This window comes from Micromonospora sp. WMMD712 (assembly GCF_029581295.1).
In the GTDB taxonomy this organism is placed as follows: Bacteria; Actinomycetota; Actinomycetes; order Mycobacteriales; family Micromonosporaceae; genus Micromonospora; species Micromonospora carbonacea.
Genome location: NZ_CP120743.1, coordinates 3178796 through 3234772, shown reverse-complemented (window position 1 = coordinate 3234772; position 55977 = coordinate 3178796). Strand labels below are relative to the sequence as shown.

General features: G+C 75.1%; 55 protein-coding genes (2 of these 55 only partly in view). 30 read left to right on the top strand and 25 right to left on the bottom strand.

From position 1 onward, the window contains the following. Both O7633_RS13740 and O7633_RS13735 read left to right on the top strand, forming a co-directional pair. Positions 1-282 carry the 3' end of a DUF5931 domain-containing protein gene (locus tag O7633_RS13740; protein ID WP_282328102.1) on the top strand. It extends 852 nt beyond the left edge of the window, so the window shows 282 of its 1134 coding nt (coding positions 853-1134); the start codon falls outside the window, past its left edge; the stop codon is at positions 280-282. A 32-nt stretch (positions 283-314) separates the two neighbouring features. Then, positions 315-980, top strand: coding sequence for a response regulator transcription factor (locus tag O7633_RS13735; protein WP_278136246.1), 666 nt, complete (start codon positions 315-317; stop codon positions 978-980). A gap of 66 nt (positions 981-1046) precedes the next feature. Here the strand turns inward: O7633_RS13735 and O7633_RS13730 are convergent, their stop codons facing one another. Genes O7633_RS13730 through O7633_RS13720 form a run of 3 tightly spaced genes read right to left on the bottom strand, consistent with a single transcriptional unit; the run spans position 1047 to position 3527 of the window. After that, complete coding sequence (locus O7633_RS13730) at positions 1047-1619, bottom strand: DUF5709 domain-containing protein (protein WP_178066316.1); 573 nt, start codon at positions 1617-1619, stop codon at positions 1047-1049. 58 nt (positions 1620-1677) lie between these two features. Continuing rightward, a complete protein-coding gene (locus O7633_RS13725) occupies positions 1678-2496 on the bottom strand; it encodes an ATP-binding protein (protein WP_282328101.1) in 819 nt (272 codons plus the stop codon). Positions 2497-2528: 32 nt separating this feature from the next. Continuing rightward, positions 2529-3527 carry an SDR family oxidoreductase gene (locus O7633_RS13720; protein ID WP_282328100.1) on the bottom strand — a complete coding sequence of 333 codons (999 nt, stop codon included), beginning with the start codon at positions 3525-3527 and terminating at the stop codon, positions 2529-2531. 173 nt (positions 3528-3700) lie between these two features. On the opposite strand from O7633_RS13720, the gene O7633_RS13715 reads away from it, so the two are divergent. Further along, positions 3701-4903: a glycosyltransferase gene (locus O7633_RS13715; protein ID WP_278129229.1), complete on the top strand. Its 1203-nt coding sequence runs from the start codon at positions 3701-3703 to the stop codon at positions 4901-4903. 39 nt (positions 4904-4942) lie between these two features. On the opposite strand, the gene O7633_RS13710 is transcribed toward O7633_RS13715, so the two are convergent. The 4 genes from O7633_RS13710 to aroA all read right to left on the bottom strand — a co-directional run bounded on the left by O7633_RS13710 (position 4943) and on the right by aroA (position 9198). Then, positions 4943-5812 (bottom strand): hypothetical protein, encoded by an 870-nt coding sequence (locus O7633_RS13710; protein ID WP_282328555.1) that lies wholly within the window; start codon positions 5810-5812, stop codon positions 4943-4945. Between the two features lie 59 nt (positions 5813-5871). Further along, complete coding sequence (hisN, locus tag O7633_RS13705) at positions 5872-6690, bottom strand: histidinol-phosphatase (protein WP_282328099.1); 819 nt, start codon at positions 6688-6690, stop codon at positions 5872-5874. 107 nt (positions 6691-6797) lie between these two features. Beyond that, on the bottom strand, positions 6798-7730 hold the full coding sequence (gene rsgA, locus O7633_RS13700) for a ribosome small subunit-dependent GTPase A (RefSeq protein ID WP_282328554.1): 933 nt from the start codon (positions 7728-7730) through the stop codon (positions 6798-6800). Between the two features lie 166 nt (positions 7731-7896). Further along, positions 7897-9198: a 3-phosphoshikimate 1-carboxyvinyltransferase gene (aroA, locus tag O7633_RS13695; protein ID WP_282328098.1), complete on the bottom strand. Its 1302-nt coding sequence runs from the start codon at positions 9196-9198 to the stop codon at positions 7897-7899. Between the two features lie 150 nt (positions 9199-9348). Between aroA and O7633_RS13690 the strand changes: the two genes are divergently transcribed. The 7 genes from O7633_RS13690 (at position 9349) to O7633_RS13660 (ending at position 14060) form a co-directional block, all read left to right on the top strand. Then, positions 9349-10056, top strand: coding sequence for an SOS response-associated peptidase (locus O7633_RS13690; protein ID WP_282328097.1), 708 nt, complete (start codon positions 9349-9351; stop codon positions 10054-10056). Between the two features lie 199 nt (positions 10057-10255). After that, positions 10256-10648 carry a WhiB family transcriptional regulator gene (locus O7633_RS13685; RefSeq protein ID WP_043965878.1) on the top strand — a complete coding sequence of 131 codons (393 nt, stop codon included), beginning with the start codon at positions 10256-10258 and terminating at the stop codon, positions 10646-10648. Positions 10649-10899: 251 nt separating this feature from the next. Further along, positions 10900-11517, top strand: a complete 618-nt coding sequence (locus tag O7633_RS13680) for an alpha/beta family hydrolase (protein ID WP_178066311.1) — start codon at positions 10900-10902, stop codon at positions 11515-11517. A gap of 222 nt (positions 11518-11739) precedes the next feature. Continuing rightward, complete coding sequence (locus O7633_RS13675) at positions 11740-12573, top strand: sigma-70 family RNA polymerase sigma factor (RefSeq protein ID WP_282328096.1); 834 nt, start codon at positions 11740-11742, stop codon at positions 12571-12573. Between the two features lies 1 nt (position 12574). Beyond that, positions 12575-12862 (top strand): mycothiol system anti-sigma-R factor, encoded by a 288-nt coding sequence (gene rsrA, locus O7633_RS13670; RefSeq protein WP_074472685.1) that lies wholly within the window; start codon positions 12575-12577, stop codon positions 12860-12862. Between the two features lie 473 nt (positions 12863-13335). Further along, positions 13336-13551 carry a biotin/lipoyl-binding carrier protein gene (locus O7633_RS13665; RefSeq protein ID WP_074472686.1) on the top strand — a complete coding sequence of 72 codons (216 nt, stop codon included), beginning with the start codon at positions 13336-13338 and terminating at the stop codon, positions 13549-13551. Beyond that, positions 13548-14060 (top strand): N-acetyltransferase, encoded by a 513-nt coding sequence (locus O7633_RS13660; RefSeq protein ID WP_282328095.1) that lies wholly within the window; start codon positions 13548-13550, stop codon positions 14058-14060. Before O7633_RS13665 ends, O7633_RS13660 begins: the two co-directional genes overlap by 4 nt. Before the next feature lie 97 nt (positions 14061-14157). On the opposite strand, the gene O7633_RS13655 is transcribed toward O7633_RS13660, so the two are convergent. Continuing rightward, on the bottom strand, positions 14158-14721 hold the full coding sequence (locus tag O7633_RS13655) for a TetR/AcrR family transcriptional regulator (RefSeq protein ID WP_282328094.1): 564 nt from the start codon (positions 14719-14721) through the stop codon (positions 14158-14160). 112 nt (positions 14722-14833) lie between these two features. Here O7633_RS13655 and O7633_RS13650 point away from each other — a divergent pair, with 112 nt between their 5' ends. Beyond that, the gene (locus O7633_RS13650; protein WP_282328093.1) at positions 14834-16420 is read left to right on the top strand and encodes an MDR family MFS transporter; all 1587 of its coding nucleotides are present in this window, start codon (positions 14834-14836) and stop codon (positions 16418-16420) included. Positions 16421-16519: 99 nt separating this feature from the next. Here the strand turns inward: O7633_RS13650 and O7633_RS13645 are convergent, their stop codons facing one another. Then, positions 16520-18349 (bottom strand): tetratricopeptide repeat protein, encoded by a 1830-nt coding sequence (locus O7633_RS13645; RefSeq protein WP_282328092.1) that lies wholly within the window; start codon positions 18347-18349, stop codon positions 16520-16522. Between the two features lie 225 nt (positions 18350-18574). On the opposite strand from O7633_RS13645, the gene O7633_RS13640 reads away from it, so the two are divergent. Both O7633_RS13640 and O7633_RS13635 read left to right on the top strand, forming a co-directional pair. Beyond that, positions 18575-19606, top strand: a complete 1032-nt coding sequence (locus O7633_RS13640) for an SIS domain-containing protein (RefSeq protein ID WP_074472691.1) — start codon at positions 18575-18577, stop codon at positions 19604-19606. A gap of 161 nt (positions 19607-19767) precedes the next feature. Beyond that, complete coding sequence (locus O7633_RS13635) at positions 19768-21357, top strand: PAS domain-containing sensor histidine kinase (protein ID WP_282328091.1); 1590 nt, start codon at positions 19768-19770, stop codon at positions 21355-21357. 143 nt (positions 21358-21500) lie between these two features. Here O7633_RS13635 and O7633_RS13630 read toward each other — a convergent pair whose 3' ends face one another. Beyond that, the gene (locus tag O7633_RS13630) at positions 21501-23060 is read right to left on the bottom strand and encodes a glycosyltransferase family 39 protein (RefSeq protein ID WP_282328090.1); all 1560 of its coding nucleotides are present in this window, start codon (positions 23058-23060) and stop codon (positions 21501-21503) included. A 496-nt stretch (positions 23061-23556) separates the two neighbouring features. On the opposite strand from O7633_RS13630, the gene O7633_RS13625 reads away from it, so the two are divergent. Genes O7633_RS13625 through O7633_RS13610 form a run of 4 tightly spaced genes read left to right on the top strand, consistent with a single transcriptional unit; the run spans position 23557 to position 26949 of the window. Beyond that, on the top strand, positions 23557-25269 hold the full coding sequence (locus O7633_RS13625; protein WP_282328089.1) for a nitrite/sulfite reductase: 1713 nt from the start codon (positions 23557-23559) through the stop codon (positions 25267-25269). Continuing rightward, the gene (locus tag O7633_RS13620; RefSeq protein ID WP_176734126.1) at positions 25266-25424 is read left to right on the top strand and encodes a hypothetical protein; all 159 of its coding nucleotides are present in this window, start codon (positions 25266-25268) and stop codon (positions 25422-25424) included. Before O7633_RS13625 ends, O7633_RS13620 begins: the two co-directional genes overlap by 4 nt. After that, positions 25421-26185, top strand: a complete 765-nt coding sequence (locus O7633_RS13615; RefSeq protein ID WP_282328088.1) for a phosphoadenylyl-sulfate reductase — start codon at positions 25421-25423, stop codon at positions 26183-26185. Before O7633_RS13620 ends, O7633_RS13615 begins: the two co-directional genes overlap by 4 nt. Continuing rightward, the gene (locus O7633_RS13610; protein ID WP_282328087.1) at positions 26167-26949 is read left to right on the top strand and encodes a CbiX/SirB N-terminal domain-containing protein; all 783 of its coding nucleotides are present in this window, start codon (positions 26167-26169) and stop codon (positions 26947-26949) included. The genes O7633_RS13615 and O7633_RS13610 overlap by 19 nt, the downstream gene beginning before the upstream one ends. Positions 26950-27112: 163 nt before the next feature. Here O7633_RS13610 and O7633_RS13605 read toward each other — a convergent pair whose 3' ends face one another. Next, positions 27113-27370 carry a WhiB family transcriptional regulator gene (locus O7633_RS13605; RefSeq protein WP_007072794.1) on the bottom strand — a complete coding sequence of 86 codons (258 nt, stop codon included), beginning with the start codon at positions 27368-27370 and terminating at the stop codon, positions 27113-27115. A 449-nt stretch (positions 27371-27819) separates the two neighbouring features. Then, a complete protein-coding gene (locus O7633_RS13600) occupies positions 27820-28770 on the bottom strand; it encodes a diacylglycerol kinase family protein (RefSeq protein WP_282328553.1) in 951 nt (316 codons plus the stop codon). A 43-nt stretch (positions 28771-28813) separates the two neighbouring features. Here O7633_RS13600 and O7633_RS13595 point away from each other — a divergent pair, with 43 nt between their 5' ends. Further along, positions 28814-29203, top strand: coding sequence for a hypothetical protein (locus O7633_RS13595; protein ID WP_282328086.1), 390 nt, complete (start codon positions 28814-28816; stop codon positions 29201-29203). A gap of 51 nt (positions 29204-29254) precedes the next feature. On the opposite strand, the gene O7633_RS13590 is transcribed toward O7633_RS13595, so the two are convergent. From O7633_RS13590 to sodN, 3 genes are read right to left on the bottom strand one after another with little or no spacing between them, the layout of a single operon-like run. Continuing rightward, a complete protein-coding gene (locus O7633_RS13590; RefSeq protein ID WP_074472699.1) occupies positions 29255-29659 on the bottom strand; it encodes an ATP-binding protein in 405 nt (134 codons plus the stop codon). 32 nt (positions 29660-29691) lie between these two features. Next, the gene (locus O7633_RS13585) at positions 29692-30225 is read right to left on the bottom strand and encodes a GNAT family N-acetyltransferase (protein ID WP_282328085.1); all 534 of its coding nucleotides are present in this window, start codon (positions 30223-30225) and stop codon (positions 29692-29694) included. Then, complete coding sequence (gene sodN / locus O7633_RS13580) at positions 30222-30626, bottom strand: superoxide dismutase, Ni (RefSeq protein ID WP_074472701.1); 405 nt, start codon at positions 30624-30626, stop codon at positions 30222-30224. The genes O7633_RS13585 and sodN overlap by 4 nt, the downstream gene beginning before the upstream one ends. Before the next feature lie 83 nt (positions 30627-30709). Here sodN and O7633_RS13575 point away from each other — a divergent pair, with 83 nt between their 5' ends. From O7633_RS13575 to O7633_RS13565, 3 genes are all read left to right on the top strand, one after another. After that, complete coding sequence (locus tag O7633_RS13575; protein WP_278129199.1) at positions 30710-31069, top strand: S24/S26 family peptidase; 360 nt, start codon at positions 30710-30712, stop codon at positions 31067-31069. A gap of 143 nt (positions 31070-31212) precedes the next feature. Next, positions 31213-32391 (top strand): NADP-dependent malic enzyme, encoded by a 1179-nt coding sequence (locus O7633_RS13570; RefSeq protein WP_282328084.1) that lies wholly within the window; start codon positions 31213-31215, stop codon positions 32389-32391. 76 nt (positions 32392-32467) lie between these two features. Beyond that, entirely contained in the window at positions 32468-33430 is a 963-nt protein-coding gene (locus tag O7633_RS13565) for a zinc-binding dehydrogenase (RefSeq protein WP_282328083.1), read from the top strand. Positions 33431-33511: 81 nt separating this feature from the next. Here the strand turns inward: O7633_RS13565 and O7633_RS13560 are convergent, their stop codons facing one another. Both O7633_RS13560 and O7633_RS13555 read right to left on the bottom strand, forming a co-directional pair. Next, positions 33512-34483 (bottom strand): chlorophyllase, encoded by a 972-nt coding sequence (locus tag O7633_RS13560; protein WP_282328082.1) that lies wholly within the window; start codon positions 34481-34483, stop codon positions 33512-33514. Between the two features lie 100 nt (positions 34484-34583). Continuing rightward, positions 34584-35519 carry an alpha/beta hydrolase gene (locus O7633_RS13555; protein WP_282328081.1) on the bottom strand — a complete coding sequence of 312 codons (936 nt, stop codon included), beginning with the start codon at positions 35517-35519 and terminating at the stop codon, positions 34584-34586. Positions 35520-35676: 157 nt separating this feature from the next. Between O7633_RS13555 and O7633_RS13550 the strand changes: the two genes are divergently transcribed. After that, positions 35677-35850, top strand: coding sequence for a hypothetical protein (locus O7633_RS13550; RefSeq protein ID WP_282328080.1), 174 nt, complete (start codon positions 35677-35679; stop codon positions 35848-35850). A 90-nt stretch (positions 35851-35940) separates the two neighbouring features. Here O7633_RS13550 and O7633_RS13545 read toward each other — a convergent pair whose 3' ends face one another. From O7633_RS13545 to O7633_RS13515, 7 genes are all read right to left on the bottom strand, one after another. Continuing rightward, positions 35941-37068, bottom strand: coding sequence for an acetate kinase (locus O7633_RS13545; RefSeq protein WP_282328079.1), 1128 nt, complete (start codon positions 37066-37068; stop codon positions 35941-35943). Beyond that, the gene (pta, locus tag O7633_RS13540; RefSeq protein ID WP_282328078.1) at positions 37065-39134 is read right to left on the bottom strand and encodes a phosphate acetyltransferase; all 2070 of its coding nucleotides are present in this window, start codon (positions 39132-39134) and stop codon (positions 37065-37067) included. The genes O7633_RS13545 and pta overlap by 4 nt, the downstream gene beginning before the upstream one ends. 116 nt (positions 39135-39250) lie before the next feature. Next, positions 39251-39430, bottom strand: coding sequence for a DUF6104 family protein (locus tag O7633_RS13535; RefSeq protein WP_074472708.1), 180 nt, complete (start codon positions 39428-39430; stop codon positions 39251-39253). A 116-nt stretch (positions 39431-39546) separates the two neighbouring features. Beyond that, positions 39547-43302 (bottom strand): multifunctional oxoglutarate decarboxylase/oxoglutarate dehydrogenase thiamine pyrophosphate-binding subunit/dihydrolipoyllysine-residue succinyltransferase subunit, encoded by a 3756-nt coding sequence (locus O7633_RS13530; protein WP_282328077.1) that lies wholly within the window; start codon positions 43300-43302, stop codon positions 39547-39549. Positions 43303-43572: 270 nt separating this feature from the next. Further along, positions 43573-44397: an ABC transporter permease gene (locus tag O7633_RS13525; RefSeq protein WP_074472710.1), complete on the bottom strand. Its 825-nt coding sequence runs from the start codon at positions 44395-44397 to the stop codon at positions 43573-43575. Next, complete coding sequence (locus tag O7633_RS13520; RefSeq protein ID WP_278129184.1) at positions 44394-45335, bottom strand: ATP-binding cassette domain-containing protein; 942 nt, start codon at positions 45333-45335, stop codon at positions 44394-44396. The genes O7633_RS13525 and O7633_RS13520 overlap by 4 nt, the downstream gene beginning before the upstream one ends. Before the next feature lie 200 nt (positions 45336-45535). Beyond that, complete coding sequence (locus O7633_RS13515; RefSeq protein ID WP_282328076.1) at positions 45536-46192, bottom strand: hypothetical protein; 657 nt, start codon at positions 46190-46192, stop codon at positions 45536-45538. A gap of 200 nt (positions 46193-46392) precedes the next feature. On the opposite strand from O7633_RS13515, the gene O7633_RS13510 reads away from it, so the two are divergent. From O7633_RS13510 to O7633_RS13475, 8 genes are all read left to right on the top strand, one after another. Continuing rightward, positions 46393-47310 (top strand): GNAT family N-acyltransferase, encoded by a 918-nt coding sequence (locus tag O7633_RS13510; protein WP_282328075.1) that lies wholly within the window; start codon positions 46393-46395, stop codon positions 47308-47310. After that, positions 47307-48299, top strand: coding sequence for a lysophospholipid acyltransferase family protein (locus O7633_RS13505; RefSeq protein ID WP_282328074.1), 993 nt, complete (start codon positions 47307-47309; stop codon positions 48297-48299). The genes O7633_RS13510 and O7633_RS13505 overlap by 4 nt, the downstream gene beginning before the upstream one ends. A gap of 103 nt (positions 48300-48402) precedes the next feature. Continuing rightward, a complete protein-coding gene (locus O7633_RS13500; RefSeq protein WP_282328073.1) occupies positions 48403-49233 on the top strand; it encodes a DUF4097 family beta strand repeat-containing protein in 831 nt (276 codons plus the stop codon). Then, complete coding sequence (locus O7633_RS13495; RefSeq protein WP_074472715.1) at positions 49230-49853, top strand: PadR family transcriptional regulator; 624 nt, start codon at positions 49230-49232, stop codon at positions 49851-49853. The genes O7633_RS13500 and O7633_RS13495 overlap by 4 nt, the downstream gene beginning before the upstream one ends. A gap of 96 nt (positions 49854-49949) precedes the next feature. Further along, positions 49950-50651 (top strand): response regulator transcription factor, encoded by a 702-nt coding sequence (locus O7633_RS13490; protein ID WP_043966583.1) that lies wholly within the window; start codon positions 49950-49952, stop codon positions 50649-50651. Continuing rightward, positions 50648-52216: a HAMP domain-containing sensor histidine kinase gene (locus O7633_RS13485; RefSeq protein ID WP_282328072.1), complete on the top strand. Its 1569-nt coding sequence runs from the start codon at positions 50648-50650 to the stop codon at positions 52214-52216. The genes O7633_RS13490 and O7633_RS13485 overlap by 4 nt, the downstream gene beginning before the upstream one ends. Positions 52217-52278: 62 nt before the next feature. Next, positions 52279-53847 carry a trypsin-like peptidase domain-containing protein gene (locus O7633_RS13480; RefSeq protein WP_282328071.1) on the top strand — a complete coding sequence of 523 codons (1569 nt, stop codon included), beginning with the start codon at positions 52279-52281 and terminating at the stop codon, positions 53845-53847. 308 nt (positions 53848-54155) lie between these two features. Further along, a complete protein-coding gene (locus O7633_RS13475; RefSeq protein ID WP_282328552.1) occupies positions 54156-55214 on the top strand; it encodes a glycosyltransferase family 4 protein in 1059 nt (352 codons plus the stop codon). 22 nt (positions 55215-55236) lie between these two features. Here the strand turns inward: O7633_RS13475 and O7633_RS13470 are convergent, their stop codons facing one another. Then, positions 55237-55977: the 3' end of a serine/threonine-protein kinase gene (locus O7633_RS13470; protein ID WP_282328070.1), read on the bottom strand. Its footprint extends 822 nt past the window's final position; 741 of the gene's 1563 nt are visible here — the last part of the coding sequence; its start codon lies off the right edge, out of view — the gene reads right to left on this strand; the stop codon is at positions 55237-55239.

Genomic DNA, 55977 nt, shown 5'->3' with positions numbered 1-55977 from the left:
GCCGCCGCGACCGGGGCGACGCTGGACAACGTGCGCCGGCACGCGGGCGGCCGGGCCTGGGTGCTGATCGAGGACGAGGGGGAGACGGTGACGGTCTCGGTACGCGACGAGGGGCCGGGGATCCCGGCGGGCCGGCTCGACGAGGCGGTCCGGCAGGGCCGGCTCGGGGTGGCGCAGTCGATCCGGGGCCGCGTCGCCGACCTGGGCGGCACGGTCACCATCACCTCCACGCCGGGCGCGGGCACCGAGGTCGAGCTGACCGTGCCGAGGACGCCCCGGTGAGCGCCGCCGACGCCCCGCCCGGCGTACGGGTGATGGTGGTGGACGACCACCCGATGTGGCGCGAGGGGGTGGCCCGCGACCTCACCGAGGCCGGTCACCTCGTGGTCGCCACCAGCGGGGAGGGCCGCCAGGCCGTGCGGGTCGCCCCCGCTGCCCGGCCCGACCTGGTGGTGCTCGACCTGCAACTGCCGGACATCTCCGGGGTGGAGGTGATCCGTGGGCTGCGCGCGGCGCTGCCCGAGGTGCGGGTGCTGATGCTCTCGGCCAGCGGCGAGCAGCAGAGCGTCCTGGACGCGGTGAAGGCCGGCGCGACCGGCTACCTGGTGAAGTCGGCGGCCCCGGCCGAGTTCCTGGACGCGGTGCGCCGCACCGCCGCCGGCGAGCCGGTCTTCACCCCCGGCCTGGCCGGCCTCGTGCTCGGGGAGTTCCGCCGGCTCGCGGCGGGCGCGGGCGGGGCCGCCGGGGACCGGGGGCCGGCACCGGCGGGCCACCCCGCCGACGCGCCCCGGCTCACCGACCGGGAGACCGAGGTGCTGCGCCTGGTCGCCAAGGGGATGTCGTACAAGCAGATCGCGGAGCGGCTCGGGCTGTCCCACCGGACGGTGCAGAACCACGTGCAGAACACGCTGGGCAAGCTCCAGCTGCACAACCGGGTCGAGCTGACCCGCTACGCGATCGAGCGCGGGCTCGACGCCTGACCCGCCGCGCCGGGCGCGACCGCCCCACCGGCCGGCGCATCCGGTCGGCCGGGCGCGGGGGCCCGGTCAGTGCGCCCCGGGCGGCCGGGTCTCGTGGATCGCCAGCTCCTCGGCGCTCGCCCCGCCACCGGCGGAGCCCGCGTCGTACGCGACGTTGTCGGTCTCCAGGTCGGTGTGCGCCCCCTCGTCCGGTTCCACCAGCCGGCCCACCTCCGCGTCGGCGACGCTGCCGAGCTGGCCGTGGTCGTAGAGGGAGACGGGGGAGTGCGGGTCCGAGGTGGGGCCCGGGTCGATCACGTCGGCGTCGAGCTGCGCCTGGGCGGCGGCCTCCTCGCTGTCCGCCTCGGCCGCGATGTCCGGGTCGACCGGGCCGGCCAGCGGGTCGTCGGCGGGGCGCTCGAAGCTCTCCCGCTGGAGCTTGTAGTCCAGCGACTCGCCGTCGAGCTGCTCCTCGGCGGTGGTGCCGTACCGGTCCACCGCCACGGGCATGCGGTCGCCGGGCAGCTGGGCCGGCGCCGGGCCGTCCGCCTCGCGACCGGTCTCGACGTCGTCGTTGGCGGTCGAGTCGTCGTCGGCGGTGTCGGGCAGGCCGTCGGCCTCCGGGTCGGAGACGGGGGTCGGGTACTCGTCGTCGCGCATGGCTGATCACTACCCGCTGCCCACCGCCCGTAACCGGCCACGGGCGGGCGAAGCGGGGTCAAGCGTGCCGGTCCGGCCCGCCGTCGGGCCGCGCGCCCCCGGTGTCCGGGTGCGCGACGTCCGGGTCGGTACGCGTGTCGCCGCCCTCGGGGTGCACGACCGCCCAGACGAGCTTGCCGTCGGGCAGCAGGGTGCTGCCCCAGCGGCGGGCCACCGTGTCGATCAGCAGCAGCCCCCGGCCGCCGGCCAGGTGCGGCGGGGTCACCCCGGTGAACCGCGGCTGCCGCCGCGACCGGTCGCGCACGCCGAGGTGCAGCGTGCCGTCGCCGGGGGCCAGCCGCAGGGTCATCGGGGTGCGCGCGTGCGCCACCACGTTGTTGACCATCTCGGTCACCGCGATGCAGCCCGCCTCGGCCAGAGCGCCGATCCCCCACCGGGCGCAGCCGTCGGTGACCAACGCCCGGGCCTGCCGGGCCGCGCCGACGACCGGCGGCAGCGCGGTGGTGGTCGCCGCGGCCATCGGCGCCCGGGTCAGCGCCGCCGTCGCCTCCGCCAGGGTCGCGCAGACCGGCAGCTCCGGGCCGGCCGCCGCCCCCGTCGGGTCGACGACCAGCAGCCCCGCCGCCGGCCAGTCGGCGATCTCGCGGCGCACCTCGGCGAACAGCCCCCGGGCGGGGGCGGCCAACCGCAGCCGGGTCAGGTCGACCACCACCGGGCCGGGGCGGTCGCAGAGCCGCACGAGCAGCGCGTCCCGGACGGCGGCGGTGCCGGCGGCGTCGAGCACCCCCGTCAGCCGGAGCACTCCGGACGACTCGTCCGTCTCCACCACGCAGCGCAGGTCGGTCGGCATGATCGTCCCATTGTGCGTCGTGGCCACGGACGGCGCATCCTGCCGGTCGGGCGAGTTCATCAGCGGTCCGCCCGCGACCGCCTGGCCCGGGCCGCCATCGTGCCGACCGCCGTGCCGGCGGCGGCGAGCCCGAAGGCCGTGGTCATCCGGACCAGGTGCCGCCGCCGGCCGTGCCACCCGCCGTCGCGCCGGGCGGTGGCGTCGGCGGCGAAGACGTTGCCGGCGCTGTCCGGCCGCCGGGCCGGCCCGAACTGGGTGCGGTGGACGTACCAGCCGAGGACGCGTTCGGCCAGCGCGGGGGCGAGCCGCCACTGCGCGCCGAGCAGCCGGGCGGCCCCGCCGGCGTACGCCTCGCGGCGCGGCCGGCGCAGCAGCCGGACGACGGTCTCGGCCACCAGCTCCGGCGGGTACACCGGCGGGGGCGGCACCAGCTCCCGGCCGGTGTGGTTGGCGGCGTGCCGGAAGAACGGGGTGTCGATGCTCGCCGGCAGCACCGTGCACACGGAGACGTTGCCCCGCCCGGTCAGCCGCAGCTCCTGCCGCACCGTGTCGGCCAACCCCCGGATGCCGTGCTTGGTGGCGTTGTACGCCGACTGGTAGGGCATCGCCACCTCGGCCAGCACGGAGGCGTTGTTGACCAGGACCCCGCCGCCGGCCGCCGCGAGGTACGGCAGGGCGGCCCGCATGCCGTGCACGACGCCGAGCAGGTTCACCTCCAGCACCCGGCGGAACTCCCGTACCGGTATCTCGTCGAACAGCCCGACCGCGCTCACCGCCGCGTTGTTGACCCAGGCGTCGATCCGGCCGAACTCCTCCGCCGTGCGGGCGGCGAGGATCTCCACGGCCACCGGGTCCGTCACGTCCGTGGGCACGGCGAGCGCCTGCCCGCCCAGCTCCCGGCACCGCGCCGCCACCCGCTCCAGGGCGTCCTCGCTGCGGGCCGCCAGCGCCACGGCCGCGCCCCGTCGGGCGAGGGCGTACGCGGTGGCCGCGCCGATGCCGCTGGAGGCGCCGGTGAGCACGACGACGGCGTCGTCGAGGGTGCGGGTCAGAGGCATTCCACGCCCGTACCCCGGTGGGGCCCGCTCATGCCGGCGGCCCGGCCCGGATCGGCGGCCGGCGGCCCGGACCGGCGGGGGACTTGGCAGGTTTCGGCTCCGGGCGGCGCGGTTAATGGGACCCTCTGACCGGGGAGGACCCACCAGCTCAACGAACCGCATGGAGGTGACCCATGCGCGTCGGCCTAGTGTGCGCGCACTCCGGCCCGTCGCGGCCCGCCGACGGCCCCGTCGTCGGCACGCGCGAGCACATCGCGCGGGTCGCCGCCGAGCTGGCCGGGCGCGGCCACGACGTGCACGTCTACGAGCGCCGGGACGATCCCGCGCTGCCCGCCACGGCGGAGGTCGACGGCTACCGGGTGGAGCGGGCGCCGGTCGGCCCGGCCGCCCCGATGCCCACCGCCGAGCTGGTCGGGCACGTGTCCGAGTTCGGGCGGTGGCTGGCCGACCGGTGGGCCGGCGGGTGGTCCCCGGAGGTGGTGCACGGGCACTACTGGGTCGGCGGCCTGGCCGCCGCGCACGCGGTGCGCGAGACCGACATCCCCGTCGTGCAGACCTTCCACTCGCTCGGCGTGGAGCAGCTGCGCCACCTCGGCCCCGGCTACGACGGCCCCGGCACCCGCATCCCGCTGGAACGGGCCCTGACCCGGGCGGTGGACATCGCGGTCGCCCAGTGCAACGACGAGGTCGACGAGCTGACCCGGATGGGGCTGCAACGCAGCTCGGTGGCGATGGTCCCCACCGGGGTCGACACCGACCAGTTCCACCCCGACGGCGAGGCCGCCCCGCGCGACCAGCGTTCGCGCATCCTCTCCGTGGGCGGCCTGACGCCCGGGCACGGCCACGACGACCTGATCCGGGCGATGCGGCTGGTCGGCGACGCCGAGCTGGTGATCGCCGGCGGCCCGCCGGCCGACCAGCTCGCCGGCCACGCCGAGGCGCGCCGCCTGCGCGAGCTGGCCGAGCGCACCGGGGTGGCCGAGCAGGTGACGCTGGTCGGTGCGGTGCCGCACGACCAGATGGCCACCTGGTACCGCTCGGCCGACGTGGTGGCCTGCACCCCGCACTACTCGTCCGCCGGCCGGGTCTCGCTGGAGGCGATGGCCTGCGGCGTGCCGGTCGTCGGGTACGCGATGGGCGGCATCGCCGACGCCGTCGTCGACGAGGTCACCGGGAAGCTGGTGCCGCCGGGCGACGTGCGGGCCCTCGGGATGACCCTGCGCCGGCTGCTCGCCGACAACGCCGGCCGGTTCGCGTACGGGCACGCCGCCGTGGACCGGGTCCGGTGCAGCTACACGTGGGAACGCACGGCCGGCGCGCTGGAGCGGCTCTACGAGCGGGTGGTGCTGCGCCGCAGGCCGGTCGAGGCGGCGTAGCCGGAAACCGGCCCGCGTGGACGATGCCGGGGCGGCCGGTCAGCGGCGGGGGCGGGCCGGCGCGCCGGCGGGGAGCATCCCCCGGGCGCGTTCCCGGGAGACCACCTCGTGGTGGTGCTGCGGCTCGGCGTAGCGCGTCAGCCCGATCACCGCGGCCAGCGTGGCCAGGAAGCCCAGGGCGGCCAGCCACTCCCGGCCCGGCCAGATCCTGTCGTTGAGCAGCAGCAGCCCGACGATCGCGGCGGGCACCGCCCCGGCCGCGTCCATCGCGGCCACCGCCGCCGTGGTCGAGCCGCGCTGCATGGCCAGGCCGAGCAGGAGCTGGCCGACCAGCGAGTGGGCCACCAGCAGGTAGAGCAGCGGGTCCCGGACGAACCCCTCCACGCTCGTCACGGCGGCCAACGGGCGGGCGGCCACCGCCGCGGCGGAGAAGGCCAGCCCGGCCAGCGAGCCGAGCGCCACCGAACCGGGCGCGCCGTGCAGCCGTACGGCGAAGAAGCCGACCACGGCGATCACCGCGAGCGCCGCCGCCAGCGTGACCAGGCCGGCGGGCCCCAGCGGCCGGGACTGCGCCGGCTGCGCCGACAGCACCAGGCCGGTGACCCCGAGGACGAGCAGCGCCAGCAGCGCGACCTCGGCGGTGGGCAGCCGCCACTTGAGCACCAGCACGCCGAGGATCGCGGTCACCCCGAGCCCCGCCGCCACGCTGGCCTGGACCAGGAACAGCGGCAGGTCCCGGCGGGCCAGGAAGGCCAGCACGAAGCCGCCGACCTGGCAGGCCAGCCCCACGAGGTAGGTGCGGTGACCGGCCAGCCGCAGCAGCAGCCCCGGGTCGAAGGTGTGGTGCACGGTGGTCCGCGCCGCGGCGACGGACTGGAGGAGGTTGGCGAAGCCGTACGCGACGATCATCGCCGCCAGGAAGCACCAACCGGAGGACACCACCTGGCGAGGATAGAGGCTGGCGGCGCTCAGCGCGCGGCCGGCCGACCCAGCCTCGCCAGGATGTCGGCGTGCAGCGCCCCGTTGCTGGCCACGGCGCTGTTCTCCACCGCGGCGTCGCCGCCCGGGGCGGGCCGCCCGGCCAGGTCGGTGAACGTGCCGCCCGCCTCGGTCACGATCGGCACCAGCGCGGCGACGTCCCACAGGGACAGTTCCGGCTCGACCATCACGTCCAGGGCCCCCTCGGCGAGCAGCATGTAGCCGTAGAAGTCGCCGTAGGCCCGGCTGCGCCAGGTGTCCCGCATGAGCTGGAGCACCGGCTCCAGCAGCCCGGCTGACTCCCACCCCGACAGCGACGAGTAGCAGAAGCTGGCGTCGGCGAGGCGGCCCACCGCCGACACCCGGATCGGCGCGCCGTGGGCGGCGTCCGGGCCGGCGTACGCGCCCGCGCCGAGCGCGCCCCACCAGCGGCGGCCCAGCGCCGGCGCGGAGACCAGCCCGAGCACCGGCCGGTCGCCCTCCAGCAGGGCGATCAGGGTGGCCCAGACGGGCACCCCCCGGACGAAGTTCTTGGTGCCGTCGATCGGGTCGACCACCCAGCGCCGCCCGCCCGGGGCGGCCGAGGGCTGCCCGCCGTACTCCTCGCCGAGCAGGCCGTCGCCGGGGCGGTGCTCCGCCAGCAGCGCCCGGATCTGCCGCTCCACGGCCGTGTCGGCGTCGGAGACCGGGGTCAGGTCGGGCTTCGCCTCCACCCGCAGGTCGAGGGCCCGGAACCGGGCCGTGGAGATGGCGTCCGCGGCGTCGGCGAGCAGGTGGGCGAGGGCGAGGTCGTCGGCGTACCCGGTCATGCCGCAAACGGTAGCGGCGGCCCGGTCACGCCCCTGCCGGCGGGTCGCCGGTCATGCCCCCTCCAGCGGGTCGCCGTGCCGCGCGTGCGACTGCGGGGCTCGCCGGCTCACTCCTCGCGCACGCCCGGGTTGCGCTGGTCGGGCTCGCGGCTGTCGCCCTCCCCGGACCGGGAGGCCAGCAGCCGGCGGTACGAGGCCAGCCGACGCCCGTCGGCCTTGCCGGCGGCCACCCAGGCGTCCAGCGCGCAGTCGGCCTCCTCGGCGGTGTGCTGGCAGTTCACCGGGCAGTCGACCGTGCCCTCCACCAGGTCGGGGAAGCCGTGCAGCAGGCTGTCGGCCGAGACGTGCGCCAGCCCGAAGCTGCGCACCCCCGGGGTGTCGACGATCCAGCCCGGGTCGGTGCCGACGCCGGGGCGGGGCGGCAGCCGCAGCGCCACCGCGCTGGTCGACGTGTGCCGGCCCCGGCCGATCGCGCTGACCACCCCGACCGCCCGGTCGGCGTCGGGGACCAGCCGGTTGACCAGCGTCGACTTGCCCACCCCGGAGTGGCCCACCAGGACCGACACCCGGCCGGCGAGCAGGTCGCGCAGCGCGTCGAGGTCGGCGTCGGGCCGCAGCAGCACGTACGGCAGCTCCAGCTCGGCGTAGTAGCCGAGCACCTGCTCCGGGCCGGCCAGGTCGGCCTTGGTGAGGCAGAGCAGCGGATCGATGTCCGCGTCGTACGCGGCGACCAGGCAGCGGTCGACGAACCCGGTGCGCGGCGGCGGGTCGGCCAGCGCGCTGACGATGACGAGCTGGTCGGCGTTGGCCACCACGACCCGCTCCAGCCGCCCCTCGGGGGTGTTCTCGTCGTCGTCGGCGGTGCGCCGCAGCACCGAGGTGCGCTCGGCGATCCGGACGATGCGGGCCAGCGCGCCGGCCGCCCCGGAGGTGTCCCCGACCAGGCCCACCCGGTCGCCCACCACCACCGACTTGCGGCCCAGCTCCCGGGCCCGCATGGCGGTCACCAGCGGGGCGTCGGGGTCGCCGCCGGGCAGCAGCACGCACGTGTAACGGCCCCGGTCCACGGCGATGACGAAGCCGTCGACGGCGTCGGCGTGCCGGGGTCTCGTGCGGGTCCGCGGGCGCGACGACCTCCCGGGCCGGACCCGTACGTCGTCCTCGTCGTACTCCCGCCGCTTCGTCGCCAGGACGCCCTCCGTCGGGTCAGCTCGCTCCGGTCACCATCGCCGACCATAGTGCCGGAAACTCCGGCATGGTCTTGGAGGTGCACGACACGTCGTCGAGCTCGACGCCGGGGACCGCCAGGCCGGTCACCGCCGCCGCGTGCGCCATGCGGTGATCGTGGTACGTCCGGAACTGCCCGCCGTGCAGCGGCCGGGGCCGGACCTCCAGCCCGTCGGCCGACTCGGTGAGGTCGGCGCCGAGGCCGGTGAACTCGCGGGCGAGCGCGGCGATCCGGTCGGTCTCGTGCCCCCGGATGTGCGCCACGCCGGTGAACCGGGACGGCGAGTCGGCGAGCGTGGCGAGCGCGGTCAGCGCCGGGGTCAGCTCGCTGACGTCGGAGAGGTCGGCCTCGATGCCGTGCACCACGCCGGTGCCGCGCACGGTCAGCCCGTCGGTGGTGAGGACCACCTCGCCGCCCATCCGGTGCAGCAGCGTGCGGAGCTGCTCGACGGGCTGGGCGCTGCTGCGCGGCCAGCCCCGCAACGTCACCTCGCCGCCGGTGACCAGCGCCGCGGCGAAGAACGGCACCGCGCCCGACAGGTCGGGCTCGATCTCCCAGCCCCGCCCGGTCAGCGGCCCCGGCTCGACGACCCAGACGTCCGGGGTGCCGTCGTCGACGGCCGCCCCGGCGGCCCGCAGCATCTGCACGGTCATCCGCAGGTGCGGCGTGGACGGCACCGGCGGGCCGACGTGCCGGACCACCACGCCCCGGTCGAAGCGCGGCGCGGCCAGCAGCAGGCCGGAGACGAGCTGGCTGGAGGCGGAGGCGTCGATGACCACCTCGCCGCCGGCCACGCTCCCGGTGCCGAACACGGTCAGCGGGAGGCTGCCGGTGGCCGGGGACTCGACCCGCACCCCGAGGGAGCGCAGCGCGTCGATCAGCGGGCCCAGCGGGCGGGTGCGGGCCTGCGGGTCGCCGTCGAAGGTGATCCGCCCCTCGGCGAGCCCGGCGACCGGGGGCACGAACCGCATGATGGTGCCGGCGAGGCCGACGTCGACGTGCGCCGGGCCGGCCAGCGGGTGGGGCCGGACCAGCCAGCGGTCGTCGTCGGCGATCGACATGTGCGCGCCGAGGGCCCGCAGGCCGCCGGCCATCAGCTCGGTGTCGCGGGCGCGCAGCGCCCCGGCGATGGTGGAGGGGCCGCCGGCCAGCGCGCTGAGCACCAGCGCGCGGGCGGTCATCGACTTGGAGCCGGGCAGCCGCAACGTGGCAACCACCGGGTCGGACGCGGTCGGAGCGGTCCACGGCCGCAGCGGCCGGGTCGCGGTCGTGTTCCCCACGGTCACATTCTGCCGCGCCCCGGCCGCCGCCGGACGGGCCGCCCGGGCGCGCTCCCGGTGGGCGGGACGGGCCGCCCGACGCCGGGCCCGGGGCCGGGGCGGTCCCCGGCGGGACAGCCGAACGCGGCCCGGGGCGTTAGCGTGTGCCCCATGTGTGGGAGGTACGCCACGACCCGGAGCGCGGTCGACCTGAGCGCCGTGTTCGAGTCGGCCGACGAGACGCAGGGCCGGGCCCGGTCGAGCCACAACGTCGCCCCCACGACGACCGTGCCGCTGGTGCGGCTCACCCCGGAGGGGCACCGCGCCCTGTCCGCCGGCCGCTGGGGGTTCCTCCCGCCCTGGTCGAAGTCGCCCGCCGCCGGGGCCCGCATGATCAACGCGCGGGCGGAGACGGTGGCCACCAGCCGGGCGTACGCGCCCGCGTTCGCCCGGCGGCGCTGCCTCGTCCCCGCCGACGGCTGGTACGAGTGGGTCCGGCTGCCCGAGGGCGGGCGGCAGCCCTACTTCATGACCCCGGCCGACTCGTCGGTGCTCGCTCTGGCGGGCATCTGGTCGGTCTGGGAGGGGCCCGCCGGGCCCGTGCTGACCTTCAGCGTGCTGACCACCGCGGCGGTGGGCGAGCTGGCCCGGGTGCACGAGCGGATGCCCCTGCTGCTGCCCCGCCAGCGGTGGGCGTCCTGGCTGGGGTCGACCGACGAGCCGGCCGCCCTGCTGGCCCCGCCCGATCCCGGGTGGCTGGCGGGGCTGGAGATCCGCCCGGTCGGCCCGGCGGTCGGCAACGTCCGCAACGACGGGCCGGAGTTGATCACCCGGGTGCCCGCCCCGGCCGTCCCGGCCGACGAGGTGACGCTTTTCTGACAGTCGCCGGGGGCATTGTCGCGTGCTGATTTGCCAGAGTTGCGGGCGAATCGTCGGCCAAGCTTTTAGTCATCTTTACGGAAGACTCTTGTCCCGGTGTCTGAAAGTGCGATACAACACAGCGCCGGTAGTGGGTGACGATTCGTACGGTGCGAACGGCACTCATCGATCTTTCCGGTCCCACGGGGGAGGTGGGTGGATGACACGGGCGCGTATGCCCCGCCCGCACGAGGTGGCTGCCGCACGACGAGATCCGCGACTGTTGCGGGCGTTGCGGGAACGGCGGCAGGACGAAGCCTGGCGCACCAGAGGCACCTGCCAGAGCGTGGATCCGGAGACGTTCTTTCCGGCCCCCAACGAGCCGGCCGACGCGGCCGTCGCGCTCTGCCGCAGTTGTGACGTGCAGGGATCGTGCCTGGCCTGGGCGCTGGAGGTCGGTGACTGCCACGGCGTGTGGGGCGGCACCACCCCGCGTGAGCGCCGGGCCATGCTGGTCGCCTGGCGCAGCGAGGTCGACCCGAACCCCGACGCGGCCGACGAGGCCGGCCCGCCGGTGCGGGACCGGCTGCTCACCCTGGTGCCGCTGAGCTGACCGCCCCGGCCGTCCCGCCCCCCGGCAAGGACGGGACGGCCGGCGGCGGTCCGACAGTGCCCGGCGGTCCGACAGCGCCCGGCGGCACGGCGGCGCCCGGCGGCACGGCGGCCGGCTGGGCCGGCGGCCGGCTGGGACGGCGGGCGCGCCCGCCTCCGGGTGGCGTGGGCCGGGTGCCCCGGGCCCGGCGAGGTCCATCGGCTCCGGCGCGTGCCGGGTCGGTTCGCGGCGGTGACCCGCAGAATGGGCCCGTGCGAGACGCGGACGAGATCGTCACCCCACGCGGACCGGCCCGGGTCGACACCGACCTGCCCGCCGGCCCGCCGAGGGCGCTGCTGGCGCTCGGGCACGGCGCGGGCGGTGACGTCGACGCGCCGGACCTGGGCGCGCTGCGGGACGCGGCGGCCCGTGCCGGGCTCGTCGTGTGCCGGGTGACCCAGCCCTACCGGGTCGCCGGGCGACGCGCGCCGGCCCCCGCGGGGCACCTCGACGAGGCGTGGACGGCGGTCCTTGCCGAGCTGCGCCGGCGGCACCCCGCCGTGCCCGCGCTCGTGGTCGGCGGCCGGTCCAGCGGTGCCCGGGTGGCCTGCCGCACCGCGACCGCCGTCGGCGCGGACGCGGTGGTGGCCCTGGCGTTCCCGCTGCACCCGCCCGGTCGGCCGGAGCGTTCCCGGGCGGCGGAACTGGCCACCGGGCTGCCGACGCTGGTGGTCAACGGCGACCGCGACCCGTTCGGCGTGCCCGAGCCGGGCCGACGGGTGCGGGTGGTGGTCCGGCCCGGCGAGCGGCACGACCTGGCCGGCGATCCGGCCGGCACGGCCGCGGTGGTCGTCGACTGGCTGCGTAGGCGGGGCTGGGCGTCGCGCTGAGGCGCACCGGCCGTGACCCGGGGCCGTACGCCTCGTTGTCTCCGATGGTGTCGGGTGCCCGGTCCGGGCGGCCGACGCCGTCCCTCCCAGGCCCTTCCTGGTCCCAGCGTCGGCACCCGCCGGGGCCGGGACCAGGAACGGGGCCGGCGGGCCGGAATGCCGGGACCCGCGCCCCGCGTTACCTCCCACGGAAGAGACTTCTGCTTCAGGGGGGTGTGACCGGTGCCGACCGAGACGCGGAGCCGGGAACGGGACGAACGGGAGGCGCAGCGGCTCAGAAGGCTGCTGGGCGGACCGGACTGGCCCGCGGTGGCGGGGCCGGCCGAGCCGGGGTGGTCCGGGGCGGTGAGGACCAGCACACCGGCCGAAAGTGAATCTGCGGGCACTGGCCGGCGCGTATCCTCGGCGGGAAAGCATCCGACGCGAGGGGATGTGCGGTTGACCACCGAGAAGACGGACGAGCGCAGGGCCCGCTTCGAGCGGGACGCGATGCCATTCGTCGACCAGCTCTACGCTGCCGGGCTGCGGATGACCCGCAACCCGGCGGATGCCGAGGACCTGGTCCAGGAGACGTACCTGAAGGCGTACGCGGCCTTCCACCAGTTCGAGCAGGGCACCAACCTGAAGGCCTGGCTGTACCGGATCCTGACCAACACCTACATCAACTCCTACCGCAAACGGCAGCGCCAGCCCATCCAGGCGCCGACCGAGGAGATCACCGACTGGCAGCTCGCCGAGGCTGAGTCGCACACCTCCAGCGGGCTGCGTTCGGCCGAGACCGAGGCGCTCGACCGGCTGCCAGACAGCGACGTCAAGGAGGCTCTCCAGCAGTTGCCGGAGGAGTTCCGCCTGGCGGTCTACCTCACCGACGTCGAGGGCTTCTCCTACAAGGAGGTGGCCGACATCATGGGCACGCCCATCGGCACGGTGATGTCGCGGTTGCACCGGGGTCGTCGTAATCTGCGCAAGCTGCTCGAGGGCTACGCCGCCGAGCGCGGTTTCAGCGCTGCGCGGTCCCCGAAGGGCTCGACCGCCGCCGCCGGCCGGGAGGTGTGACGTGAGCTGTGGGAAGCCGCACGAGACGGACTGCCGTGAGGTGCTCGCGGAGGTCTACTTCTACCTCGACCTGGAGTGCGCCGAGGAGCGCCGGACGCTGATCCGGCGGCACCTCGACGAGTGCGGGCCGTGCCTGCGGGAGTACGGCCTGGAGCAGGAGGTGAAGGCGCTGGTCGCCCGCTGCTGCGGCAACGAGACCGCGCCCGAGCAGTTGCGCGAGCGGCTGCGGGTCCGCCTCACCGAGCTGGTGGTCTTCGAGACGAGCGAGTCCCGGGAGCTGGCCGACTGACGGCCGGCGTGCCTGGACGTGGCGGTGGCCCGGGTCGATCCGACCCGGGCCACCGGCGTCTCCGGCCGTGGGCGGCGAGGAGCGCTGAGCGGTCGGCGGTCGCCCGCCGCGCGACTCAGGAGTTGGGGCGCTTGCCGTGGTTCGCGCTGCTCTTCTTGCGGGCCTTCTTCTTGCGGGCCTTCTTCGCCATGCTGACCTCCTCGGGTGCTGGTCGGTGTCCGCCGGCGGCGAGCGCGGCGGTGGTCGCGTACCGGTCGCCCGGTCATCCGGGGCCGATCCGCTGATGCTAGTGCGGCCCGCCGCGGCCGTGGTCCGCCGGGGCACCGGTGGCGGGGCCGATGCGCCGTCGACCGGCCCGGTGCGGCGCGCGGGCCCGGCGGGATCGCATGTCGGGGTCCGCCGACGCGCCCGCGACGGTCCGGCACGTGATTGGATACCGATCGAGACACTGGCGGAAGAGGGAGGGCCCGGAGATGGCCGACGAGATCCGCGCCGAGATGGTGGCGAACGTGTGGAAGGTCGTCGCGTCGGCCGGGGACACCGTGTCCGAGGGGGACACGCTGGTGATCCTGGAGTCGATGAAGATGGAGATCCCGGTCGTCGCCGAGTCCGACGGCGTCGTCGAGCGGCTCGCCGTCAACGAGGGCGACGTGGTGCAGGACGGTGACCTGATCGCGGTGATCGGTTGACCGGGCTGCGGGTCAGGCGGGCCACCCCGGCCGACTTCTCGGCGGTGGCCCGGCTGACGGTCGCCGCGTACGAGGCCGACGGTCAGCTCAAGGGCGAGCACGGCTACGGTGCCGTGCTCGCCGACGTGGCCGCCCGGGCGGAGGCCGGCGAGGTGCTGGTCGCCGTCGACGGGGCGACCGGCGGGCTGCTCGGTTCGGTCACGTTCGTGCTGCCCGGCACCCCCTACGCCGAGCTCTCCAGGCCCGGCGAGGCCGAGTTCCGGATGCTGGCCGTGGACCCGGCGGCCCAGGGCCGGGGGGTCGGCGCGGCGCTGGTCGAGGCGTGCCTGTCCCGCGCCGCCGAGCGGGGCTGCTCGGCGGTGGTGATCTGCGTGCGCGGCGGGCTCGCCGCGGCCGCCCACCGGCTCTACGAGCGGCTGGGCTTCGTCCGCACGCCGGAGCGGGACTGGTCCCCGCTGCCCGGGGTGGACCTGCTCGGCCTGCGGCGGGAGCTGCCCGGCCCGAGCTGATCCCTGCTCACGGCCGGCCCTGCTCCCGGTCGGCCCCGCCCGCGCCGCCGCGCGGAGCCCGCCGCGACGGTGCCCGGGTCGGCCGGACGGCGGCCGCTCAGCCCTCGGCGATGCGGGCGAGCAGCTCGTCGGCCACCTCCAGGGCGATCTTCCGCCGCTCCTCGTCGGTGACGTGCGGGGTGCGGATGGCGAACCAGCTGCTGTGCACGGCGAACAGTGACAAGGCGGCGCGCAGCTGGGCTTCGGGCGACTCGTCGCCCCGGGCCAGCGCGTCGGCCATCCGAAACATCCGGTCGCGCATCTGCTGCCCGGCGGCCAGGCTCTTGAGCGCGGTCTGGTTCTGCTCGAAGAACCGCATCACCGAGGGCTGCTCGGTGGCGAACATGCTGTCGGCGTAGCGGGCGATCAGCTCCCGCCGCGTCGCCAGCGTGTCGGGCTGCCCGTCGGCCCAGGCGATCAGCGCGTCCATCCGGTCCAGCCGCTCCTCGACGAAGCTGCTGACGATCTCGTCCTTGCTCTTGAAGTGGTAGTAGAGGGCGGCCTTCGTCACGTTCAGCCGCTCGGCGATCTCGCGCAGCGAGGTCTTCTCGTAGCCCTGCTCGGTGAAGAGTTCGAGGGCCACGGCCTTGATGCGCTCCCGCGTGCCTGTGCTCTCTCTCACCCGAACCACCCAACTCGCTTGACGACCAGTTGCCACCCAACTTACCGTGCGGCTAGTAAGGTAACTAGCCGGTCGGCAAGTAAGTCGGTCACATCCCGGGGGGAGCTTACCGATGAGTCAGGAAGTCGAGGGCGCGGAGCGACGACCCAACATCCGGGTCGTCCTTTTCGGCCTCATGATCGCGATGATGCTCGCGATGCTCGACAACATGATCGTCAGCACCGCGCTGCCGCGGATCGTCGGCGAGTTCGGCGGGGTCGACCACTTCACCTGGGTCGTCACCGCGTACGTGCTGGGCACCACCGTCTCCACCCCCATCTGGGGCAAGCTCGGCGACCTCTACGGCCGCAAGGCGGTCTTCCTGACCTCCGTGGGCATCTTCCTGGTCGGCTCCGCGCTGTGCGGCATGGCCGGCTCCGGCGTGTTCGGCGGCACCGACAGCGGCATGATCGAGCTGATCGCCTTCCGGGCCGTCCAGGGCCTCGGCGCGGGCGGGCTGATGGTCGGCGTGATGGCGATCATCGGCGACCTCGTCCCGCCCCGGGAACGGGGCCGCTACCAGGGCATGATGGCCGGCATCATGGCCATCGCCATGGTGGCCGGGCCGCTGGTCGGCGGCTTCATCACCGACAACCTCTCGTGGCGCTGGGCGTTCTACGTCAACCTGCCGCTCGGCGGCGTCGCGCTGCTGGTGCTCGCCACCACCATGCACCTGCCGAAGTACCGCACCGAGCACCGGATCGACTGGCTCGGCGCGGGGCTGCTCTCGGTCGGCATCACCGCGATCGTGCTGATCACCACCTGGGGCGGCAACTCCTACGACTGGACCTCGCCGCAGATCCTCGGCCTGTCCGCTCTGGCCCTGGTGAGCCTGGTCGTGTTCGGCTTCGTGGAGCGGCGCGCGGCGGAGCCGATCCTGCCGCTCGGGCTGTTCGCCAACCGCAACTTCGCGCTGATCTCGATGATCGGCTTTCTGCTCGGCTTCGCGATGTTCGGGGCCATGAACTTCCTGCCGCTCTACCAGCAGACCGTGCAGGGGGCGACGGCCACCAACAGCGGCCTGCTGCTGCTGCCGCTGATGTTCGGCATGCTGGTGGTCTCGCTGGCGGTCGGTCGGGCGATCACGAGGACCGGCCGGTACCGGATGTTCCCGATCGTCGGCGGCGTGGTGATGACCGCCGGCCTGGCCCTGCTGACCCGGCTCGACGTGGACACGAGCAAGGTGGAGTCCTCGCTCTACATGGTAGTCCTCGGCGTCGGCATGGGCTTCCTCATGCAGACCTCGATGCTGATCGCGCAGAACAGCGTCGAGCAGAAGGACCTCGGCGCGGCCAGCGGCGCGGCCACCTTCTTCCGCTCGATCGGCGGCTCGTTCGGCATCTCGCTGTTCGGCGCGATCTTCGCCAACCGGCTCGCCGACTCGCCCGCCGGGTCCGCGTTCAGCGGCGGGGGCGAGGGCGGCCAGGTCGACCTCGACAAGCTCAAGCAGCTGCCGGCGCAGGCCCGGGAGCTGGTGCTCGGCGGTCTCGCCGACGCCGTCTCGCACGTCTTCTGGTGGGCCGTGCTGTTCACCGTGCTGGTGCCGGTGCTGGCCTGGTTCATCCGGGAGATCCCGCTGCGCTCGACGAACGACGCCCCGCCGGCCGCTTCGCCGGACGAGCAGGCCGAGGCGGCCCTCGGCAGGGCGTCGGCGGTCTGAGCGGCGGCCCCGAGCGCCGGGCCGCCCACGCCGAGCGCCGGGCCGCCCACGCCGAGCGCCGGGGCGGGCGGCCCGGCCGGCAGTGCCGCCGGCCCCGCCTCAGCCCCGGCGGCGGGTGAGGCGGCCCCAGAGGCGGCGCAGCCGGCCGGGGCGGGACCGGCCCGCCGCCGGGCCGGAGATCAGCTCGCCGGCCAGCGCGGCCGTCGCCGGGTCGAGGGCCGGGGTGGCCAGCGCCAGGTAGGCCAGCGAGACCGCGATCGGCATGCTCCGGTCCCGGGCCACCGCCGCCGCGTCGGCGAGCCGGTCGGCCACCACGCCGGCCACGTCCTCGCGGACCGAGGGGTCCACCCAGGCGGCGGTGACCAGGGCGAACAGGGCCGCCTCGGTGATCCAGTCCTCCACCCCCCAGACCAGCTCGACGAGCGTCCGGCGGCGGGTGGAGGACGGCCACGGCTCGTCCGTGCGGTGGTGCAGCAGGCCCAGGCACGCCCACACCTGCACGCAGCGCACCCAGAGCGACGGGTCCTGCCCGGCCAGCACCCGACCCAGCCCGGTCGGCGGGGCCGAGGGCGGGTGCACCAGCAGCCCGAGCAGGTCGGGCAGCCCCAGCGTGGCCAGGCCGACCGCCGCGTCGTACGCCGCCGGGGGGTGCGGCCACGCCGGGTGGGCGAGCTGCCGGACGCGGTCCGCCGCCTCGGCCGAGGGCGCCGGCACCGCCGGGGCCGCAACGGTGCCGTCCCAGCGCCACAGCGGCCGGTCGGTGGCCCGGCGGGGCTCGCGCGGGTCCGGCTCGGCCACCGCCGCCACCTCGACCCGCAGGCCGGGCGCGGCCGCCGCCACGGTACGCAGCGCGCTCGGCGGCTCCAGCGTCTCCAGCCGTACGGTCGCGCCGACGGCGTCCTGCTCGGCGGCCAGGGCGTGCCGCAGCACGGCGACCGCCGCCCCGGCGGCCGGGGTGACCTGCCCCAGCCACGGCCGGCTGCGGCAGCACTCGGCGAGGTCGCCGTGCTCGTGCGAGTCGTCGGGATGGTCGCGGACGAAGTCGGCCAGCGCCACCAGGTGCGCCACGTCGCCGTCGCGCTGGAAGCGCAGCCGGTGCGCGGTGTGCACGGCGCAGTCGAAGGCGGGGTTCCGGGCGAGGGCGCGGTCGGTCCACTCCAGGGCCTCGTCGAGCCGGCCGGTGTCGGCCAGCGTGCCGGCGATGTCGGCGTACACGGCGAGGTCGTCCGGGTCGTGGTCGACGGCCCGGCGGAGCGCGGCGAGGGCGTCGCGGGTGCGGCCGGCGCTGCGGTACGCGTACCCGAGCCACACCTCGCCGAGCTTGGACGGGCGCACCCGTACGCCCCGGCCGGCCCAGCGGACCGCCAGGTCGACCTCGCCGAGGCGCCGGGCCAGCGCGGACGCCGCGCCCAGCAGCAGGGCGTGCTCGGGGTGGACGGTGACGGCGTTGCGGGCCAGGGTGAGGTACGGCGTCAGGGGCCCCCGGTCGGCGCGCGGCACCGGGTCGGGCGTGGCGGCGCACACCTGCATCAGCACCTGGGCGAGGCCCTCCGGGTCGAGCCGTTCCGGCAGCTCGGGGGCCGTCACCCAGGGCACCCCGGCCCAGTCGGCGCTGCGGTCGTGCCCGGTGGCGGCGGCCAGCAGCTCCAGCCCCTCGGCGGGCCGCCCCGCCGCGGCGAGCAGGTGTGCCCGGGCCACCACCGTGCCGACGAAGGCGCGCTGGTGCAGGGGGAACAGGTCGAGGCCGCCGCCGCTGGCGGCGGCCAGCCGGGCCAGCGTCTCGTGCGCCTCGGGCAGGGTGGGCGACCGGGTCAGCGCGCCGGCGACGTGCCCGGCGGCGTGCGCCAGGTCCCCCTCGTCCAGCGCGAGCCGGGCCAGGGCCAGCTCCTCCTCCGTCGTCAGCGGGGGATCGTCCCTTCCCTCGGACACGTGGGCCTCTCGGTGGTAGGTGCGGGTGGCCGGGCGGCGGATGCGTCCCCCGTCGCAGTGTCGCCGGGCCGGGCAAGCGTAGGTGATGTTGGCTCGGCTTGGTGATCCACTGCGCAATGCTGCTCGCAAGATTGTTCACGTACGCCGAAACATGCAAGACTGAGCAGGAAACGCGCGGCAATCGCGCAGGGAAAGGGGCACTCCGTGACGCGTGCAGGGGCCGGCATGGCCGCCGACATCTCCGAGCAGCCGGCCGGCTACGAGCGGCTGCTCTCCGCCGAGCACGCCGGGGCGATCGCCCGGGTGGCCGCCGTCGTCGCGCAGCGCCGCCCCCGGCACGTGGTCTTCACCGCGCGGGGCACCTCCGACCACGCCGCCCTCTACGCGGCGTACCTGACCGAGATCCGGCTCGGCCTGCCCGCCGGGCTCGCCTCGCCCAGCGCGGTCACCCTCTTCGGCGCGCGCCCCGACCTGTCCGACGCGCTGGTCGTCGGGGTCAGCCAGAGCGGCGGCTCACCCGACCTGGCCGAGGTGCTGCGTGCCGCCCGCGCCTCCGGCGCGCTCACCCTCGCCGTGACCAACAACCCCGACTCGCCGCTGGCCGGGATCGCCGAGCTGAACGTCGACATCGCCGCCGGAGCAGAGCGGGCGGTGGCGGCCACCAAGACGTACACGGCGGAGCTGCTCGCCCTGCTGCTGCTCGTGGAGGGCGTCCGGGCCGGCGACGGGGCGTTGCCCGCCGCCGAGCGCGCCGCCCTGGCGGCCCTGCCCGAGCTGGCCGCCCGCACCCTCGACGACCCCACCCCGGCCCAGCTCGCGCCGCGCTACCGGTTCGCCGCCCAGCTCGTCACCACCGGCCGGGGGTACGCGTACCCGACCGCCCGGGAGGCGGCGCTCAAGCTGATGGAGACCTCGTACCTGCCGGCGCTCGCCTTCTCCGGCGCGGACCTGCTGCACGGCCCGCTCGCGATGACCGACCCGGACGTGCCGGTGCTGGCCGTGGTCGGCTCCGGCCCCGGCGGCCGGTCGATGGGCGAGGTGCTGCCCCGCCTCGGCGAGCGCCGCGCCGACGTGGTCGTGGTCGGCTCCGCCGACGTCGAGGGGGCCACCCGGATGGCCGTCCCCGAGGTCGACGAGCGGTACGCCCCGCTGCTGGACATCCTGCCGTTGCAGCGCCTCGCCCTGGCCCTGGCCCTGGCCCGGGGCGAGGACCCCGACGCGCCGCGCGGCCTGAAGAAGGTCACCGCGACGATGTGAGCGCCCCGGGCCGGCCGGCGAACGTGGGGCGGGCCGGCGGAGGCGCGCCGGCGCGGGCGCGTGGTCGGTGTGAGCCCGGCCGGGCGGGTGCGCGGACCGGTCGGTGTGAGCCCGGCCGGCCAGCGGGACGGGGTGCGGGTGGGCGTGGCACGCTGTGCAGCGTGTCCACGTTGCGCGACCTCGCCGAGGAGCACACCCAGCTCCGCCCCGCCGACATCGACCACCTGCACCGGATCGCCGGAGACTGGCAGCTGCTGTCCGACCTGTCCTTCGCCGACCTGCTGCTGTGGGTGCCGGTGGACCGCGACGGCACCTTCCTCTGCGTGGCCCAGGTCCGCCCGACGACCGCGCCCACCGCGTACCAGGACGACCAGGTGGGGCGGATCGTCGGCGGGCCCGAGGTGGCCCACCTGGAGGTCGCGTACGGCCAGGGCCGGATCTGGCGGGAGGGCGACCCGGTCTGGTACGGCGACGTGCCCGCCCGGCACGAGGCGATCCCGGTCCGGCTGCGCACCGCCGACGGGGAGGCCGGCGAGGTGATCGCGGTCGTCGGCCGGGACACCAACCTCTCCACCGCGCGCACGCCCAGCCAGCTCGAACTGAACTACCTGACCACCGCCGACGACCTCGCCCAGATGATCGCCGACGGCACGTTCCCACCGCCCCGGCACCCCGGGGAGACGACGTCCGCGCCCCGGGTCGGCGACGGCCTGGTCCGGCTCGACGCCGGCGGCAAGGTCACCTACGCCAGCCCCAACGCGCAGTCCGCGTACCGGCGGCTCGGCTTCGCCGCGCACCTGGTGGGCGAGGACCTGGCCAAGCTGCACCGCCGGCTGGCCGCCGACCCCCTGGAGGGCACCGAGGCGGCCAACGGCATCCTCGCCGCGCTGCGCGGCGAGGGCCCGCCCCGGCGGGAGATCGACGCCCGCGGCGCGACCATGCTCACCCGGGCCCTGCCGCTGATGCCCGCCGGGGTGCCGATCGGCGCGCTGGTCCTGGTCCGCGACATCACCGAGGTACGCCGCCGCGACCGCGCCCTGATCACCAAGGACGCCACCATCCGGGAGATCCACCACCGGGTGAAGAACAACCTCCAGACCGTCGCCGCGCTGTTGCGCCTCCAGGCCCGCCGGGTGGCCATGCCGGAGGCCCGGGTCGCCCTGGAGGAGTCCGTACGCCGGGTCGCCTCCATCGCCCTGGTGCACGAGACGCTCTCCATGTCCAGCGACGAGGCGGTCGAGTTCGACGGCATCGTCGACCGGGTGGCCAGCGCGGCGACCGAGGTGGCCGCGACCGAGCAGACCGTCGGGATGCGCCGCCGGGGCAGCTTCGGCGTGCTGCCGGCCGAGATCGCCACCTCGCTGGTCATGGTCCTCAACGAGCTGCTGCTCAACGCCGTCGAGCACGGCTTCCCGCCGGCCGCCGAGCCCCCGACCGGCCCGGCGGACACCGCTTCGGCCGGCGGCTCCGGGGTGGGTGGGGTGCTTCCGCAGGTCGCCGCCGGGGTCGAGTCGGTGACACCGCCCGAGGTCGTCGTGTCGGCACACCGGTTCCGCAAGCAGCTGCACGTCACCGTCGCCGACAACGGGCGGGGCCTGCCGGCCGGGTTCGACGCCGAACGCGGCAGCCGGCTCGGGCTCCAGATCGTCCGGGCGCTGGTGACCGGCGAACTGCGCGGCACCATCGAGCTGCGCAACGGCGCGGAGGGCGGCACCGAGGCGGTGCTGGTGGTCCCCCTCGTCCGCTCCTGACACCCGTCCTGCCCTGCGCGCCGCTTGATCGACTCCATGTCGGCGACATGGCGGCATCCCACCGCCCCGGATACCGCCATGTCGCCGACATGACGCGAGCGATCCCGGGCCGGCCGGACGGCCGAGCGGCCGGGCAAGCCGGCTCAGCGGGTGAGTAGTGCCACGGTCAGGCCGGGGCGCTGCCAGACCCGCTCGACGGCGAAGCCGTCCCGCAGCGCCGTCCCCTTCGCGCCGGGCACCGCGTCGGCCGGGTCCGCCTGCCGGCCGGCGACGACCAGCCAGACCCGTCGCGCCCCGGCCAGGCAGGCGGCCGGGGCGGGGCACTCGTCGGTCCAGTAGTCGCCGCGCGCGTCGCGGCCCCGCACGGCCAGCGCGTCCGGGGGCTGCCGGTCGCCGAGGTGGTAGCCGATGCCGAGGTCCGTGAACAGCCAGCCGTCCCGGGGCGAGAAGACGATCACGTCGCCGGGGCGGCGCCCCGCGTCGACCACCCGGGCCGCCCCCCGGTAGTCGACCAGCGCGCCGCGCGGCCATTCGTGGCTACGCCGTAGCGCCACCTGGTCGGGCAGCCCGAGCAGGCCGGCGAGGAGCACCACGGCCAGCGCCGCCGGTAGCGCCACCGTGGCCAGCGCCGCCCCGGCCAGCAGACACGCGAACGGTACGGCGAAGAACAGGTAGCGCGGCACCCACAGCGGCCCCGCCAGCCCGGCCAGGAAGACCAGGGTCACCGGCAGGACCAGGCAGGCGGCGGGGAGCAGCCCGGCCCGGCCCGACCGGGCGACGCCGAGGGCGGCCAGGCCCAGCAGCAGCCCGCCCACCGCGCCGCTCTGGGCCAGCGCGCCGGGCAGGGCGGCCAGGTCGGCGGGGCGGGCCGGATCCACCCAGTCGAGCTGTCGGCCCCGCTGGCCGGCTGCCAGCAGCACCAGGGGAGTGAGCACGACGGTCGCCGGCAGGAGCGCGAGCAGCCAGCCCCACGACGCCCGGCGCGGCCACCGGCCGGCGAGCCGGGGGAGACCGGCCGGGCCGCCCGCCCGGCGGGCCGCCGGGCCGGGTACGCCGGGAGGATCTCCGTCGGTGGTGCCCGAGGTGGTGTCCGAGGCGTCCCGGTTGACGGTTGGCCGGGTGGCGTTGCGGGCGGACCGGTCGGCGGCCAGCACGACTGCCGCGTGGGCGGCGAGCAGGGTGAGCGCGACCAGGTGGGCCAGGCCGAGGGCGGCCACCGCGGCGGCGTACCCGGCCCAGCGCCGCCAGCCGGGCCGCTCCAGCGCCCGGACCAGCAGCAGCGTCGCCAGCACCGCGAACAGGGCGACGAACGCGTACGGGCGGGCCTCCTGGGCGTACCGGGAGGTGCCGGGCAGGACCGCGAACAGCAGGCCGCCGGCGAGTCCGGCCCGTCGCCCGAGCAGCCGGGCGCCGAGCGTGGCGGTGAGCCCGGCCGTGCCCGCCATGGCCAGCGCCGACGGCAGCCGCAGCGCGGCGGGGGAGTCCCCGCAGAGCGCCACCCAGCCGTGCATGGACAGGTAGTACGGCCAGGTGGCGGCATCGATGGTGCCGGCCATCCGGGTCAGGTCGCCCAGCGGCCGGGTGGCGGCGCTCCAGGTGGCCAGCTCGTCGCGCCACGGCTGGGCCGAGCCGATGCCCACGCCGGTGACCGCCAGCGCCGCCGCAGCCGGCCACAGCCAGACCGCCCTGAGCCATCCCAACAAAAACCGCCAAACGGACGATTTCGCCACGTCATCGAGCCTCCCACACCCGCCCCCCGGCCCGGTGATCAAGAGGAAAGTGTCACCGTGGAGATCGACATCGACGCCTTTCTCTTGGCCGCCGGGGTGGGGAGCGGTGGGGCGGGGGTGCGGGGTGGGAGGGTGGTGGGGTGGTTTGGCTGTTGGGGTGGGGTGTCGGTGGGGGTGGGGATCGGTGGCCCGTGATGTGGGATCACACTCACGGCCGTTGGTAGGTCCACCCTGCGTGTGGGAGCATGGGCACATGCTTGCCGCTGTCGTCCGTCGCTTCGTGGCCCGTCGCCACGTCGACTACGGCCGCGTGCGCAGCGCCATCTGTCCGGCCCACTGACGACGCCCGACCCATCCGTCTCGGGCGCGTAGTCGCGCCGGCCGTCCGACACCGCTGTCCACGGCCCCGTCCCACGGGCCGGCCGCGCGCCCGCGTCCAGAGGCACAGCAGACAACGGAGGACGCCGCGATGGCGGTCAGCAGCACCCCCGCCCGACCCGACGCACCCACGGCACCCGTCGCGCGGGCACCCCGCCGCCCCCGTGGGGAGGGCCAGTGGGCGCTCGGTCACCGTGAGCCGCTCAACGCCAACGAGCGGATCAAGAAGGACGACGATCCGCTGAACGTCCGGGCCCGGATCGAGAACATCTACGCCCACCGGGGCTTCGCCTCGATCGACCCGCAGGACCTGCGCGGCCGGTTCCGCTGGTGGGGCCTCTACACCCAGCGCAAGGCCGGCATCGACGGCGGACGCACCGCCGTGCTGGAGCCGCACGAGCTGGAGGACGAGTTCTTCATGCTCCGGGTCCGGGTCGACGGCGGCCAGCTCACCCTGGAGCAGCTCCGGGTGGTCGCGGACATCTCCCGGGAGTTCGCCCGGGACACCGCCGACATCACCGACCGGCAGAACATCCAGTACCACTGGATCCGGGTCGAGGACATGCCGGAGATCTGGCGTCGGCTGGAGTCGGTGGGCCTACAGACCACCGAGGCGTGCGGCGACTGCCCGCGGATCGTGCTCGGCAGCCCGGTCGCCGGGGTGGCCGAGGCCGAGCTGCTCGACCCGACCCCGGCGCTGGAGGAGATCGTCCGGCGGTACGTCGGCGACAAGCGCTTCTCCAACCTGCCCCGCAAGTTCAAGACGTCGATCTCCTGGCTGGTGGACACCCCGTACGAGGCGAACGACATCGCCTTCCTGGGCGTCGACCACCCGGAGCACGGCCCCGGCTTCGACGTCTGGGTCGGCGGCGGCCTCTCCACCAACCCGATGCTGGCCAAGCGGCTCGGCGTCTGGGTGCCGCTGACCGAGGTGCCGGACGTCTGGGCCGGCGTGGTCGGCATCTTCCGCGACTACGGCTACCGCCGGCTGCGCAACCGGGCCCGGCTGAAGTTCCTCGTCGCCGACTGGGGCGTGGAGAAGTTCCGCGAGGTGCTGGAGAAGGAATACCTGGGCCGCACGCTGCTCGACGGGCCCGCCCCGGAGCTGCCCGCCAAGCCGGTCGACCACATCGGGGTGCACCGCCAGCGCGACGGGCTCGCCTACGTCGGGGCCGCCCCGGTGGTGGGCCGGGTCTCCGGCACGCAGCTCGCCCGGCTCGCCGACGTGGTCGAGGCGCACGGCAGCGGCCGGGTGCGGCTCACCCCGTACCAGAAGCTCCTGGTCCTGGACGTGCCCCCGGAGCGGACCAACTCGCTGGTGGCCGAGCTGAGCACGATCGGCCTTGAGGCCCGGCCGTCGGCGTGGCGGCGCGGCACGATGGCCTGCACCGGCATCGAGTTCTGCAAGCTGGCCATCGTCGAGACGAAGGCGCGCGGCGAGGAGCTGGTGGCCCGGCTGGAGGAGCGCCTGCGCGACTTCGACGCGGACATCTCCATCCACCTCAACGGCTGCCCGAACGCCTGCGCCCGCACGCAGGTCGCCGACATCGGCCTCAAGGGGCAGCTCGTGGTCGGCCCGGACGGCCGCCAGGTCGAGGGCTTCCAGGTGCACCTGGGCGGCGGCCTGGGCATGGCGCAGGGACAGACCGCCGGTTTCGGCCGCAAGCTGCGCGGCCTGAAGACCACCGCCGCCGAGCTTCCGGAGTACGTGGAACGGCTCGCCCGCCGCTACCTGGCGAGCCGGACCGAGGGCGAGTCCTTCGCCAACTGGGTGATCAGGGTAGACGAGGAGGAACTCCGATGAGTGAGACTCGTTCAGCGCCGCTCTACTGCCCCTACTGCGGTGAGGAGGACCTGCGGCCGAGCGAGGCCGGGCACGGCGCGTGGGAGTGCCACGCCTGCGCCCGGGTGTTCACGGTGAAGTTCACCGGCCTGCTGACCGAGGCGGTGACCCGATGACCGCCCTGGTGTCGGCCGCGACCCTGGGGCTGGTCGGCCCCGGCGGCCCGACCCCGGCCGATCCCGCCCGGCGCGGCCCGCAGGAGCTGCGGGAGCTGGCCGAGCGGGCGGGCCGGGAGCTGGAGGGCGCTCCGGCGCTGGAGATCGCCCGCTGGGCGGCCGAGACGTTCGGCGACCGGTTCTGCGTGACCAGCTCGATGGCCGACGCCGTGCTCGCCCACCTCGTCTCCCGGGTCGCGCCCGGGGTCGACGTGATCTTCCTCGACACCGGGCTGCACTTCCCGGAGACGCTGCGGGTCCGCGACGAGGTGGCCCGCCGGCTGCCCGTCAACGTCCGGTCGATCCGGCCCCGGCTCACCGTCGGCCAGCAGGACGGCGAGTACGGCCCCCGGCTGTTCAACCGGTCGCCGGACGACTGCTGCCAGCTGCGCAAGGTCGAGCCGCTGGAGCGGGCGCTGTCCGGGTACGACGCCTGGGCCGCCGGGCTGCGCCGCGACGAGTCGCCGACCCGGGCCAACACGCCGGTGGTGACGTTCGACGCCCGCCGGGGCAGGGTGAAGGTGAACCCGATCGCCGCCTGGAAGCAGGCCGACGTGGACGCCTACATCGCCCGGCACGACATCCCGGTCAACGAGCTGTTCAAGCGCGGCTACGGCTCGATCGGCTGCTGGCCCTGCACCCGCCGCACGAAGGCGGGGGAGGACCCGCGGGCCGGCCGCTGGGCGATGTTCGAGAAGACCGAGTGCGGGCTGCACCTCTGACCGTGTCCGGGATCCGGGGGCCGGCGCTCGCGGCCGGCGACCCGGTGGTCCTGGTGGCGCACGGCAGCCGGGATCCCCGGGCGGCCGAGGCGACCCGGGCGCTGGCCCGGGCGGTCGCGGCCGCCCGCCCCGGCGTGGCCGTGTCGGCGAGCTGGCTGGACCACACGGACCCGGGGCCGGCGGAGGCGCTGCGCTCGCTGGCGGCGGCCGGGCATCCCCGGGCGGTGCTGGTGCCGCTGCTGCTCACCGCCGCGTACCACCGGCGGGTGGACGTCCCGGCGGCGGTCGCGGCGGCCCGGGAGTCGGGGCCGCCGATCGACGTGCGCGTCTCCGACGTGCTCGGCCCGGCCGACGGGGTGGTCGACGGGGCGCTGCTGGCCGGGCTGCGGCGGCGGCTGGCGGAGGCGGAGCCCGGCCGGTTCGACGCGTTGGTGCTCGCCGCCGCGGGCACCCGGGATCCCCGGGCGCGGGGCTCGGTGGGCCGGGTCGCGGCGGCGCTCGGCGCGGCGCTCGGGGTGCCCTGCCGGGTGTCGTACGCCTCGGCGGCCCCGCCGGACGCGGGCGCGGCGGTGTCCCGGCTGCGCGCGGCGGGGGCCCGGCGGGTGGCCGTGTCGGCGTACTTCCTGGCCCCGGGGCTCTTCCACGACGCGGTGCTGGCGGGGGCGCGGGCGGCCGGCGCGGTGACCGTCTCCGGGCCGCTCACCGACGCCCCGGAGCTGGCCGATCTGGTGCTGCGCCGGGCGGACGCCGCGCCACCGGAGTGAATCCGGGCGGGCGGCTGCTTCCGGGCGTCGGAGCGTCGGCCGGGTGATCGGGGCGGCCCCGGCCCCGGCACGGGCGCGCAGCGGGCCGGGAGGACGCCGCACAGCAGAACGCCCCGACAGGGGTCGCCCTGTCGGGGCGTGGAGCTGTGGTGCGTGCAGTAGGTCAGGCGGAGTGAGCGCGCAGCACCCGGAGACCACCGCGGCGCTTGACGGCGCGCCGCTCCTCCTCGCTCATCCCGCCCCAGACGCCGGCGTCCTGACCGGACTCAAGTGCCCACTGGAGGCACTGGTCGGTCACGGAGCAGCGCCGGCAGACGGCCTTGGCCTGCTCGACCTGCAGGAGAGCCGGACCGGACGTCCCGATCGGGAAGAACAGCTCCGGGTCCTCGTCGCGGCAGACAGCATGGTGACGCCAGTCCATGGCGGCAACACTCCTCATTCTGGATGGGTGGCAGATATTGCGTTGGTGCTTTTCCTTTATGCATCCGCACGCCGATGGTCACGGTTCGCATCCATCAATTCGGCGCTGCGTGAGCAGGCTCTGGTAGCCACTGGGACCTGCTGGAACAGCTCAACACAATGAGCATGTCCTAGCAATGTCCCGGTAACTCAAGTTCGCTTGTGAATACTTTCACGAACTCACGCGATGTCAAGGGTGACGCTCGGAAAAACTCCGAGCGGTGAGCAAGCTCACGACCCCTTTGTCCGGTTTGCAGGGAGTCCTGGTTACCCGGCGTACCACAGTCGAGGATCAATATAGTACAGTCTGCGTGACATTGCTGACATTTCCGGCACCTCGCCCTCGGTGTGGCGGCCACCGCATCGACAGCGGTGGGGGGACCGCGCTCGACCAAGGGCTGTACCCGAGACCTAGCAGATTACTCTCAGTGCGGCCGGAACGGATGCGAATCTGACTTTTTCCCGCTCGCCGAGATAGTCCCCGTCGAGCTGGAAAGCCTGAGGACGGCTCGCGACCAGGGTGAACTCGGCCAGGTCGTGCAGCTGCAACACCTGACGCCCTCGCGGATTGGGCGTGTGGGAGAAGAACTGGGTCACTGTGCGTGCCGTGCTCGCCACGCGGAGCTGCCGCATGGCGAGCACGTCGAGCCCCAGATCGAAGGACGCCGCCGGATTCGGGTTGATCTCCCGCTCGCCCAGGTACGTCCAGGGCGCGGTGTTCTGGATGATGACCGTGGCGAGCTCACCCTCGGTAACCTCGCCGGGGCGTTCCAGTGAGATCGTCGGATGGCGACGGTTCGAGCCGAGGAAATACTGATTGACCGTCGAGCGCAGATAGAGCGCCGGCGTCGAGACCCGGCCGCGCCGACGGGCCTGTTCGACCCGGTGGATCACCGCCGCATCGAGGCCGAAGCCGGCGCAGAAGGTGAAGTAGCGGTCGTCGGCCCGGCCCAGCCCGATCGTGCGGGACCGCCCGAGCCGCAGCCCCTCCAGGATCATGCTGGTGCCCTCCGGCCACTCCCGGGGCAGGCCGAGCGCGCGGGCGAACACGTTCGTGGAGCCCCCGGGGACGGTGGCCAGCGCCGGCAGCCGCTCGGCGGGGCTGCCCCCGGTGCGGATCGTCGGGGGCTCGGCCGCCATCAGGCCGTTGACCACCTCGTTGACGGTGCCGTCGCCGCCGAGCGTCACCACCAGGTCGACGCCCTCCTCGGCCGCCTCCCGGGCGAGGTCCATGGCGTGACCCCGCCGGCGGGTGTACCGCACCGACAGGTCGACTTCGCTGCGCAGCGCCCGGACCAGGACGTCCCGGCTGCGTTCGCTGGTGGTGGTGGCCTTCGGATTGACCACCAGGACGGCCCGCATGGGCGGCACTGTACCGCGCCCCACCACCGGTATCGTGGCGCGCGTGACCATCGACTCGGACCAGGACCCGACCACGCTGCGCTGGGCGGTCCGGCTGCTCCGGGCGGAGGCGGTCGCCCTCGGCCTGGTCGCCGTCTGGCTCGTCTGGGCCGACCTCACCGCCACCACCACCGACCTGCCGTCGGCGCTGCTGGTGACCGCGTTCACCCTCGGCGGAGCGGCCGCCCTCTGGGCGCTCGGCGGCGCGCTCGGCCGCCGGCGCGCCGGTGCCCGGGCCCCGGCGATCGTCCTGCAACTCATGCTGCTGCCGGTCGGCTGGTACATGATCCAGGGCGGGCTCGGCTGGCTCGGCGTGCCGCTGATGGCGCTCGGCCTCGGCGTCAGCGCGCTGCTCGTCAGCCCGCCGACCACCCGGGCCCTCGGCCTCACCTGAGCCGGGTGGGCGCGGGCCCGCTGGGCGGCCCGTGGCGGGCGAGGAGAGCGGTCAGTAGCCGGCGCGGCGGGTCAGCAGGGAGATGGTGGCCCGGCCGTTGTGGGCGCTCGCCGAGGCGGCCGTGGTGAGGGCCGTCAGTACCTTCCAGGCGAACGACGACTCGGAGGGGAGCGTCGCCCCGCGCACGGTCGGCACGGTCACCTCGACGGTCAGGGCGTCCTCGGTCACCTGGAACCGGCACTCCAGCTCGGCGTCGCGGGTGGCGATCGCGAGGAGCATGGCGCACGCCTCGTCCACGGCGATCCGCAGATCCTCGATCTCGTCGAGGGCGAACTGGAGGCGGGCGGCGAGGCCGGCCGTGGCGGTGCGGAGCACGCCGAGGTAACCACCGTCGGCGGGCACCGTGAGGTGCACGATGTCGTCGTCGGTGGCTGGCTGGCCGGTCAGTTGAGTCACGCCTCATCCCCCCGGTGGGGGACTCTACCCCGTCAGGCGGACGGACGCGTGGGCGCGGCGCTCGCGGGCGGCGTCGCGTCGGCCGCGAGGGCGGTCAGGGCCGCCCCCGTCAGCCGGTACGGCACCCACTCCGCCATCGGGGACGCGCCGATCGAGGCGTAGAACCGGGCCGCCGGGTTCCAGTCGATCATCGACCAGTCGAGCCGTCGGTAGCCCCGCTCGACGCAGATCGCGGCCAGGGTGGCCAGCAGCCGTCGGCCCGCGCCGGTGCCCCGCGCCTCGGGGCGGACGTAGAGGTCCTCCAGGTAGATGCCGTGCACGCCGGCCCAGGTGGAGAAGTTGAGGAACCACAACGCGAAGCCGACCGGCCGGTCGGAGCCGTCGACGGCCACGTGGCCGAAGAGCGCGGGCGTCGGGCCGAACAGGGCCTCGGTGAGCTGCCCGGCGGTCAGGTGGCACTCGTCGGCGGCCCGCTCGTACGCGGCCAGCTCGTGCACCATGGCGACGACGGCCGGCACGTCCCCGGGACGCGCCGGCCGTACCGTCGGTGTCGACCCGGAGGTCACGCCTGCTTGGTCTCCCAGAAGATCTTCGAGATCTCCTCGATCTTCGCGAGCAGCTCCTCGGCCTTGGCCGGGTCGGCGCTGCCCTTGGCGCCGCTGGCGCCCGCGAGCTTGGTGGCCTCGTTGAACAGGCTGTGCAGGTTCGGGTACTTCTCGAAGTGCGCCGGCTTGAAGTAGTCCGTCCACAGCACCCACAGGTGGTGCTTGACCAGCTCGGCGCGCTGCTCCTTGATGATCAGCGCCCGGGTGCGGAACTCGGGGTCGGTGTTCGCCTGGTACTTCTCGGCGATCGCCTTGATCGACTCGGCCTCGATCCGGGCCTGGGCCGGGTCGTAGACGCCGCACGGCAGGTCGCAGTGGGCGCTGACGGTGACGCTCGGCATGAGGATGCGCGGAAGTCGCATCGGGATCCTCCATGGGAAGTTTGCGATGATCCAGGACGACATTACTCCTGGAGATGCTCCCCAGCGGTGCGGAGGTGAAACCGGTGCCCCCCGACACGCCCGCCGCCGACCGGCTGCGGGGGCCGCTCACCGCCGTACTGGTGACCGGTCCGTCGATGGCACCCACCCTGCGCCACGGCGACGCCCTGCTGGTGCGGCGCGGGGGCCGTCCGATCCGCCCCGGCGACGTCGTGGTCGCGGTCTTCCGCAGCCGTCCGGGCCTGCTCGTGGTCAAGCGCGCGGTCCGCCCCGCCGACGGCGGCTGGTGGGTACGCGGCGACAACGACCTCGTCACCGACGACTCCCGGGCGTACGGCGTGGCCGACGTGCACGGCCGCGTCGTGGCCCGCTACTGGCCCCGGCCGGGCCGGCTGCCCCGCCCCGCCGGCTACCGGCGAGTATGACCCTACTCACATCCGACTTGTGCTCCCGACACTATGCTCGGCAGGTATCCGGGTGACCCCCGCACCGTGCCACCGCCGCTGGCCGCCTCACCTCGCGCTGGCGCCGGTCGCCTCGTCTACCCGACAGATTTCCTGGAGTCACCATGTCTTCGTCCACCGTGGACCCCGCTGATCCCGTCTTCCAACTGCACGTCGGCGGCAAGCTGGCCGTCGCCTCCACCGTCCCGCTGAGCAGCCGCGAGGACCTCTCCCTCGCGTACACCCCGGGGGTGGCCCGGGTGTGCGAGGCGATCGCCGCCGACCCGGCGCTGGCCGACGACTACACCTGGGCGGGGCACACCGTCGCCGTCGTCACCGACGGCTCGGCCGTGCTCGGGCTGGGCAACATCGGCCCGCGCGCGGCGCTGCCGGTGATGGAGGGCAAGGCGGTGCTGTTCAAGCAGTTCGCCGACGTCGACGCGGTGCCGGTCTGCCTCGACACGCAGGACGTGGACGAGATCGTCGCCGTGGTGAAGGCCCTCGCCCCCTCGTTCGGCGGGATCAACCTGGAGGACATCAGCGCCCCGCGTTGCTTCGAGGTGGAGCGCCGGCTCGACGAGGCGCTGGACATCCCCGTCTTCCACGACGACCAGCACGGCACCGCGATCGTCGTGCTCGCCGCGCTGCGCAACGCGGCCGCGCTGCTCAACCGCAAGCTCGGCGACCTGCGGGTGGCGGTCAGCGGCGCGGGCGCGGCCGGGGTGGCGGTCACCCGGATGCTCATCGCCGGCGGCGTCGACCCGGCCCGGGTCGTCGTCTGCGACTCGAAGGGCATCATCGGCCGGCACCGCACCGACCTCACCGGCACCAAGGCCGACCTCGCGGCCGACACCAACGCCGAGGGCCGGTCGGGCGACGTCGCCGAGGCGCTGCGCGGCGCCGACGTGCTCGTCGGCGTCTCCGGCGGCGAGATCTGCGAGGCGGCGGTGGCCGGGATGGCCCCCGGCGGCATCGTCTTCGCCCTGGCCAACCCGACGCCCGAGGTGCACCCCGAGGTGGCCGCCCGGCACGTCGCCGTCGTCGCCACCGGCCGCAGCGACTACCCCAACCAGATCAACAACGTGCTGGCCTTCCCCGGGGTGTTCCGGGGCGCGCTGGACGCCCGGGCGACCCGGATCACCGACGGGATGAAGGTGGCCGCCGCCGACGCGATCGCCGGCGTGGTGGCCGAGACGCTCACCGCCGACGCGATCGTGCCCTCCCCGCTGGACCCGCGGGTCGCCCCCGCGGTGGCCGAGGCCGTCGCCGAGGCCGCCCGCCGCGACGGCGTCGCCCGCGCCTGACATGCAAGGAGGGGCACCCTGTTAACGCCTTCGGTATAGCAGGGGCCCCTTCTTAACACCCCCACTCCTTGTTACGGTGCGGATCATGCGTGCCGCCTTCGCCTCGAGATTCGACGCCGACAACCCGCTCGCCGCGCTGACCGTCGGCGAGCAGCCCGAGCCGGCCCACCCCGAGGACGACTGGGTGACCGTGCAGGTGCGGGCCAGCTCGATCAACCACCACGACCTGTGGTCGCTGCGCGGCATCGGGCTCGGTGCGGACCGGCTGCCGATGATCCTCGGCTGCGACGCCGTCGGCACGACCCCGGACGGCACCGACGTGGTGGTCTTCCCGCTGGTCGTCGACCCGGGCGACCCGCGCGGCATGTCGATCCTCTCCGAGCACTTCCCCGGCACCTTCGCCGAGCGGGTGGCCGTACCCCGGATGAACCTGCTGCCCCTGCCGGCGGGCCTGTCGGCGACGGACGCCGCCTGCCTGCCGACGGCCTGGCTCACCGCGTGGCGGATGCTGACCACCAAGGGCCGGGTCGACGAGGCAGACGCCGTGCTGGTCCAGGGCGCGGGCGGCGGCGTCGCGACGGCGGCCGTCGCGCTCGCCGTCGCGCTCGGCAAGCGGGTGTACGCGACCAGCCGCGACGCCGGCAAGCGGGAGCGGATCGCGCAGCTGGGGGCGACCGCGCTGGAGCCCGGCGCGCGGCTGCCCGAACGGGTCGACGTGGTGATCGAGACGGTCGGCGAGGCGACGTTCGACCACTCCCTGAAGTCGGCCGCGCCGATGGCCCGGATCGTGGTCTCCGGTGCGACCGCCGGGCACGAGCCGAAGGTCAACCTGCGGCGGGTCTTCGCCATGCAGCTGGAGATCCTCGGCACCTCGATGGGCACGCCGGGGGAGCTGACCGAGCTGCTAACGTTCTGCGCCGAGCACGAGGTGCGCCCGGTGGTGGACAGCGTGGTGCCGTTCGGCCGGATCGAGGAGGCGTTCGCCCGGCTGCACTCGGGCGAGGCGTTCGGGAAGATCGTCATCGACCACACGGCGTGAGCGCTGGCCGTCGGGCGCCTGCCGGGAGCGTGTTAGGAGGGGGCCCTTCCTATACCGAATGCGTTAACAGGGGGCCCTTCCTTACAAGCGGTCGTCGAGGGTGGCGACGCCGCCGCGGGTGGCCTCGTCCGGCAACCGGCGCTTGGCCGCCGCGTCCCCGTAGAGGGTCCAGCGCAGGAACTCGACGCAGGTGTCCGAGACCACCCGCAGGGCCTCCCCGTCGGTGAGCAGGGCCCGCCCGTGGTCGCCCTTCGGCAGGCTCAGCATCGCCTTCGGCCAGGGCACCCTGTCGTACGCGGCCCTGCCCGAGGCGTAGTCGACCACCTCGTCGGCCTCGCCGTGCACGAACAACTGCGGTGCGGCGGCCCCCGCGAACGCGGTGCCCACGCCCAGGCCGGTGCCGGCGAAGACCACCCCGGCGTCCAGCCGGTCGTCCCGGCCGGCGGTGAACAGGCCGATCGTGGTCACCCCGCCGGCCGAGTGCCCCGCCGCCGCCACCCGGTCGGTGGCGAGCCGGCCGCGCAGCGGGTCGCCCGCCTTCGCGTCCAGGGCGAGCACCCGGGTCAGCGCGTACGACACGTCGGCCGGCTGGTTCAGCACGTCCAGCACGTTGGTGTCGGTGCCCCGGGCGGTGTGCGGGAAGGCCGGCGCGGCCACCACGAACCCGGCCGCCGCCCAGCGGGTGAGCAGCAGCTCGTAGTCCTCGGGCCGCCCGTTGAGGCCGTGGCTGAACATCACCACGGGGAAGCGCCCCGTCGCGGCCGTCGCGGACCGCTGCGGCGTCCCGCCCGCCGCGCCCCGGGCCGGGTACCAGATCGTCACCGGCAGCGGGCGGTCGCCGTCGCGGTTGAGCTTGAGCTGGCGTACGCCGACCGCGAAGCTCTCGCTCGGCGCGCTGCCGGCGGGCACGCGCGGGGCCGGGGTGGTCGCCTTCGGGGCCTGCGTCGGGGCTGCCTCGCGCCAGGCGGGCTCCGCGCCGCCCGAGCAGCCGGCCAGGCCGGCGGCGAGCAGGGCGGTGGCCAGCAGGGCTGCGGTACGACGGCGGCGGCACATGAAACCGATTGTGCCTCGCCGGACGGGGGCGTCGGCCCGCATCACACCGCAGGTCAGGACGCGCTCACCCCGGGCGACGGCGTGCCGCCCGGGGGCGCTGTTAGGAGGGGGCCCTTCCTATACAGAATGCGTTAACAGGGGGCCCTTCCTTGCAACTCCAGCGGGTGGGGAGGGTGGCGTCCGTGGGGAGGCGGCGCAGGGCGGCCAGGTCGCCGTACAGCGCCCAGCGCAGGAAGTCCGTGGTGGTGGCGAGGACCTGGGCGAAGCCGGGGCGACCCGGGGTCAGGTAGGTGCCGTGGTCGCCCCCGGCGACGGTGAGGAAACCGGCCGGGCCGGGCGTGCGGGCGTACGCGGCCCGGCCGACGGTCACCCCGACGACCGGGTCGGCGTCGCCGTGCACGAACAGCACCGGCGCGGTCGGCCCGGCGAACGCCCCGGCCAGGCCGCCCCCGGCGATCACGATGCCCGCCCGCAGCCGGGGCGGGTGCCCGGAGGTGAGCATCCCGGCGGTGGTGAAGCCGCCCGCCGAGTGGCCGGCGGCGGCGAACCGGGCCACGTCCAGGTGCCCGGCGAGCGGGTCGCCCCGGCGGGTGTCGAGGCGCACCAGGTGCCGGATCAGCCGCCACCCGTCGGCCGGCTGGTGGCGCACGTCGGCGCGGGTGAACCGGGCCGCCCCGCGCCGGGTGTGCGGGTACGCGGGCGCGGCGACCACGAAGCCGGCGGCGGCCCATCGGCTGGTCAGCGGGGCGTGCAGGGCGGGCAGGCTGTCGAGCCCGTGGCTGAACACGACGACGGGGAACCGGCCGGGGGCGACCCCGCCCCGGGCGGCCGGATACCAGACGGTCACCGGCAGCGGGCGTGCGCCGCCCGGGTCGAGGGTGAAGGTGCGCACCCCGACCGGGTACGCCGTCGCCGGTGCGGGGCCGGCAGACGGGGCGCTGCGGAACCCCGGGGCCGACCCCGGGGCCACGGTGGCCGTGCCGCAGCCGGCCAGCAGCGCCGTCACCGTCGCGGCGACCAGCCGGCGTACCCACACACCCTCACGGTAGGCGGCCGGCGACGCCCGGCGGCCCCGCCGTCCGGACCGGTGGGCGACGCCACCCGGTCGGGGTGGCTCCGCCGATCCGGCGGTCCTACGGCGTGCCGCCCGGTCGGGCGGGCGCGGGGTGGACCTTCTTGGCTAGGGTCTGGCCATGTCTGACAAGTACGTGGACCCGAGCGGCAACACAGAGCAGTTCCGGGCGTTCGCCCACGCGCCGGAGGCAGCCGCCCCGGCCGCCCCGGCATCCCGGGTTCCGCTGGTCGCCGGCATCGCGGTGGCGGTGGTGCTGCTGGTGGCCGTCGTCGCCTGGCTGGCCCTGGGCTGAGCACGCGCGCCGCCCGCCGGCCGGCCGGCCCCGAGCTGAGCACGCGCGCTGCCGCCCGGCTCGCCTTCGACTGAGGCGCGCGCCGCCGCCTCAGGCCGCCGCGTCGGCCACGGCGCGGGCCGCGCGGGCGATCTCGCGCTCCTCGTCGGTGCCGACGACGCAGACGGCGACCTCCGCGCCCGCCGGGGAGATCACCCGGTCGCCGGTGCCGTCGTTGCGGGCCGGGTCGACGGCGATGCCGAGCCGCCCCAGGCCGGCCAGCGCGGCGGCCCGCACCGGCGCCGCGTGCTCGCCCACCCCGGCGGTGAAGGTGACCGCGTCCACCCGGCCGAGCAGCGCGTAGTACGCCCCGACGTAGCCGGTGATCCGGCGGGTGTAGACGTCGAAGGCGAGCGCGGCGGCCGGGTCGCCGGCGTCCCGGCGGGCCAGCACCTCGCGCATGTCGTTGACCCCGGCGAGGCCGAGCAGGCCGCTGCGGTGGTTGAGCAGGTCGTCGATCTCGTCGACGCCCATGCCGGCCTCGCGGCGCAGGTGGAAGACGATCGTCGGGTCGAGGTCGCCGCTGCGGGTGCCCATCACGAGGCCCTCCAGCGGGGACATCCCCATCGAGGTGGCCACGCTGCGCCCGCCCTGCACCGCGCAGGCGCTCGCGCCGTTGCCCAGGTGCAGGGTGATCGTGTTCAGCTCGTCGTACGGCCGGCCCAGCAGCTCGGCGGTGCGCCGGGAGACGTACGCGTGGGAGGTGCCGTGGAAGCCGTACCGGCGGATGTCGTGTCGCCGCGCGGTGTCCCGGTCGATCGCGTAGGTGGCGGCGGCCTCGGGCAGCGTGTGGTGGAACGCGGTGTCGAAGACGGCGACCTGCGGCACCCCGGGCAGCGCCTCGCGGGCGACCCGGATGCCGGCCAGGTTGGCGGGGTTGTGCAGCGGGGCGAGCGGCACGAGTTCCCCGATCGCCGCGAACACGCCGTCGTCGACCAGCACCGGCTCGGTGAAGCGCCGTCCGCCGTGCACCACCCGGTGCCCGACGGCGGTCAGCCCGGCGAGCCCGTCCGGGCCGAGCCGGTCGAGGATCCCCCGGACGGCCGTCTCGTGGTCGGCCGGCCCGCCGCCGGGCTCGCCGACCCGCTCGACGGTGCCCTTCGCCAGGACCTCGTCGCCGTCGTAGAGCCGGTACTTCACCGAGGACGAGCCGCAGTTGAGGACGAGCACCCGACTCATGAGGACTCCCCGGCGGCGGCCTGGATGGCGGTGATGGCGACGGTGTTGACGATGTCGGGCACGGTCGCGCCCCGGGACAGGTCGTTGACGGGGCGGCGCAGGCCCTGCATGACGGGGCCGACGGCCACCGCCCCGGCGGAGCGCTGCACCGCCTTGTACGTGTTGTTGCCCGTGTTGAGGTCGGGGAAGACGAACACGGTGGCCCGCCCGGCGACCTCGCTGTCGGGCAGCTTGGTGGCCGCGACGTGCGGGTCGATCGCCGCGTCGTACTGGATGGGGCCCTCGACCAGCAGCTCCGGCCGCCGCTCGCGCACGAGGCGGGTGGCGGCGGCGACCTTCTCCACGTCGGCCCCGGCCCCGGAGTCCCCGGTCGAGTAGGACAGCATCGCCACCCGGGGCTCGATGCCGAACCGGGCGGCGGTGTCGGCGGAGGAGATGGCGATGTCGGCGAGCTGCGCGGCGTCCGGGTCCGGGTTGACGGCGCAGTCGCCGTAGACGAGCACCCGGTCGGCGAGCAGCATGAAGAACACGCTGGAGGCCACCGACACCCCCGGCACCGTGCGGATGATCTCGAACGCGGGGCGGATGGTCGCGGCGGTGGTGTGGGTGGCCCCGGAGACCATCCCGTCGGCGTGCCCGGTGTGCACCATCATCGTGCCGAAGTAGTTGGGCTGCGCCACGATGTCGTGCGCCAGCTCGGCGGTCATGCCCCGGTGGGCGCGCAGCTTCGCGTACGCCTCGGCGAACTCGTCGCGCCATTCGCTGGTCGCCGGGTCGACGACGGCCGCCCCGGAGATGTCGACGCCCAGCTCCCGGGTGCGCCGGGCGATGTCGTCGGGGCGGCCGAGCAGGGTCAGGTCGGCCACGCCCCGGCGCAGCAGGATCTCCGCCGCGCGCAGGATCCGCTCCTCCGCCCCCTCGGGCAGCACGAGGCGGCGCCGGTGGGAGCGGGCCCGGTCGATCAGGTCGTACTCGAACATCAGCGGGGTGACCCGCGCGGAGCGGCTGACCCGCAGCCGGCGGGCGAGGTCGACGGTGTCGACGCAGTCCTCGAACGCGCCGAGCGCGGCCTCGACCTTGCGCGGGTGGGCCATGCTGGGCCGGCCCTCGATCCGGCTGGACGCGGCGACCGTGTCGTAGCTGTCGCTGCGCACCGAGAGCACCGCGAGCCCGGTGTTGAGCGCCTCGACCAGGCGCATCGCCCTCGGGTCGGGCCGTTCGCCGAGGGTGAGCACCAGCCCGGCGACGGAGACCTGGCCGGCGACGTGCGCGGCGCTGGCCGCCACCAACAGGTCGGCCCGGTCGGCCGGGGTGATCACCAGCGCGCCCTCGGTGAGGTGGTCCAGCAGCGTCGGCACGTGCGCCGCGCCGACGACGTAGTCGAGCACGTCGCGGCCGAGCGCGGCGTCGTCGCCGGCCAGCAGGGTCGCGCCGAGCGCCGCCGCGACCTCGGCCACCGTCGGGGCCGACACGGCCGGCACCTCCGGGATCGCGTACGCGGGGACGGGCAGGTCGGGCAGCGTCATCGGACCCGGCACCCGGTTGGCGATCACCGCCAGCACCGTCGCGCCGAGGTCCACCAGATCGTGGTACGCCCCGCGCGCCGCCGCCGCGATCGCCTCCGGCTCCTGCCCGAAGCCGTCGACGACGGGCACCACCACGCTGCCGAACTCGGTGGCGAGGCGGGCGTTGAACGCCAGCTCGCGGGGGCCCGCGCCGTCGCCGCCGTCGGCGAAGTCGCTGCCCACCACGACCACCGCGGGGCAGCCCCGTTCGACGTCGCGGTAGCGCTCGACGATCCGGGAGATCAGCTCCTCGCGCCGCCCGTCGCCGACCAGCGCGCCCGCCTCGGCGTAGGTGCAGCCGTGCAGCTCGTCGACCGGGATCTCGACGCGGTAGCGCTCGGTGAGCAGGGCGAGGATCTGGTCGGGGCCCCGGCCGGGGACCAGCGGCCGGAACGCGCCGATCCGGCCGACCTGCCGGGAGAGCAGCTCGGCGAGGCCGAGCGCGATCGTCGACTTGCCCCCGCCGGAACCGACGCTGGTCAGATACACGCTCCGGGCCACGTCCCCACGCTACAAGATCGCGGCGAGGGCCGCCCGGGTCCTTGGACCCGGGCCGGCGGGGCGGCCGGTCGTCGTCGCCGGCTGTCGTCGCCGGCCGTCGCCGCAGCCAGTCGCCGTCAGTCGTCGTCTTCGTCGTCCAACCGGGCGAGCCAGGTGGCGAAGCGCTCGATCGGCGTCTCGAACTCGGGGTTCAGGTCCACGAAGTCGCGCAGGCGCTCGCCCAGCCACTCCACGCTCACCTGCTCCTCGCCCCGCCGCTCGACCAGTTCCTCGATGCCACGGTCGGTGAAGTACATCGTGCGTCCTCATCGGTTGTGCCGGCCCGGGGCCGGGTCGTGCGGTCAGGGATGCGAGCGGGGCAGCGCCCGTCGTGGTGACGGTCGCTGCCCCGGCGCGCGGCGGTGCGGTCAGGTCACGGGCGGGGCAGGGCCGCCTCGATCAGCTTGTGCTGCTCGACCTCGTGCATCTTCGCCGAACCGACGGCCGGCGCGGCGGCGGCGGGGCGGGAGATGCGGCGCAGCCGGACCTCGCTGAGGTGCTCCAGCAGGTTGAGCGCGACGAAGCTCCACGCGCCCTGGTTGGCCGGCTCCTCCTGCACCCAGGCGAAGTCCTCGGCGTTCGGGTACTGCGCCAGGGCGGCCCGGATCTCCTCGACGGGCAGCGGGTAGAGCTGCTCCATCCGGACGATCGCGGTGTCGGTGACGCCGCGCTCGGCCCGGGCCTGGAACAGGTCGTAGTAGACCTTGCCCGAGCAGAGCAGCACCCGCTTCACCTGCCCGGCGGGCGGGGCGGCGGTGTCGGCCAGCACCGGGGCGAAGGTGCCCGTGGTGAAGTCCTCCACGCCCGACACGCAGAGCTTGTGCCGCAGCAGCGACTTCGGCGTGAACACCACCAGCGGCTTGCGCTTCGGCGACAGGGCCTGGCGGCGCAGCAGGTGGAAGTAGTTCGCCGGGGTGGTCGGCATGGCCACCCGCATGTTGTCCTCGGCGCAGAGCTGGAGGAACCGCTCGGGGCGGCCGGACGTGTGGTCCGGGCCCTGGCCCTCGTGGCCGTGCGGCAGCAGCAGGGTGACGGCGGAGCGCTGGCCCCACTTCACCTCGCCGGAGGAGATGAACTCGTCGATCACCGACTGCGCGCCGTTGACGAAGTCGCCGAACTGGGCCTCCCAGCAGACCAGCGCGTTGACGTTCTCCACCGAGTAGCCGTACTCGAAGCCCATCGCCGCGTACTCCGACAGCAGGGAGTCGTGCACGAAGAACCGGGACCGCTCGCCGTCGGCGGTGAGCGACTTCAGCGGCAGGTAGTCGTCGCCGGTGCGGGCGTCTACCACCGAGGCGTGCCGCTGCACGAACGTGCCCCGGCGGGAGTCCTGCCCGGCGAGCCGGACGGTGACCCCGCCGTGCAGCAGCGCGCCGAACGCGATGATCTCGCCGTACCCCCAGTCGATGTTGCCCTCGACGGACATCTTGGCCCGCCGGTCGAGTAGCTGCTGGATCCGCTTGTGCGGGGTGAAGCCCTCCGGCAGGGTGGTGTGCGCCTCGCCGACGGCCTTGACGACCTCGGCCGTCGTGGCGGTCGCCACCTGCGGCTCCGGCTCGTCCTCGCGGCGCGGCCGGGCCGCCTGCTTCGGCGCGGAGGCGGCGTCCCGGGTGGCCTTGAAGACCCGCTCCAGCTGCGCCTGGTAGTCGCGCAGCAGCTCCTCCGCGTCCTCCACGGTGATGTCGCCCCGGCCGATCAGCTCCTCGGTGTAGAGCTTGCGGACCGACCGCTTCGAGTCAATGATCTTGTACATCTGCGGGTTGGACATCGAGGGGTCGTCGCCCTCGTTGTGGCCGCGCCGGCGGTAGCAGACCATGTCGATCACGACGTCCTTGTTGAACGCCTGCCGGTATTCGAACGCCAGCCGGGCGACCCGGACCACGGCCTCGGGGTCGTCGCCGTTGACGTGCAGGATCGGGGCCTCGATCATCCGGGCCACGTCGGTGCTGTAGAGGCTGGACCGGGAGTGCTCGGGGGCGGTGGTGAAGCCCACCTGGTTGTTGACCACCACGTGCACCGTGCCGCCGGTGCGGTAGCCGCGCAGCTGCGACAGGTTGAGCGTCTCGGCGACCACGCCCTGCCCGGCGAAGGCGGCGTCACCGTGCACCGCCAGCGGCAGCACGGTGTAGCCCTCCAGCTTGAGGTCGATCCGGTCCTGCTTGGCCCGGACGATGCCCTCCAGCACCGGGTCGACGGCCTCCAGGTGCGACGGGTTGGCCACCACCGACACCTTGACGGAGTGCTCGCCGTCGGGGGTGGTGAACTTGCCGTTCTGGCCGAGGTGGTATTTCACGTCGCCCGAGCCCTGCGTCGAGCGCGGGTCGAGGTGCCCCTCGAACTCCGAGAAGATCTTCTCGTACGGCTTGCCGACGATGTTGGCCAGCACGTTGAGCCGGCCCCGGTGGGCCATGCCGATGACGACCTCGTCGAGCCCCGCCTCGGCGGAGGACTCCAGCACCTCGCCGAGCAGCGGGATCAGCGACTCGCCGCCCTCCAGCGAGAAGCGCTTCTGGCCCACGTACTTCGTCTGGAGGAAGGTCTCGAACGCCTCGGCGGCGTTGAGCCGGTTGAGCACGTGCTTCTGCTCGTCGGAGGTGGGCTTCTCGTATTTGCGCTCGATCCGCTCCTGGATCCAGCGCCGCTCCTCCGGGTCCTGGATGTGCATGTACTCCACGCCGACCCGGCGGCAGTAGGAGTCGCGCAGGACGCCGAGGATGTCGCGCAGCTTCATCCGCTGCTTGCCGGCGAAGCCGTTGACCGGGAAGACCCGGTCCAGGTCCCACAGGGTCAGCCCGTGCTGGAGGACGTCCAGGTCGGGGTGCTTGCGGATCTTGAATTCCAGCGGGTCGGTGTCGGCCATCAGGTGACCGCGCACCCGGTACGCGTGGATCAGCTCGTGCACCCGCGCGGTCTTGTTGATCTGGCCCTCGGAGTTGACGGCCACGTCCTGCATCCAGCGCACCGGCTCGTACGGGATGCGCAGCGAGGTGAAGATCTGGTCGTAGAAGCCGTGCCCGCCGAGCAGCAGCTCGTGCATGACCTTGAGGAACTCGCCGGACTGCGCGCCCTGGATGATCCGGTGGTCGTACGTGCTGGTCAGCGTGATGATCTTGCTGACGGCCAGCTCGGCGAGGGTGGCCTCGCTCATCCCCTGGTAGGGCGCCGGGTACTCCATCGCGCCGACGCCGATGATGGCGCTCTGCCCCGTCATCAGGCGCGGGATCGAGTGCACCGTGCCGATGCCGCCCGGGTTGGTCAGCGAGATCGTGGTGCCCGAGTAGTCCTCCATGGTCAGCTCGTTGCGGCGGGCGCGCCGGACCACGTCCTCGTACGCCTGCCAGAACTGCCGGAAGTCCATCGTCTCGCAGCCCTTGATGGACGGCACCACCAGGTTGCGGCTGCCGTCGGGCTTGGCCAGGTCGATCGCGATGCCCAGGTTGACGTGCTCGGGGCGGACCATCGCCGGCTTGCCGTCGACCTCGGCGAAGGAGTTGTTCATCTCCGGGTGCTCGACGAGCGCCCGGACCATCGCGTAACCGATCAGGTGGGTGAAGCTGACCTTGCCGCCGCGCCCCCGGGCGAGGTGGTTGTTGATCACGATGCGGTTGTCCACCAGCAGCTTCGCCGGGACGGCGCGCACGCTCGTCGCGGTCGGCACGCCCAGCGAGGCGTCCATGTTCTGGACGATCTTCGCGGCGACGCCGCGCAGCGGGGTGGTCTGCGGGCCGGTCACCGTCGGCTTCGCGGCCGCCTTCGCGGCCGGCTCGGCCTTCGTGGCCCTGGCGGGCGTCGGCTTCGTGGCGGGCTTCACCGTCGGCTGCGCCCCGGCCGCGGACGCCTTCGGCGCGGGGGCCTTCGCGGGGGCCGGCGCGGCCTGCGCCGCCGGCTGGGCGACGGTGGCGGCGGCCTCCTGCTGCCCGGCCGGCTCCGGCGCGGCCTTGGCGGCCTGGCCGTCCGGGCGTGTCGTGGCGGCGCCCGGCGCGGGGCGGTAGTCGGCGAAGAAGTCGTGCCAGGCCGAATCGACGCTGCTCGGGTCGGCGAGGTAACGCTGGTACATCTCCTCGACGAGCCACTCGTTAGGGCCGAAACCCGCCAGTGGGTTCTCCTGCGAAGTCTGCTGGGTCGACACGGCCGGTAATCGCCTCTTTCACGCGGGTTTGTGTGTCACGCGGTGTCCTCCGACGCCCCGAATGCGAGGGGCGGACGGGGGACGGCTCCCAGGCTACGCCGTACGAATACGCTAGGCATTTCCGGCTCGGGCGCGTGGTCGGTTTCACAGAAGATGACACAAGTTCGGTCAGCGCCGCGTGTCCCGTTGACTCCGGCCCGGAACGGAGCCGGCCCCGGGCGCGATCCTGCGATCACGCTCCGGGGCCGGGCGCCGGCCACCCGCGAGGGGTCAGGAGATGTCCCGCCGCCGCATGGTGAGGGTGCCGATCATGCCGGTCACCACGGCGTACCCGATCAGCACCGCCGCGCCCGCCCAGCGCGGCGGGTTGCCGGGGATCTCGGTGCCGCTGACCATCAGCGACGAGGCCAGCGAGGGCACCAGCACCTGGAGGTTGTTGATCCACTCGCCCCAGCGGGCGGCGAGGATGCTGATCGCGATGGCCGCGCCGATCGAGCCGCCCAGGTAGAGCAGGATGCCGGTCACCGTCGCGCCGATCTGGCTGCGGATCAGCACGCCGATGCCGACGCCCAGCACCGACCAGAGCAGGTACGCCAGCGCGTTGAGCGCCGTCGCCGTCCAGACCGCGCCGTTGCCGAGCTGGGAGCCGAGGTCGACGCTGTTGAGCACCAGCACGCCGAGCACCAGGTTGAGCCCCGTGGTGACCAGCCAGAACAGCATCGCCAGCACGGCCGCCGCGACCAGCTTCGCCGTCATCACCGCCGTGCGGTGCGGCACGGTGAGGAACGTGGTGGTCACCGTCTGGTGGAAGAACTCGCTGGTCACCACGATGATGCCGAGCAGCATCACGATGAGCAGCCCGAAGAACTGCCCGTTGGTGTAGATGTTGGCGGCCAGGCTGTCCACGGACTGCACGGCCGCCACCTGGTCGGCCTGGTCGGCCGGCACGTCGCCGAAGTTGCCGCTGGCCAGCGCGTCGGTCTGCAACCAGTTGATCAGCGCGGTGAGGCCCCACAGCGGCAGCGAGATGAGCGCGAAGACCCACCACGTGTTGGTGGTGCGGATCTTGAGCAGCTCGGATCGGACGAGGTTCATCGGATGCCCGCCTTTCCGGCCGTCAGCTCCAGGAAGACCCGTTCCAGGTCGGGCCGTTCCGGGGTCAGTTCGTGCAGCTCCACACCGGCGGCCAGCGCGGCCTTGCCGATCGCCGGGGCGTCCGCGCCGGTGACCAGCAGCACGCCGTGCTCGCCGGTCTCCACCGTCGCCGACTGCGCGCGCAGCGCCGCGACCAGCTCGTCGGCCTGCGGGGTGCGCACCCGCACCCGGCCGCCGCCCTGCGCCATCGAGCCCAGCACCTGCTCGACCGGCCCCTGCCGGACCAGCTTGCCGGCCGCGATGATCACCACGTCGTCGGCGAGCAGCTGCATCTCCGACAGCAGGTGGCTGGAGACCAGCACCGTGCGGCCCTCGTGGGCCAGGCCCTTGAGGAAGCCGCGCATCCACCGGATGCCCTCGGGGTCGAGCCCGTTCGCCGGCTCGTCGAGGATCAGCACCCGGGGGTCGCCGAGCATCGCGGCGGCGATGCCGAGGCGCTGCTTCATGCCCAGCGAGTAGCCCTTGAACTTGCGCTTCGCCGCCGGGGTGAGCCCCACCAGGGCCAGCGCCTCGTCGGCGCGCGACTTCGGCAGGCCGGCCGCCGCGCAGATCACCCGCAGGTGGTTGATCCCGGTGCGGCCCTTGTGCGCGCTGGACGCCTCCAGCACCGCGCCGACGTGGCGCAGCGGGTCGGTCAGGTCCGCGTAGCGCTGGCCGCCGATGGTCGCCGTGCCGCCCGTCGGGGTGACCAGGTTCAGCAGCATACGCAGCGTGGTGGTCTTGCCGGCGCCGTTCGGGCCGAGGAAGCCGGTGACCCGCCCCGGTTCGACCGTGAACGACAGATTGTCGACCGCCCGGACGTTCTTGTACTGCTTCGTCAGGCCGGACACCACGATCTGACCGCTGCCGGTTATGGGGCTTCGCTGCCCGTCAGACATCTTTCTCCTCCCGTGCACGGCGCGGAGAGCGCGCCGAGATGTGCGGCGCGGTTGCGGACGCGCCGTGGCACAGCCTGGCAAGGCCGCGCAACCAGGTCAATCAGGCGCGACACCTACCTCCGCCTCCACCTCAGGCAGGAGCCGGTCCTCCCCAGGGACGAGAGCGCCCCGCCCGGGGGCCCGGCCCTCCGACCCGCCGGTCACGCCTCCGACAGGGCGATCCAGGCGGCCAGGGCCCGGCCCAGCAGCCGGCCGTCCGGGGCGTACAGGCTGGTCCGGACCACCGCCTTGCGCCCCCACACGCCGTCGGCCACGCCCGTCACCACGCACTCGTCGCCCGGCGTCGGCAGCCCCTCCAGCACGGCGGTCATCCGGCCCAGCACGTACGGCCGGCCCGCGTCGATCACCGCCCAGCCGCCGGGGCAGTCCAGCGCCGCCCATACCGTAGCCGCGTCCACCTCGGCCGGGGCGGTGAACGGCGCGGCGGTCCGCCCGTCGGGCAGGCGGCCCGGGAAGATCCGCAGCCCGTCGGCCCGGCCGGGCCCGCAGACGAAGCAGCCGGGGAACGGGTGGTCCACCAGGCCCGGGTACGCCGCCGACGCGGCCCGCGCCGCGTCGGCGTCCACCGGGGGCACCACCTCCGGAACCTCGTCCACGCCGCGCACCTGGGCGATCAGCCGGCCGTCCGGGTCGTGCACCCCGCCGCCGTCGAGGGTCAGCGGGGTCTCCAGCGGTGGCGGCTGCCGCAACGTCACCTCGACCGTGCCGCCGAGCCCGGACGCGGCGGCGAAGACGCCGGCGCACCAACCGCCGTTGCCCGACCCGGGCGGCCCGTTGAATCTCGCGGGGATGATCACGCGCACCTCCTCCGCGCAGCCTCGCACGCCCGGTTCCGGGCAAGGAAGGGCCCCTTGTTAACGCCTGCGGTAGAGAAGGGTCCCCTTCTCACCGCCCTCCGCCGCCGCCGGGCCGGGCCGGGGAAGTCCGCCCGGTGGCGTTCACCGGATCGACACCGGTCGTCCCCGCCCGCGGCATCCGGGACACCTACACAGAGCTCATGGCTGTTCTGCCCGTCGCTGGCGTTCCCCTGACGACCAGCGGATACACCGTGTCGATCGCCGACGACCCCCGTCAGGTCGCGGCCGCGCAGCGACTGCGCCACGAGGTCTTCGCCACCGAGCTCGGGGCCACCCTGCGCCCCGGTCCGGCCGGCCTGGACGCCGACGACCTCGACCCCTACTGCGACCACCTGATCGTCCGCGAGGAGCACACCGGGGCGGTGGTCGGGACGTACCGGCTGCTGCCGCCCGGCCGGACCCCGCGCCGGTACGCGGAGGCCGAGTTCGACCTCACCGCGCTCGACCCGCTGCGGGACGTCCTGGTGGAGGCCGGTCGGTCCTGCGTCCACCCGGCGCACCGCTCCGGCGCGGTGATCAACCTGATGTGGACCGGCATCACCCGCTACCTGCACCTGCGCGGGTCGCGCTGGCTGGGTGGCTGCGCCTCCGTGCCGGTCGACGACGGCGGGCTGCTCGCCGCCGGCGTCTGGGAGCAGGTCCGGGCCCGGCACCTGGCCCCGCCGCCGCTGCGGGTCCGGCCGCTGCGCCCCTGGCTGGCCGAGCCGCGCGCCGCTGAGCCGCCCGCCGCGGGGCCGCCCGCTGCGGGGCCGCGCGTCGCTGAGCGGCCCGCCGCCGGGTCGCGCGTCGGCGCCGGGCAGGCCGCCGCCGGGCCCGACACCTCCGCCCCGCACGCCGCCGCGACGCCCACCGCCGCCGCGCCCGGCGGTCCGCGCCCGGCCGGGCGGGTCGCGCTGCCGCCGCTGCTGCGCGGATACCTGCGGCTGGGCGCCTGGGTGGCCGGCGAGCCGGCGTACGACCCGGACTTCCGGGTCGCCGACTTCTACGTGGTCTTCTCGCTGGACCGGATGAGCCCTCGCCACCTGCGGCACTTCCTCGGCGACGGGGGCGGGCGGTGACCGCCCGCCACGACCTCTGGCGGCCGGTCTCCGGCTGCGACGCGGACTGCCTGCCCGGCCCGGGGGAGACCCCCACCGTGCCGGTCGCCCGCCGGCTCGGGCGGCTGGCGGCCGTACTCCTGATGCTGGTGGCCGGCGCGGCGCTGGCCGGGCTGCTGCCGGTGCTGCCGGCCCGGGAGCGGCGGGCCGCGCTGCGCGGCTGGGCCCGGGGCGCGGCCCGGGCCTGCGGCGTGCGGCTGGTGGTCCGGGGCCGGCTGCCCCGGCGGCCGTCGCTCGTGGTCGCCAACCACGCGTCGTGGCTGGACGTGCTCGCGCTGCTGGCCGTGGCGCCGGCCCGGGTCCTGGCCAAGCGCGAGGTGCGCCGCTGGCCGCTGGTCGGGCCGCTGGCCGTCGCGGTGGGCACCCTCTTCGTGGACCGCGCGCGCCCCCGGGCGCTGCCCGCCGCCGTGCGCCGGGTCGCCGCCGCGCTGCGGGCCGGTCACCCGGTCGCGGTGTTTCCCGAGGGTACGACGTGGTGCGGCGCGGGTGTGGGCTGCCGGCCGGGCGGCGGGTTCCGTCCCGCCGTGTTCCAGGCGGCGGTCGACGCGGGCGCGCCGGTCGTCCCGGTCCGGATCGGCTACCACCTGGCCGCCGCTGCGCCGGCCCCCGGCCTCCCGGCCGCTCCCGCCGGCGGGCCGACGACCGTCGGCGCGTTCCTCGGCGCGGAGAGCCTCGGCCGGTCGGTCTGGCGGGTCCTGGCGACCCGGGGGCTCACGGTGACGGTGACGGCGACCGCGGCGCTGCACCCCGGGCGGGACGCGGACCGGCGACGGCTCGCCCGGATCGCCGAGTCGGCGGTCCACCTCGTGCCGCCCCGGGTCGCCGCTGCGGCCGTCCCGCCCCGGGCCGCCGTGCCGGTGCCGCCGCTCGCGCCCGGGTCGCCTCGGGTCGCCGGCACGCAGGTCGGCCCGACGTCCCCCGCCGCCGCGCAGGTCGGCCTCGCGGCCTGACACGTCCCCGACACGCGACAGTCTTGTTCAGTCGCGATGTATCGCGTTATTCTGTCGCCGGAGGAGCGCGCCGCCGGGGCGCGCCCGCCGGCGGGAGGATGCCATGCCCAGGTGGACCGTCGACCGCCCCCAGCGGCTCACCCTCGACGAGCCGGTCACCGCCCTGCACGTCCGGCTGGTGACCGGGCGGCTCGCCGTCGTCGGCACGGAGGGACCGGCCCGGGTGGACGTCACCCGGGTCAGCAGCCGGCCCGTGCTCGTCGAGCAGCACGACGGGGTGCTGACCGTCCGGCACGAACGCCGACCGAGGTGGCCCGGGCTGCTCTGGTGGCTCGGCCGACTCGGCCGGCGCTTCCGGGCCGACGTCTCGATCGCCGTGCCCGCCGACGTGCTGGCCGACCTCGGGCTGGTCGACGGCTCGCTGGTCGCCTCGGGCCTGAGCCGGGAGACGCGCGCCGACGTCACGGCGGGCCAGATCGCCCTGATGGGTGTGCGGGGCCGCACCACCGCGAAGACCGTCTCCGGGCCGGTGGAGGCCCTGGGGGTGGCCGGGGACCTGAGCCTGGAGACCGTCTCCGGGGAGGTCGTCCTCGCCGACGGCACCGTCGGCACGGTGCGCGCGCACACCGTCTCCGGCGAGATCACCTGCGACCTGGACGCCCAGCGCGGCGGCGAGATCCGGCTGAGCACCATCTCCGGCCGGATCACCGTCCGGGTCCGCGAGGACAGCGACCTCGACGTCCGCCTGCACACCACCGCCGGCCGGATCACCAGCGGGTTCCCGCAGGTGCGCGACGGAAGTGGGCCCGGCGGCGTGCGGGACAGCGCGGGGATCCTCGGCACCGGCGCGGGTAGGCTCTGGGCGTCCGCGACCTCCGGCAGCATCGCGCTGCTCGCCCGTCCGGTCGACGACGACGCCGAGGAGCTGCCGTGACCACCGTGTTCAGCCACGGGCGGCTCCGGCTCTATCTGCTCAAGCTCCTCGACGACGGCCCGAAGCACGGCTACGAGCTGATCCGGCTGCTGGAGGACCGTTTCCTCGGCCTGTACGCGCCGAGCGCCGGCACGATCTACCCCCGGCTCCAGCGGCTGGAGGCGGAGGGGCGGGTGACCCACACCGCCGCCGGTGGCCGCAAGGTCTACGACATCACCGAGGCGGGCCGGGCCGAGCTGCGCCAGCGGGCCGCCGAGCTGGCCACCCTGGAGTCCGACATCAGCTCCTCGGTGGCCGACCTCTCCGCCCTGGCCGGCGAGATCCGCTCCGAGGTACGCGGGTCGGTGCGCGACCTCAAGCGGGAGCTGCGCGAGGCGACCCGGCGGACGCGCCAGTCCCGCCGTACCCCGTGGGAGGCCGCGTCGCCCCCGGGCCCGGCGCGGTCCGCCGCCCCCGCCGGCTCCTCGCCGCTGCTGGCCGAGCTCGACGACCGGTTGGCCGCGTTCACCGTCGAGGTCGACGCGTTGACGCGGGCGGGCCGGCTCGACGACGTCCAGCTCCGCGCGGCGATCCGGGTCCTCGACGGCGCCCTGGACGGGCTGCGCCGGCTGCTGCGCTAGCCGGCCCGTGACCGGCGGGCAGGCGGCCCGGAGTTCTCAGGGAGTTTCCAGCAACCGCCCAGCGCCGACGCAGCGAGGTCACGGATGATGGTCGGCATGGCCGCTACCCAGACCGAGGCGCGACTGCTCGTCGTCGAGGACGATCCCAACATCCTCGAACTGCTCTCCGCGAGCCTCCGCTTCGCCGGCTTCGACGTGGCCACCGCGACCAGCGGGAGCGCCGCGCTGCACGCCGCCAAGGACCACCGCCCCGACCTGGTGGTCCTCGACGTGATGCTCCCCGACCTCGACGGCTTCGAGGTCATCCGGATGCTCCGCGAGGGCGGCACCCGGACCCCGGTGGTCTTCCTGACGGCCCGGGACGCGACCGACGACAAGATCCGCGGGTTGACCCTGGGCGGCGACGACTACGTCACCAAGCCGTTCAGCCTGGAGGAGCTCACGGCCCGGATCCGCGCCGTGCTGCGCCGCACGGCCAGCGGCGACCAGACGCCCTCCCGGCTCACCTTCGCCGACCTGGAGCTGGACGAGGAGACCCACGAGGTGCACCGGGCCGGGCAGCGCGTGCAGCTCTCGCCCACCGAGTTCAAGCTGCTGCGCTACCTGATGCTCAACGCCAACCGGGTGCTGTCCAAGGCGCAGATCCTCGACCACGTGTGGAACTACGACTTCCGGGGCGACGACAACATCGTCGAGTCCTACATCTCCTACCTGCGGCGCAAGGTCGACAACACCCAGCCCCGGCTGATCCACACTCTGCGCGGCGTGGGATACGTGCTGCGCAAGCCGGCGGCGTGAACGCCGTCGCGCTGGCGAAGGGGCGGCTGCGGAGCGTACCGCTGCGGGTGAAGCTGGTGGCGGCGGTGCTGACGCTGGTCGCCGCGGCCCTGTTGGTGATCAGCTCCCTGACCACCTACTTCCTGCGCAACTACCTGGTCGCCCAGGTCGACGGGGAACTGCGGGCCTCCGTGGAGAGCATCGAGTCCGCCCTGCTCACCGCGCAGGCCGGGCAGCAGGTCACGCAGCCGCTCGTGCCCACCGACTATCTGCTGGTGGCCACCGACCGGCGGACCGGGGCGGTGACGGTCACGCAGTACGATCCACGGCTGCACACCGCCGACCTGCCGGCCTGGCCGTCCGACGCGGAGGGCTTCGCGGCCCGGGTCGGCGAGCTCAAGTCGGTCCCGGCGCGCAACAGCCGGGTGCGCTGGCGGATCATCTACGCCGAGCTGCCGAACGGGCAGATGGTGGCCATCGCGCAGAACCTCACCGACGTCGACCTGGCGGTCAAGCGGCTGGTCTGGATAGACCTGCTGGTCGGCGGGGCGGTGCTGATCCTGCTCGCGTCCATCGGCGCGGCGATCGTGCGGACCAGCCTCAAGCCGCTGGTGGAGATCGAGCGCACCGCCGCCGCCATCGCCGGTGGCGACCTGACCCGGCGGGTGCCCGACCCGGAGGACGGCGAGCCCTGCCCGACCTCGGAGCTGGGGCGGCTGTCCCGGGCCCTGAACACGATGCTGGCCCAGATCGAGGCCGCCTTCACCGCCCGCGCGGCGTCCGAGATCGCCGCCCGCTCGGCCGAGGCCGGCGCGCGGGACGCGGCCGCCGCGGCGCAGGCGTCCGAGGCGCGGGCCCGCCGCTCGGAGGAGCGGATGCGGCAGTTCGTCGCGGACGCCTCGCACGAGCTGCGTACCCCGTTGACCACCATCCGCGGCTTCGCCGAGCTGTACCGGCAGGGCGCGGCGCGGGCCCCGGAGGAGACCGCCGGCCTGCTGCGCCGCATCGAGGACGAGGCCGCCCGGATGGGGCTGCTGGTGGAGGACCTGCTGCTGCTCGCCCGGCTGGACCGGGAGCGGCCCCTCGCCCTCGGCCCGGTGGAGCTGCCGCTGCTGGCCGGCGACGCCGTGCAGGCCGCCCGGGTGGTGGCCCCCGACCGGCGCATCGAGCTGGAGATCGAGCCGGGCTCCGGGCCGCTGGTGGTGCTGGGCGACGACGCCCGGTTGCGGCAGGTGATCGGCAACCTGATGACGAACGCGCTCACCCACACCCCGCCGGACGCCTCGGTGACGCTGCGGCTGCGTACCGAGCCGGGGAACCTGGCGGTGGTGGAGGTGGCCGACACCGGCCCGGGGCTCTCCCCGGAGCAGGCCGAGCGGGTGTTCGAGCGGTTCTACCGGGCCGACGCGGCCCGCACCCGGCGGGCCGGCGGGATGACCAGCACCGGGCTGGGGCTGGCCATCGTGGCGGCGCTGGTCGCCGCGCACCACGGCACCGTCGAGGTCGGCGAGACGCCGGGCGGGGGAGCGACCTTCCGGGTCCGGGTGCCGCTGCTGCCCGACGGCGGCGACGACCCGGGCGAGTGACTTTCAGGGAACTTCCAGGCGGATTCCAGGCTCGTCGCAGTGGCATGGGAGAAGGTGGATGCATGACCGAGTACGAGACCGACCCGCAGCGGCGACCGGCGCCCTCCGACGCCGAGCCGTCGCACCCCACCGCCGAGCTGTCCCGCGTCGAGACCGGGCAGTCCGACTCCCCGGCCGTCGAGCCCGCCGCTCCGGCCGCGCCCGCCGCCCACCCCACCTACCCCGGCCCCGCCGCGCCGGCCGCCGGGCAGCACGCCCCCGCCGGGCCCGCCGCCCCCGTCTCCGGGCCCGTCGCCCCGGGTTCCGGCGCGCAGCCGTACGGCGGCCCGGCCACCCCGTCCGCGCCGCCGTACCCGGTGTCGGGGCAGCCGCAGCCGGCCGGGCCGTACCCCAACAGCCCCTGGCAGCCCCAGCACGCCGGGCAGCACTCCGCCGGGCAGCACTCCGGCTGGGCCGCGGGGGGCCAGCACGGTCCGGCGGCCCCCGGGTACGCCCCGCACGCCGGCGGTCCCGCGTACCCGGGCGGCCCGGTGCCGCCGCAGCACCCCGGCCAGCCGGTGCCGGCGTGGGCGCAGGCCCCGAAGCCGAGCCGGGTGGCCAAGCTGGCGGGCGCCGGGGTGGCGGTGTTCGCGCTGATGCTCGGCTCCGGCGTGGCCGGCGGCGCGCTCGCGCTCGCCGTCGACGGCAACTCGGGCGGGATCACCCGCACCTACTCGGCCGCGCCGGTGCTCAACAGCGCCGACCTGCCGAAGATCGCCGCGTCCGTGCAGGACAGCGTGGTCTCGATCAGCACCGGCAGCGGCGAGGGCTCCGGGGTCATCCTCTCCGAGGACGGCTACGTGCTGACCAACAACCACGTGGTCGCGTCCGCCTCGGGCAAGACCGTCAAGGTGGTCTTCGCCGACGGCAAGACCGCCGACGCGGAGATCGTCGGCACCGACCCGAAGACCGACCTGGCCGTGGTGAAGGCCGGCGGGGTCAGCGGGCTGAAGGCCGCCACGTTGGGCGACAGCGACGCGATGCAGGTCGGCGACCAGGTGCTCGCCCTGGGCAGCCCGCTGGGTCTGCAGGGCTCGGTCACCTCGGGCATCATCAGCGCCCGGGACCGCACCATCCAGGCCGGCGAGAGTCAGCAGCAGGACCCGCGGCAGGGGGTCAGCTCGATCGCCGGGCTGCTCCAGACCGACGCCCCGATCAACCCGGGCAACTCCGGGGGCGCGCTGGTCAACACGCGGGGCGAGGTGATCGGCATCAACACCGCCATCGCCACCTCCGGGCAGAGCACCGGCAACATCGGCGTCGGCTTCGCCATCCCGAGCAACAAGGCCAAGGACGTGGCCGGCAAGCTCCAGCGCGGCGAGAAGGTCAGCCACCCCTCGCTCGGGGTGAGCGTGAGCCCGGCCGAGAACGGCGGCGCGGTGGTCGCGTCCGTCACCCCCGGCAGCGCCGCCGAGAAGGCCGGCATCCGGCAGGGCGACGTGATCACCAAGTTCGGCGACACCGTGATCAACGACTCCGACGACCTGGTGGGCGCGGTCCAGGCCCGCAAGGTCGGCGACCGGGTCGAGGTGCAGTACCAGCGAAATGGATCGGCGGCGACGGCAACCGTGACGCTCGCCGAAACGTCGTAACGACAGCAGACCTACCTCCTCCCGAAGGGCGGTGGGTGGCGGAGCCAAGGGGGTTGGCTTCGTCACCCGCCGCCCTTCGCCCTTCCCGACCCCCCCGGAGCCGTCGCCGGCGCAGGCCGTTCACCCGGACCGGGTGAGTCGCGCTCACCCCCGGCCGTCCGGCTCCGCCCGTGCCGGGCCCGCTCCGTTTGGCCCGACCGGGGCCGGGAAAGCCCGCAGACCACGCGCGCTGGGACCACCGGGGAGGACTCGTGGCCGTGAACCACCTGCCGCTCGACCGCTCGGAGGAACGGCCGCTGCGGATCGCCATGGTGGTCCCGCCGTGGCTGACCGTGCCGCCGCCCGGCTACGGCGGCCTGGAACAGGTCGTCGCCGGCCTGGCGGACGCGCTGGTCGAGCGGGGGCACGCGGTGACCGTCTTCGGGGCGGGCCGGCGGCACGGCACCCGGGCCGGCTACGTCGCCACCTGCGACGAGCTCCAGTACGACCGGCTCGGCGAGGCGCTGCCCGAGCTGGCCCACCTGGCCCACGTCGGCCACCTCGTCTCGCCGGCCGACTTCGACGTCGTGCACGACCACACCACGATCGGCCCGCTGGTCGCCGGCCGGCGGGCGGTGCCCACGGTGGCCACCGTGCACGGCAACCCGGTCGGCGAGTACGGCACCGTGCTCAGCGACACCGACCAGGGGGTCGGCCTGGTCGCCATCTCGCACACCCAGCGGCGGCTGAACCCCGGGCTGCCGTGGGTCGGCACCGTGCACAACGCGCTCGACGTCGCCGACGTGCCGCACAAGACCGCCCCGGGGCGTGGCCCGGTGCTCTGGCTGGCCCGGTTCAGCCCCGACAAGGGGCCGGACGTGGCGATCGGGGCCTGCCGGGCGGCGGGCCTGCCGCTGGTCCTCGCCGGCAAGTGCAACGAGCCCGCCGAGCGTCGCTACTACGAGCAGGTGGTGGAGCCGATGCTCGACGACGACGTGACAGTGGTGTTCAACGCCGACCGGGCGGCCGCGCTGCGGATGCTCGTCGACGCCCGCTGCCTGATCATGCCGATCCAGTGGGAGGAGCCGTTCGGGATGGTGATCCTGGAGGCGATGGCGACGGGCACGCCCGTGGTGGCGCTGCGCCGGGGCGCCGTGCCGGAGCTGGTCCGCCCCGGCGTCACCGGGCTGGTCTGCGACCGCCCCGACGACCTGCCCGGCGCGCTGCGGCAGGTCGACCGGCTGGACCCGGCCGACTGCGTGGCGCACGTCGCGGAGAACTTCTCCACGGCCCGGATGGCGCAGGGCTACGAGGCGGTCTACCGCGACTTCCTGCACGGGTTCGCGCCCGCCCCGCCGAGCCGGCCGATTCCGGTGCCGGCCCGCTGACCGTCGCGCCGGCCGGGACGGGTCACAGGCGCGCCGCCCCGAGCCGCTGGAACGCGGTGTCGAGCTGGCGGGCGTACGCGGGGGTGATGCTGCCCTCGCGCTGCCGCTCGGCGACCTTGTCGCGGGCCCGCTGCACGGCGGCGGCCAGGTCGCTCGGGCCGGTGGCCTCGACGGCGTGGCCGAGCAGGTTGCGGATGTCGGTGCCGACGTCGACGCGGATCCCGCCGTCGTCCACCCCCGTGTCGATGAGCTGCCCGATGTCGCTGGCCACCTCGGTCACGCTGCCGCCGGCCGGGGCGGGCGGCGTGGTCGTCGGCGCGGCCGAGGGGGTGGCCCGGGGCCGGGCGGGCGGCCGGGTCGTGGTCGGCGGCGCGCTCGGCGACCGGGTCGGCGCCGTCCCCAGCGACTCCCCGGCGGGCGACTCCGTGGGCAGCGCCCGGGGCATCGGGTCGGGCTGCTCGTCGGGCCTGGGCCACAGGAGCGCCCCCGCCGCCGCCACCGCGGCCCCCGCCGCCACCACGGGCACCGCCCAGCGACGCCGGGACCGGCCCTGCGATGCGGCCCCGGCGGGCTGCGGGGACGACGCGGGGCCGGGCGTGCCACCCGCCGGGGCCGCCCCGGGGGGCGCGGCCGGCGGCGGGGGAGCCGACGTCGGGGCGGGCGGACCGGCCGGGGCCGGCGGCGCGGCGGGCGGGGCGACGATCGACGGCAGGGTCATCGTCGGGGCGAGCATGGTGGCGGCCTGCGGGTCGGCCGGCAGGAG

Bases quoted from the DNA above. Each gene is read 5' to 3' on its own strand.
- O7633_RS13735 (WP_278136246.1), top strand. From the start codon at position 315: ATGGTGGTGGACGACCACCCGATGTGGCGCGAGGGGGTGGCCCGCGAC.
- O7633_RS13730 (WP_178066316.1), bottom strand. From the start codon at position 1,619: ATGCGCGACGACGAGTACCCGACCCCCGTCTCCGACCCGGAGGCCGAC.
- O7633_RS13720 (WP_282328100.1), bottom strand. From the start codon at position 3,527: ATGCCTCTGACCCGCACCCTCGACGACGCCGTCGTCGTGCTCACCGGC.
- O7633_RS13715 (WP_278129229.1), top strand. From the start codon at position 3,701: ATGCGCGTCGGCCTAGTGTGCGCGCACTCCGGCCCGTCGCGGCCCGCC.
- O7633_RS13710 (WP_282328555.1), bottom strand. From the start codon at position 5,812: ATGATCGTCGCGTACGGCTTCGCCAACCTCCTCCAGTCCGTCGCCGCG.
- hisN (WP_282328099.1), bottom strand. From the start codon at position 6,690: ATGACCGGGTACGCCGACGACCTCGCCCTCGCCCACCTGCTCGCCGAC.
- O7633_RS13690 (WP_282328097.1), top strand. From the start codon at position 9,349: ATGTGTGGGAGGTACGCCACGACCCGGAGCGCGGTCGACCTGAGCGCC.
- O7633_RS13685 (WP_043965878.1), top strand. From the start codon at position 10,256: ATGACACGGGCGCGTATGCCCCGCCCGCACGAGGTGGCTGCCGCACGA.
- O7633_RS13665 (WP_074472686.1), top strand. From the start codon at position 13,336: ATGGCCGACGAGATCCGCGCCGAGATGGTGGCGAACGTGTGGAAGGTC.
- O7633_RS13650 (WP_282328093.1), top strand. From the start codon at position 14,834: ATGAGTCAGGAAGTCGAGGGCGCGGAGCGACGACCCAACATCCGGGTC.
- O7633_RS13640 (WP_074472691.1), top strand. From the start codon at position 18,575: ATGGCCGCCGACATCTCCGAGCAGCCGGCCGGCTACGAGCGGCTGCTC.
- O7633_RS13625 (WP_282328089.1), top strand. From the start codon at position 23,557: ATGGCGGTCAGCAGCACCCCCGCCCGACCCGACGCACCCACGGCACCC.
- O7633_RS13620 (WP_176734126.1), top strand. From the start codon at position 25,266: ATGAGTGAGACTCGTTCAGCGCCGCTCTACTGCCCCTACTGCGGTGAG.
- O7633_RS13615 (WP_282328088.1), top strand. From the start codon at position 25,421: ATGACCGCCCTGGTGTCGGCCGCGACCCTGGGGCTGGTCGGCCCCGGC.
- O7633_RS13605 (WP_007072794.1), bottom strand. From the start codon at position 27,370: ATGGACTGGCGTCACCATGCTGTCTGCCGCGACGAGGACCCGGAGCTG.
- O7633_RS13600 (WP_282328553.1), bottom strand. From the start codon at position 28,770: ATGCGGGCCGTCCTGGTGGTCAATCCGAAGGCCACCACCACCAGCGAA.
- sodN (WP_074472701.1), bottom strand. From the start codon at position 30,626: ATGCGACTTCCGCGCATCCTCATGCCGAGCGTCACCGTCAGCGCCCAC.
- O7633_RS13570 (WP_282328084.1), top strand. From the start codon at position 31,213: ATGTCTTCGTCCACCGTGGACCCCGCTGATCCCGTCTTCCAACTGCAC.
- O7633_RS13560 (WP_282328082.1), bottom strand. From the start codon at position 34,483: ATGTGCCGCCGCCGTCGTACCGCAGCCCTGCTGGCCACCGCCCTGCTC.
- O7633_RS13550 (WP_282328080.1), top strand. From the start codon at position 35,677: ATGTCTGACAAGTACGTGGACCCGAGCGGCAACACAGAGCAGTTCCGG.
- O7633_RS13545 (WP_282328079.1), bottom strand. From the start codon at position 37,068: ATGAGTCGGGTGCTCGTCCTCAACTGCGGCTCGTCCTCGGTGAAGTAC.
- O7633_RS13535 (WP_074472708.1), bottom strand. From the start codon at position 39,430: ATGTACTTCACCGACCGTGGCATCGAGGAACTGGTCGAGCGGCGGGGC.
- O7633_RS13525 (WP_074472710.1), bottom strand. From the start codon at position 44,397: ATGAACCTCGTCCGATCCGAGCTGCTCAAGATCCGCACCACCAACACG.
- O7633_RS13520 (WP_278129184.1), bottom strand. From the start codon at position 45,335: ATGTCTGACGGGCAGCGAAGCCCCATAACCGGCAGCGGTCAGATCGTG.
- O7633_RS13510 (WP_282328075.1), top strand. From the start codon at position 46,393: ATGGCTGTTCTGCCCGTCGCTGGCGTTCCCCTGACGACCAGCGGATAC.
- O7633_RS13500 (WP_282328073.1), top strand. From the start codon at position 48,403: ATGCCCAGGTGGACCGTCGACCGCCCCCAGCGGCTCACCCTCGACGAG.
- O7633_RS13490 (WP_043966583.1), top strand. From the start codon at position 49,950: ATGGCCGCTACCCAGACCGAGGCGCGACTGCTCGTCGTCGAGGACGAT.
- O7633_RS13480 (WP_282328071.1), top strand. From the start codon at position 52,279: ATGACCGAGTACGAGACCGACCCGCAGCGGCGACCGGCGCCCTCCGAC.
- O7633_RS13475 (WP_282328552.1), top strand. From the start codon at position 54,156: ATGGTGGTCCCGCCGTGGCTGACCGTGCCGCCGCCCGGCTACGGCGGC.